Source organism: Mesorhizobium sp. M0408 (genome assembly GCF_040321495.1).
GTDB lineage: Bacteria > Pseudomonadota > Alphaproteobacteria > Rhizobiales > Rhizobiaceae > Mesorhizobium.
The window spans coordinates 57,672-98,220 of record NZ_JAMYRO010000023.1 but is presented as its reverse complement, the minus strand read 5'-3'; the positions used below and the strand labels follow the sequence as shown (position 1 = coordinate 98,220).

The following is a 40,549-nucleotide window of genomic DNA, read 5'->3' as shown; positions in this document are numbered from 1 at the left end:
ACACGTCTGCGCGGCCGCTGCCTAAAGGGCCAACGGCTGCGCTCAAAGGCACCGTTCGGGCATTGGAAGACGCAGACCTTCATCGCCGGGTTGCGCTGTCATGGGCTCACGGCCCCTTTTGTTATCGACACGCCGATGAACCGGCGCATCTTCGAAACCTATGTCGAAACGCAGCTCGCTCCGACGCTGGCAAAGGGCGATGTCGTCATCCTCGACAATCTCGCTGCCCACAAGAGCCCGGCCGCCGAGGCAGCGATCCGGGCCAGAGGCGCATGGCTGCTCTTCCTGCCGCCCTACAGCCCAGATCTCAATCCCATCGAAATGGCATTTGCCAAGCTCAAGGCGCACCTGCGCGCAAAGGCCATCAGAACCATCGACGCCCTGTGGCAGGCCATTGGCGATATCTGCAATCTCTTCTCTCCAACAGAATGCAGAAATTACTTCGCAGCCGCAGGGTATGGACTCACATGAAAGTCCGCCGCTCTAGGCCTCCCCAGCAGTATTAGTTCACAAAGCAGGTCGGCACCCCTGCGATCCGCTGGATCCGGTCAGCGTGTGCTTCGGGTTCGGGGTGCAAGATCAGGCGGTGCAATTTGCACGGATGGCGGCGAACCAACCACCACGGCAGGGGCGCCAGATTGCTCACCACGTTGGCTCTCTTCTTCGCGGCTCATACTTTGGTGAGCAGCTTGCATCTCCGGAACGGTGAAAACCGGCACCTCGCCCTTGAAACCCTGGAGTTCAAAGGCGCCCGCCTGGACGACCGGCATCGGCGCTCCTGCCGCAAAGCCGGGACCAAGCACCAGGGGGATGCCCAGCTTCTTGGTCGTCGACTCGAGCCGAGCCGTGCGGTTCACCGGAGAGCCGATCGCGGTGTAATCGAAACGCCGTTCGGAGCCGAAATTGCCTACCGAGCAAATGCCCGTCTCGATGGCGACGCCGATTGCGATGGAGGGGTGGCCGTCCGCGCTGAAGGCGGCGTCTTCACGCTTCACCCGTTCGATCAGGGCAAGCCCCGCGTCGAGCGCGCGCTCGCGATGGTCCGGCTGATCAAGCGGCGCGTTCCAGAAAGCGAGCACCGCATCGCCCATGAACTTGTCGATAGTGCCGTCGCGCTTGAGGATCTCATCGGTCGCAATGCCGAGGAAGTGGTTGACCACCTTGGCGATTTCCTGGGTATCGAGTTGTTCGCTCATTGTCGTGAAGCCGCGTATGTCGCTGAGCAGGATCGTAATCTCGCGCTTCTCGCCGGACAGGATTGCCTCGGTGTCCGAGCTTGCGAGACGCTGCACCACGGAGGGCGACAGATATTGGGAGAACTGTCGTGCCAGGGTGGACCGGCGCTGCTCGCTGCGCCGGTAGAGGACATAGCCTTCGAAGCCGGCTACCAAGATCGTCGCAAGCGCCGGCTGCAGCGGGTCATAGAGTGCACCCTGCAGGCTGTATTCGAGAGCGCCGAACACGAAAGGCGTGACGGCCAGCAGCGCCAGAGCCAGGGCACCAAGCACGACACGCCCGGCGAGCACTCCGGAAAGCCCGATGAAAACGATGGCGCCGAGGACAAACCAGAGCCGCTCAAGCGTTCGTGCGTGCGTTGGCTCTGCAAGGTAGCGCCCGGCAAGCAACTGGGCGATTGCATCGGCGTGGATGTCCGCGCCTGGTCGCGCTGGACGCGTCGGGGTGGGCAGATACTGCGTCAGTCCCACGGCCGACAGATCGACAATAGCGATGGCCTCCCGCAGCCGCGGATCGCCATGGCCCGAAAGGATAGTGCTGGCAGATATACGCGGCGTATCGGTGGCGGTTTCCCAGAGGCGGATGCTCCCCTCCGGCTCGAGCGGCACAATGGCGCCGGCCATCCTGAGTGCGTCGAACCCGGCGGCATTCATCCGGGCTATGTAGCCGTCCTGCCCGGCGTAAAGGCGCAGGAGCTCGAGTGCGAAGGACGGCCACAGCTGCACGCCTTGAGCGGTGTTGCGAAGCCACAGCAGCGGCACATGGCGCAGTACGCCGTCGGGATCGGGCAAGGTGCGAATCACGCCGAGACCCGCGGCGGCGTTCGAGAATTCGGCAAGCGAGCCGGTCAGGCCGGTGAAGCCGGGAAGTGTGTGGGGTACCTGCCCGACGATCGACCAGCCGGCTTTGGGTTCTGCTTCTGAAACCGTCGCCTCATTGCCCAGGCTGACGGCAAGCGCCGTTCGATTTTTGGCCAGCGCCGCTGCCAGGCGCTTGTCTCCGGCGATGCCCTCAGGCGAGGTGTCGGCCTCGGGGAGTACCAGCGCAAGCCCGATCACCGCCGCGCCGGATTCGGTGATGCCATCGACCAGATCGGCCAAGAGGCCACGGTTCCAGGGCCATCGCCCATGTGCCTTGAGGCTGGCGTCGTCTATCGAGACGATCACGACAGGATTGCTCGTCGCCTGGTGTGGGGCGAGAAACTGGTAGAAGTCGTACGTCCGCTCACGCAGGCGCGACAACGGCCCGTCAAAAGCCAAATGGCAAGCGAGCAGCAGGAGCACGACCACAAGGCCGGATATTTTGCGCCTGCCAGCTTGCCGCCAATCAGCCCAGCGCCAACCGACCAAAAGGCTCATGTCGTGCGGCCAGGCCTAATTGCAGTAGTAGCAGCAACCCTCACCCTCACACTCGCCCTTATCCACGCCCCCGCCCACAGGTGGCGTTAGGCTGTCGGGGAACTCCATGACCACTCCTGGCAATGCGCCGTCCGTGGACTCGCAGACTTTGAGCGAGCCGCCGAGTGCCGACGCACAAATCGCGCTTACGTCCAATCCAGGACCCGGTGCGCCTGGCAGGCCGGTGCCGGCTATCCGGTCGATGCTGTCCAATATCGGGAAGGTGTCGATTCCGCCGTAGCCGGTCAGCAGCTTGCCATCTTCCGATGTGCAGGCGTAGCCCGGGTTTGTGATGACCAGCCGTTTGCCATTGATCGTGCAGGTCATGCGGCCGGCGCGCAGTATGCCGACGGTCTGGCCGGCTGCCACCAGCACTTCGATGATGCCGCCTCTCGCCCCCAGCACCATGTGCGGCGTCGCAACCTGCATGACGCCCCCTTTCGAAACCTGGCCGCCATAAAAACGGGCCAGGCCGCTGTTCATCCCGATGTCGATCTTTCCCGATCCGGAGCCCGGATTGTAGACGAATTCATCGATCGTCAGGCTGGTGTTCGGACCAATCTTGGCGCTCGATTCATCCCGGAACACCAGCATTCCAAGACCGGTGGGATTGCTGCGCAGCTGGTCGCCGAGTTCGACGCCGGCACCAACGTTCATTGTCCCGCCGTTGTTGCGGACGATGTTGGTCTGATAGGCCGTCATCGACCCGACCGTCTCAGCGGCGGATGGTGCCGCGAAGGCAAGGCAGGCGATAAAAATGGCGATCTGACGGTACGGGGTCCTCATCGCGGCCTCTTTCAATTGAGCGTCAACGTATAGCTCATGAGCATTTCGAACGATTTTCGGTCGCGGTTGGCGATGTCGAAGTTGGTTTCGCGATAGGCGAGATCGACGCTGATCTTCTGCGCCTCCGTCAGCTGAAAATCGCTTTCCGAGGCAATGCGCCAGAAGTCGCTCTTGATATTTGTGCCGATGCCGACAGACAGATCGGGAGTGTCGCTGTGGCCGGCCGAGAAGGCGATCTGGTGCGACCATGCGAAAAGATCCGGTACGTTCATCAACAGGCCGCCATAGCGGACCTCGCCCGTGTAGCTGCGGCCGATTTCGCCAGATCCGGAAGCGAAGTCATTCGAGCCGACAAAGCGCAGTCCGAGCGCCTGGCCATTGCGGAAGCGGTAGCTGCCGCCTGCCTCATAGAAGACCCTGCTATCGGCGAAAATGCCTTGCGAGGGGCTTAGATCGATGTAGCCGCCGCCTGCGAAAAGCGTCGTCTCGACCGTCGGGCGCACAAGAAAGCGCCCACTGACGCCGACGCCGGTTTCGTGGATATCGCTGTCGAAGCGATCTGTAACGGTGAACGCGGAAAGCAGCAGGCGCAGCGAATCGATCCCACTGTTGGGTAGCCCCTTGTCCCAGGTGATCGCGGCGTTGCCGTGGATGAAGGTCTCCTCGCTACCCGGAGCCGACAGGTCTTCCGTGAAAAAGCGCTGTGTCGCAGTCAACGACCCCGAAAGGACGAGAGCGTCGGCGCTTGGCGTGCCGAGGTCCCACCGGACAAAGCCTTCCGCCCGCCCATAGGGCGAGACGAAGCTGTCGTCGTCTTGCGCCCCGCCGGGCTCAAAATCAGTAAATGCGCTGAACACGCCGCCGGTCAGGGCGAGTTCCCAGGTGACGCCACGCAACGCGCGCTCGATGCGGGCGAGCAGGCGAACAGCTTCCTGCTGCTCACTTGCGGTCAGGCCGCCGACTTCGATGCCGTACTGCACCTGCCGCCGGGCCAATTCATAGGAGCCGACATGATAGTACAATCGGCTGGCCGCCAGGCGGGCGCGCGCATCGCGGGGATATTTGATCAGATACTGCTCGATTGAGGAGATCGCCTGATCGTATTGTCCCGCGTTGACGGCAACTGTGACGAACTGGGCGAGCGTTCCGTTGTCGGCCGGACTGGCGATGCGGGCCGAAAACGCATCGTCATATGCCGTAAAAAGACCTTGTGCGCCGGCCGGCAATACGCCGGTACAAAGCAGCGCCGCGGCGCAGCCGAAGATCGTTCGAAACGAAGATTGCATGCCGAGAACCCACCCCAAACCCGACTAGTGCGAAGGACTTAGCACGACCACAAGAAAAAGGCGACTGAACGGTCGTCAGACCATGCGAGTCTCAGCAGCTGTTGCAGCTGCGCAACAAACCATCGGATTTATTCGTATTTCGGCTGCGCTGGTTATCAAAACATCTTCTCAGCGTTGCTGTAACAATTGAAGTATTCGGCATCAGCGGCAACTAACTCAAATCGTCAGCAGTCGTGGATCGCACGGCCGACAAGATTAATATTGTTTGCGCGGTTCTGCGCGTATCTGGTCACCGAATGAGGCTTCAAGGTCACCTACGGCTCATCCAAAGGTCTTCCGTCGCGTTGCGCAGGGTCGGAGAGCTGCCGGAAGGTGCTTCTCACGACGCGTTCGCGATGCGGCACGGCTCTTGCTATTTCGTTGGACGCGACGAGGTCAGCTTATAGGAACCCCATCTCCCCATGGACGCGTCACCGGACGCGCCTTGCTACAGCACGAGCATGGTGGCCAGCCCCAGCATCAGGCCCATGCCTACGATATCGGTCACGGTGGTGAGAAAGATCGCCGAAGCGACCGCCGGATCGGCGCCGACCCGGCGCAGGCCCAGCGGGATCAGCACGCCGGAGATTCCGGACATGAGGCACGATCCGGACATGGCGAGCAGGATCACAAGTGCCAGCATGGGCGCCTGGGCCGCCGACTCCGGTTGCCGCGACGCGTAGAACCACATCGCCGCAGCCGCCACAAGACCGACGAGCACGCCGTTGGCGATCCCGAGCGCGCCCTCCCTCATCACCAGGTGCAGCTTCGGTCGTTTGTCCACATCCCCCAGGGCAAGGCCACGCAGCGTCATAGCCAGTGCCTGGCAGCCGGTGTTTCCGCTCTGCCCGGCCAAGACCGGGAGGAACGCCGCCAAGGCGACGATCTTCTCGATCGTGCCTGTGAACGAACTGACCACGAAAGCGGCCATGAAGGCCGTCAGCAGGTTCAGCTGCAGCCACGGATGACGCTTCAAGAAGGCTGAAAACAGCGGCGTAAAAGAACGCTCCTCTTTCTGGACGCCCACCATCTGGCCAGACTGGGCGGAAATCTCAATGATTTGCTGTTCGAACAGCCGCCAGCCGCGGACCTGCCCGAGCAGCCGGTTATCCGCGTCCACCACGGGATAGACAGGGTAGTGACGGCGTACCGCCGCCTTGCAGGCGTCGCTCAAAGACAGACCGACGTTAAGGGCGAACGGCCTGGGCAGCATGATCTGATCGACCATCGCGTCCGGTTCGCTCAGCATCAGATCGCGCAGGACCACCAGGCCAACCAGCTTATCGCCGCCCTCCGTGACGTAGAGATAAGTGAGCTCGGTCGGCACCTGGGTGCGTCTGACGGCCTCCACCGCGGCGGCTATCGTCGTGCCGACAGGAACGCTGGCGGGAATCGGGTCCATCAGTTCGACGAGCGACTCAGGGATCGCAAGGTCCTTGCCACCGGCATCAGGCTTGACAGGCCGCATATGCGGCGGCAAATGCTCCGCCACCTTACGGGCGTGCCTGTCCGGCAACAACTTTAGTGTGTCCCGGATGAACTCGGGAGATTCTCGGGCCAGCAATTCAGCCGCGTCGTCGGGTGCTCGAGCACGCAGCGTGCGCACCAACTTCTGAACGTCGTTCTCTTCCTTCATCTGCCGCCGCCCCCAAATTGCTAGTGTCTTGCCTCTGACAGTATGACACGGATCGGATCGCTCTGTCTGGCGCGCAGTGGCCCAAGCGCCTCGATCCCGATATCTTCGCCTCTCGGGCCCGAGTGGACCGAACCCAGACAGATCTGCGTCATTGCGTGGGTGCATACAGGCGGGCTGTAACGTCAGAGTGTCGCCGAGAATTTGACGTGTTGCGAACTTCACCGGTCTTTTGGGCTTTGCGAGCACGCCGCAGCAATGAAACTCAAACCCGGAAGTTCTGCAGAGGCAGGGTCTCCGGCGTTCGAATTGATTGCCTCATCCGGCGCATCTTGCCAGTTCCTCCAGCTCTGGAGGCTGATGAATTCGCCACGATGACAAGGTGATTTGCGTGAACCTGTAATAGTTTAGCTTGAGAAAGGGGTTCTCAGTATCAAGTCTGTCTGAACGAGAGGTGCTCTTGAGAGCTTCCAGGTTCGGGGGCAGGCAGTCTGCTTTGTGAGACTCGAGGTCGTCGCGGTCCGATCCGAGTTAATGTAGGCCCACTGGCAATAGCGTAGACCGCTCGATCGCACTTGGGGCGAACCAAAACTCGTTTCGAGAGTGGTATCGGTTCGGCAATTGCCATCTCACCTAGCAGTGATCCGGACGGCCCGGGATTCCTGGCCGCCCGTCATCGGGGGATGCATATGAGCAACATTATCGCCCCAGTCTTTAACTCAATTTCTGCCAATGGCGGGTTGGAGAGCCTTGTGGCGGACTTTCGCAGCTTTGCCTGATGGGGCGTGGAAGCCGTCGAACTGGGACTGACGACCCTTGACCTCATAGCGGGTGGCCGCGTCATCCCCGAGAGAGCCGAGAGGCTTATCGCACTGACCAGGCAATTCGATTTCCGCTATACGGTTCACGGCGTCGTCTCATCGAACCTCATGGATCCGGCGGTCTGCCGTTACCAGATCCATGCAGCCAAGGCCTTGGTCGAACTCTGCGACCGGGTCGATGCGCGCGTGCTTGTCCAGCATAGTGGGCCTTTTCGCGCCGACCAGCTTCTAGATCGTGCCGCTGCAGAGGGACGCGAACGCGAAGCGTTGTTCGACCTTGCCGAGTTCTGCAAACCCTACGGTGTGCGCATCGCCTTCGAGAACCTCTTCGCCATGGAACCGGGTCAGTGCCGGCAGAGCCCGGCGGAGGTGGCGCAGACGGTGAAGGCGGTCGGCCGTCCCGACCTGATGGCGCTCGTCGATTTCAGCCATGCTTATATTGAATCCAATCGTGGCCTGAATTCCCGCGAGCAACCTGCGGGCGATGGCGCCGGTAGCAGGGCACCTGCATGTCCATGACTCCTTCGGCGCCCGCAGGGCTTCCACAGGACCTACCTCCCGCAGGAGGATGCCGCGCTGGGGGTAGACGACCTGCACATGCCGCTCGGCTGGGGCGATATCGAATGGGATGACATTTTCAGTGAGCTGGCCTTCTTGCCGGGACCGTCCTCATCATGGAAATCGGACCCCGCTATCCGCAACGAGCAGCCCGATTGCCTGGCCCGGGCAAACAACCTCATCGCCTTGAACAATCGCGCTGAGCGCGGAGCGGCGGAGTAAAGGTCGAGAATCCGCGGCTGTGCCCTGACGCGACTTGCCCATCCTGTTTTCGATGAGATTGTGACAGGATGCAATCAGGCCTGCCGGTCTGCCATACGCTGACGAGCATGTGGCATGCCGGCCCTTGGTAGTCGAGGGCGGGCAGGGCCGGAAACGTGCCAATCCCTACCCATTGGCCAGCCGGGCCTTTGGCTATCCTGCATGGTGTAGTCGCATGCCTACCCACCAACTCGGTTTCAGGTTCGCATGGGATGCGTCTGCATTTCGGTGGAGCTGATAGCGAGGCATTTCTGTCGCAAAATGTTCGCGAAAATCGGGTCGTACGCGGCAGTCGTTCGCGAGAGATTCGCCGCCGTTTGATTCCAATGGGACGTTTCGCCGTAATGGTTCATTTGTTATTAGATCGGCGTGCCAGCCTGATGCCAGGACCTCCACCGTTCTCCGGAATGAAATCAATGCCGGCCGATTTGAGCGCGTGACAAATACGATCGACAGTTGCTTCCTTAAGCGCCTCGCCGCGTTCGAAGCGGACTATAGTTTGGGTTGAGACTCCCGCTTCCCGAGCTAGATCCAATACTCCCCATTCCAGCGCCGCCCGAGCCATTCGACACTGTATCGGCGTCATGCAATCACTATATTATGATGATTTCTGTTGCGCATTTGCTGCTCAAGCTGTACCTTTGTCTGCATTTAAGCGGCTAGGCGCGGCGTTGACGCACCGTGCCCAGCCTGACCACAACCCAAGCTGCTTGGAGCTCGGATCATGGCTGATTCCGACAATACCACGACTTTATCTTTCGTCACCCGCAGGCGAGTGCTTGCGGCTGGGATGATCACGTCCACCGCGTTGGTAGTTGAGAAAAATGCGTTTGCCGAAAGTCCAGCTGCACCGAGTATGCCTCCCGACCCAGCGCTGGCGCTTCGCCGGGAATGGCAGACAGCCCACAAGTTGACCAATCGGCTTTGCCGCAGACAGCAGCGCCTGGAGACCAGGCTTGTCGAATGTGTCGGCTTTCCTTGTGTGGACGTCCGGCTGCCCGAAGGCGAGGAACTGACAGTCTACTCGATCGAGGCGCTCGATCAGGTGCTCGGCAACGGGCCGGATACCGCCGCTCTTCGAGAGAAGGCCGAAACTGAGCTTGCTGCGCATCAGGCACGCTGGGATGCGGCTGCCGAGAAGACCGGTTACATTGCTGCCCTCAGAGCCGAACGCGAAGCTGGCGAGCGGGCGACGGATCTTCTAGAGGCTTTCTCAACCACCCCCGCTACGACTCTCGCCGGTGTGGCGGGCAAGCTCGATGCCTTGTTGCGCGAGGGCGAAGCCGGGGAGGAATGCTCCGAGTTTCCTTGGCCGCAAATCCGCTCAGCGCTCAGCGACCTGGTGCGTATCAGCGAAGGCTTTGGTGCTGACCGGGTGCGGCGCCGAAGGATTCGTCGTGACCAAGCTGAAACTCTCCGCCATCCCGATAACCGTCCGGTCAAGATCACGGTCGAACTGCCCGGCGCCGTTCATCGCGATCTCGTCGCCTATGCTGAATTGCTCGGCCGCGAAACCGGACAGATAGTCGCCGATCCGGCAAAGCTGATAGTGCCGATGCTGACCCGGTTCATGACAACGGACAGAGCCTTTGCTAGAGCCCGACGAACCCTGAAGGCGGGATGACTATTCGGGTCATTGCGGCCGTCAGGACGAATACCGATCGCGCAGGAACGCGATGAAGATCGGCAGGGCAGGATTGGCGTTATCCTGGCGCCAACGGGCAAAGCTGGAGATTTGGATCAGCTTGCCCCCGATCCGCAGCTTGCGGCAGACGGCGCCGTCAGGAACACTGTTGGCGTCTCCATCGTGGATCAGAGCGACTCCGAGGCCGTTTCCGACAAGGCGCAGAAGGATTCCCGCACTGACGTGATGTTCGACAATTGCGGGAACCTGCACGCCGTTTCCAACAGCGTCGGCGAGCAGAAATGCTTCGCCCCTGCGCACGAGCAGCGTCTCCTGGCCTAGCTCCGACCACTCGATCACGGGACGGCTTGCTAGGGGATGACTGGAAGCGAGAACGACGGCTAGGGTATCCTTCCACAATTTCAGTTCGAATGCGCTGCCAGTGGATCGAGAGGAGGAAGTGACGGTGACGTCGACCTCGGTGCCGCCCAGAGCAGCCCTGGGCTCAGGGTGAGATCCCTCTGTTAAGCTGACGGTCACATTTGGATGACATTGCCCGAACTCGATAATCGCATCCAGCGCTCGCTCGGCGAGGATGAGTCCGTTGCAGCCGATGGAAAGCCTTTGTTGTTCATCTTTAATGCCGGTCCTGGCCAGCGTGAGAGTATTGTCCAGTTCGAGCAGCACGGAGCGCAGACGACCCAGGAAACGCTCGCCGGCCGGGGTTGGGCCAACGCCGCCGGCATGGCGATGAAATATTCTCGTTCCCATCGCGTATTCGAGATCGCGTATGCGCCGGCTGAGCGCGGTGTGATCGATCCCAGCGCGCCGCGCCGCTCGCAGAAAGCTGCCCTCCTCGGCGACTATGAGCGCATAATTGAGGGTCACGAGTTGAATGGAGCTCCGCATCTCTGCTCGACGTCTATGTAGCGATAATTGAAGACGTTTTGAGCGCTTTTGACGACCGCGGGCTATCACCAAATCTCGGTATTGACACTGAAGAGACCATCCACGCCGCTTTGCAAAGCATACGAGGGCGTCAGATAGCTCGCAGCAACCTCTCACGATTACCGGAACGACCTCGGAACGTTCATCGGAGAAGACGAACCCGAACCTGTTTGGGTTTGGCCTTGTCCTGAAGACAGCCTTTGGCCTTAAGTGGCTCTCATGTCCAGCGAGGGCGGCTCGCCTTGATGCATGCCGCGATACTCGGGCGATCCGATCAGGCGAGCTCGGATGACAGGTAACTTGCAGCGATGATCCCGGATAACGCTCACAAAGATGCCACTCCGCTTTTTCGTGGCGTCATGCTTCGGGAATCGAGTCTTGAACGAAGACGGAGCGGCGGACCGGCTCGAGTTGAAGGTCCGCCGTTCCGGGTGATTCAGATCACAAGGAACGAACCTGCTGCAAGCGACAGACCTGGAGAAAGCGTGGCGAACTGTATTTGAGATGCGCCTCCGATCCCGTCGCTATCGAAAGAGAGCGCTCCGGTTGAGCTGTTGTAGATGATATGGTCGGAGCTATCATGCGCAGCCGTGCCAGCAAAGAAAGCATCGGATGAAAGGCCACCCAACTTAAGCCCGGCAAAAACGGCGTCGTCGAGCTGGATCTTGTCCTGGAGCTTGTTGAAGTCGGTGACCTTGTCGATATTGCCGGCTCCAAGAGCGCTGTTGAACACGAATGCATCATTGCCTCCGTTACCGGTCAAGATGTCGGCACCTCGTCCGCCATTGATGACATTGGCGCCGGCATTGCCCAGGATCGTCTGAGCGAACTCGTTTCCGGTGAGATTGATCGCCGTAGTGCCGGATGGATTCGCAGTGGCAAGAAACTCAACCTGTGAGCCTGCTGAAAGGGCATAGCTTACCGAGGCGAGCACCCTGTCGATGCCGCCGCCCGCCACCTCAACCACCTTGTCGCCCGCATTGTCGACATTGTACGTGTCATTGCCAAGATAGCCGGCCATTGTGTCGGCCCCGCCGCCGCCGTTGATGACATTGACGCCGGCATTGCCCTGGATGGTCTGGGCGAACTCGTTGCCCGTAAGGTTGATGGCCGCCGTCCCCGACATCCTCGTGGTGGCGAGAATCTCGATCTCGGAGCCTGCTGAAAGCGTATGGCTCACGGCCGTGAATATCTTGTCGGCGCCGCCGCCCACTGCCTCAATGACCTTATCACCGGCATTGTCGACATAGTAGGTATCGTTGCCGGCATAGCCGGCCATCGTGTCGGCGCCCCCGCCGCCGTAGATGATGTTAGCGCCGCCGCCACCAGTGAGGATATTTGTGCCTGCATTGCCAACGATCGTATGAGTAAACCCGTTGCCGGTCAGGTTAATTGCGGTCGTGCCGGCCAGATTGTTGGTTGCGAGGGTCTCGATCTCCGAGCCGGCCGAAAGGGCATAGCTTACCGAGGCGAGCAGCTTGTCGGAGCCGCCGCCCACCGCCTCAATGACTTTGTCACCGGCATTGTCGGCATAATAGGTGTCGTTGCCACCATAGCCGGTCATCGTGTCGGCGCCGCCGCCGCCGTAGATGACATTGGCGCCGGCATTGCCCTGGAGGATCTGGGCGAACTCGTTGCCGTTGAGGTTGATCGCCGTGGTCCCGGACGGGTTGTTGGTGGCGAGAAGCTCGATTTCCGAGCCAGCCGCAAGCGCATGACTTACGGAGGCGAGTGCTTTGTCGGTACCGCCGCCCACAGCCTCGATCTCCTTATCGCGGGCATCATCGACATAATAGGTGTCATTGCCGCCATAGCCGATCATTGTGTGGCCGCCGGCCCCGTGAAACACATCGTCGCCGCTGGTTCCATACAAGGTGTCGCTTGTGGTCCCCGTCGTTGCAAGGTTGTGTTCCCGGAAAACGGCCTGCAGTTCCGAAGAGCTCTCCAACGCCGTGTCGCCTCGCTGCGAACCCCAAGCGTACGCGTAGTCGAAGGCGGGTGACGGAACCAGCTTGGCCCAGTGCTCCATCATGATTTCCATCTGGGCGGCGGTGGGCACCACATATTTGCCGCCCATATCGGTGTTATACTCGCCACCTCCAAACGCCTGGTAGCCCGGAACGATCTGGCTCGTCGGGATGCCCGATGCCTGAGCGGCAGCGACGAATTTATCGATCATGTTGTAGTCGACCGGGCCATCCGTGCGGACGGGATAGACATCTATGCCGTAGTAATCGATACCGGTATTGGCGGGATTGTACGTGCCCCTAAAATCCGGATTCGCCGACGTCCCCAAGCTCATCATTGTGATGTAGGTCTTGGCGCCTGGAAAATGCTCATGGATCCAGTCGGATTCTGCCTTCAGATTCGCGGCGGAGGCGTAAGTGCCCCATTGGCCGGTGGGATCCGGCTCGTCAACCAGGAAGAACCCAAATACGTTCGGATTGCCTAGGAAAGGAGTAACCTTGTCGATAAAGGATTGGGTTACTCCGTTGGCCTCGTCGAGGTAGACCAAGCCTTTCATGCCCTCTGGCAGCTCGTTGACCTGCTCAACATATTGCACGCTAGCCAGATTGAATCCGGCTTTTGCAATGTCCGTGCCGGATCCGCCCGACGTGTAATGGAGAGTCGCCATCCATAATCCCTCATTTTGATTCGATAGCGCCCCGCGGAGGCCTGCCTACTAGAAGGTGTATATTAGCGCCAAATCACATACCTACTCGCTCTGATAGAATGGTTGATCGCTGGCAGGATTGTCGCAATGTCGGGAAAATTGTACTTTGAGTAGTGGGTGAGTGTTCAAATTGCAATCTATTAACGTAGACTTTCCACAGTTAAATATGTAATTATTGGAAATAGTATGTATTGTTTACTAAATTTGCCACCATGTAAAGCTAAACGACAATTCATATATTATGAAATAGTCGATATCCAAGTATCTACTAGTGAGATTGGGGAACGGTGCAGTGAGAATCTTTATAGTAGTACGAATACCATACGCTGTCGCGGGAAAAAATATTATTGGTTGCATCAGAATGTTCCAAGCTATAAAATAGAATGCCGAGCCATGGTGAACAAGCAGGTTCTCTCCACAAGATGCATTTTCGTGCCGGCCAATCGAGCCGACGTTAAGCTAAGGTGTTAGCCGGACCATGTTCTCTGCCGGCGACACCACTTTGTTGTGGACAAACACTGGGCGGGTGCCAGAGCACACTCAGTCATCCGCACCGACCCACTTGAAAGTCGGGCGACGCATGTCGAGCAGCACGATTCGGCCATACATCAGAAAGCGCGTTGTTGGGCCGGGCGTGCATCGTATGGAGGCCGCAATCAGCGGATCGCCTTCCTGACCGAGCTTTTGGTTGATCTCCGTTTCTATCTCGTTGGCGAGAAACACCCGCGACCAGAAACTTACTCCACCGTTACCGATTTCGCCAGATTGCGCGGCTGGTCGACGTCCGTGTCCATGAACACAGCGGTGAAATAGGCAGCCTCTGGATCGGCAACGCGTAGATGATCGGCGAGATGATTTCCGGCACGTCCGGCAAAACGATCGTCTCCATCGTCCTCACCGTGGCGAAGATGCGGTCATGCCGGGGCGATGACGATGACTGGCATGTCCTCGTCGATCAGCGCGATCGGGCCGTGTTTACGGCAAGTCCGTTGCGACGCTGGCAACTATACAACTGCTAGAATAGGCAATTCGGCCGGACGCGTCTAGACCGCTTACGGCGAAGCAGGTAGTTTCCGTGTTAAATCCGGCTAGCAAAGACTAGCTGTCATCAACATCAGCGAGGATATAGCTTGATATTCGTCCTATGGGTCGCTTTGGTGGGCACCATCACCGTATGCCTTACCAATTTCCCTAAAGTGTCGGTACCGTGGATTGGGGTCGCTGGGCTGTTTTCATACACCCTCCCGGCCCTCGTTGGGCTCACCAGTCCAGTTGCCGCCCCTGGTATGACTGGCTACTTCGCGCCCACATCAGATCGGGCCACCATGGTCATGGCGGTTGTGTGGATGGCGTTTGGACTATCAATCATCGCTGCTAACGCTTTTCACGCCATAAATCGGCAAGAAGTTCGAGTTTTGTCGCACCCCCGCTACATCAATCGATTTTTGACCCTAACCTTCGTTCTCAGCATGGGTCTTTTTGCCTCGTTCGTCATTAGGTACGGCGCGGGTTGGTTCCTGCAAACGCGCTCAGATCTAAGTTCACTAGTCGGAGTGGACTGGCTAATCTGGAAATGGAGCAACGCCTTAGGTCTCCTCATCGCAGCGTACTTTTTTACCTGGTCGCGGCTATGCAAAATCTACACTGTCTTTTTCGGGGCGATGATTGTGGTCAACATCGTGGCTGGTGATCGCACAACACCAGTCATCGCCATGGTCGGCGTAATTGTGTCTCTGAGTTGGGGAATGCCAATTGGTCGAGCGGTGTTCGCTTCCAGGGCATGGCTTGGCGCCGGCCTGGTCCTTGCGATCATTTTTTTGGCCAAGCCGTTTTACGTGGCGCTGAAAACCGGAGCTTCGTTCGGCGAGGTTTTTAACAGCATGTCAACTATGTCATTCCAGATGGGCTGGGAAGCTTTCGGCACTCACGAGTTGCTGGAACGAGTCCTCGCGTTGAATGTTTCCTATTCCCCTTGGGCGACCGTTCGGGACTGCTTGGCGCAGTTCTTGGTGATGCCGTCGGCTTTCGGCTTCGGCAGCACTGGGTACAATGATCTGATACAAAGCCAAGTCATCAGCTACGCGACTTACGGGCTCGCGTCGAACTTTTGGGCACACTGGTGGTCGATGTTTGGCATAGTCGGGGTAATCATTGGCGGGATGGTTTACGGCCTGTCTTTAGTTTTCTTGAACAATTTGGTCCAGCGTAGCGGCGGGATGACGTTCTTTTTGTTTATCATTCTGGCTGCGACGCTTGGCGTCTATGCTCACCGAAACAGCCCCGAGAACGTTCTTGCGTTGATGAGGCCTATCCTGCTCGCATACGCCGTTGTGTGGCTGGCAATGTACATCATCCCTTTTAGAACGACGGACGGAGGCACAGTGCGAGTAATGTCACCGACTAGACGTGTGCATCGGAACGCCTAGGCCGCAGCACCTCGCCGCGCCGTGTTTTTATGGTACAGGACCCGCATCATGTAACGGCGCAACGGTTTCGCAGGTTCTGTAACCCATGTCTCCAGAACGGACCCCTGCGAGATGGCTGGGGCGCCAGGATTCGAACCTGGGAATGTCGGTACCAAAAACCGATGCCTTACCACTTGGCGACGCCCCAACAGCCGGAGCCTGCCCGCTGTGCGCGCGGCCTTATAGGACGAGCCGGGAGAAAGCTCAATGCCGACTACGCGCGACCGATCCACCAGTTTTGCCATCGTCACTTTGAACGGACCTATTCACCTCACACCGCCATTTCATTGCCGGCCGGATCGACGAAATGGAACCGCCTGCCGCCGGGGAATGAAAAGATCGGCTTGACGATGGTGCCGCCGGCACTCTCGACGGCGCTCAATGTTTCCTCCAGCCTTTCGGAATAGAGCACGGGCAGCGGCTTGGCCGGCGCATCTTGGCCATCCGCTTGAAAACCGCCGTCCAGCCCTTCGGCAAAGGCTGAATAGGTCGGCCCGTAATCGGTGAACGACCACGAGAAGGCCGCGCTGTAGAAAGCCTTTACCCTGTCCAGCGTTCCGCCTGTCGCCGGCATTTCCAGATAATCGAGCTTTCCGGTCATTCTCATCGTTCAGCCTTTTGTTCACGTTATGTTCTATAACAAAGCGTTCCAAAAAACAAGTCTTTTCGGCGCCGCTTTTCATTAATCGATTGTAGAGGCCGGCCGGCTTGGTCGATGCCTTGCCTTTCGCACTGCAGCATCATATCGCTCGATTTGTCAGTATTTCCAATCTCCTGCAACCGGGGAGCAAGCATGACCAAATGGGTCTACACCTTTGGCGATGGAGCGGCGGAAGGCCGTGCCGGCGACCGCAATCTGCTCGGCGGCAAGGGCGCCAATCTTGCCGAAATGTGCAGCCTGGGCCTGCCGGTGCCACCAGGATTCACCATCACCACCGAGGTCTGCAACGCCTATTACGCCAACGGCCACGCGTATCCGGCCTCGCTGGAAGCGGATGTTGCGGTCGCCCTCGACCATATCGGTCGGCTGACCGGGCGTCGTTTCGGCGATCCGTCGAATCTGCTTTTGGTGTCGGTGCGCTCCGGTGCCCGCGCTTCCATGCCCGGCATGATGGACACCGTGCTCAATCTCGGCCTCAACGACGAGACGGTCGAAGCCTTGGCCGCCGATTCAGGCGATTCGCGCTTTGCCTATGACAGCTATCGCCGTTTCATCCAGATGTATTCCGACGTCGTCATGGGCCTCGACCATGAGGTGTTCGAGGAGATCCTCGAAGACCAGAAGGGTGGGCTCGGCCATGAGCTCGACACCGAGCTGACAGCCATCGAATGGCAAGGCGTAATCGCGCTCTACAAGGCCAAGGTCGAGGAGGAGCTCGGCAAGCCGTTTCCGCAGGATCCGAACGAGCAGCTGTGGGGCGCCATCGGTGCGGTGTTTTCCAGCTGGATGAACAACCGCGCCATCACCTACCGACGCCTGCACGACATTCCCACAAGCTGGGGCACGGCGGTCAATGTCCAGGCCATGGTCTTCGGCAATATGGGCGACACCTCGGCCACCGGCGTCGCCTTCACCCGCAATCCATCGACCGGCGAAAAGCAGCTTTATGGCGAGTTCCTGGTCAACGCCCAGGGCGAGGATGTCGTTGCCGGCATCCGTACGCCGCAGAACATCACCGAGGCGGCGCGCATTGCCGCCGGTTCCGACAAGCCGTCGCTGCAGAAGCTGATGCCGGATGCCTTCCAGGCATTCGTCAGCATCTCCGACCGCCTGGAAAAGCATTACCGCGACATGCAGGATCTCGAATTCACCATCGAGCGCGGCAAATTGTGGATGCTGCAGACCAGGTCAGGCAAACGCACCGCCAAGGCGGCACTGAAGATTGCCGTCGACATGGCCAGGGACGGGCTGATTTCGAAGGAGGAGGCCGTCGCCCGCATCGATCCGGCCTCGCTCGACCAGTTGCTGCATCCGACGATTGATCCGAAGGCGGCGCGCGACATCATCGGCGTCGGCCTGCCGGCATCGCCAGGTGCTGCCACCGGCGAAATCGTGTTTTCCTCGAACGACGCCGAGGAGGCCAAGACACAAGGCCGCAAGGCGATCCTGGTGCGCATCGAGACCAGCCCCGAAGACATCCATGGCATGCATGCGGCAGAAGGCATCCTGACGACGCGCGGCGGCATGACCAGCCACGCAGCTGTTGTGGCGCGCGGCATGGGTAAGCCTTGCGTTTCGGGAGCCGGCTCGCTGCGCGTTGACTACAAGGCCGGCACGCTGATGGCGATGGGCGCGACCTTCCGCAAGGGCGACATCATCACCATCGACGGCGGCAACGGCCAGGTGCTGAAGGGTGCCGTACCGATGCTGCAGCCGGAACTCTCGGGCGATTTCGCCGCTATCATGGAGTGGGCCGACGGCGCGCGCCGCATGAAGGTGCGCACCAATGCCGAGACGCCGCTGGATGCGCGCATGGCGCGGTCCTTCGGCGCCGAAGGCATCGGGCTTTGCCGCACCGAGCACATGTTCTTCGACGGCGATCGCATCATTGCCATGCGCGAGATGATCCTGGCCGATACGGAAAAGGACCGCCGAACGGCGCTGGCCAAGCTGTTGCCGATGCAGCGCTCCGATTTCCTCGAGCTGTTCGAGATCATGGCCGGCCTGCCGGTGACGATCCGCCTGCTCGATCCGCCGCTGCACGAATTCCTGCCGAAGACCGAGGAGGAGGTGGCCGAGGTCGCCGCTGCCATGAACGTATCGCCGGACAAGCTCAGGCGGCGCACCGAAGCGCTGCACGAGTTTAATCCGATGCTCGGCCATCGCGGCTGCCGGCTTGCCGTCTCATATCCCGAAATCGCCGAGATGCAGGCACGAGCCATTTTCGAGGCGGCCGTGGAGGCCGGCAGGAAGGCCGGCGCGCTGGTGGTCCCCGAAATCATGGTGCCGCTGGTCGGGCTGGTGAAGGAGCTCGACTTCGTCAAGGCACGTATCGATGCGGTCGCCAAAAGCGTGATGGAGGAGACCGGTGTCAGGATCGACTATCTGACAGGCACGATGATCGAACTGCCGCGCGCCGCGATCCGCGCTCATGTCATTGCCGAGGCGGCCGAATTCTTCTCTTTCGGCACCAACGATCTGACCCAGACCACCTTCGGCATCTCGCGCGACGATGCCGCCTCGTTCCTCGAGACCTACCGGAAAAAAGGCATCATCGAGCAGGATCCCTTCGTGTCGCTCGACATAGAGGGTGTCGGCGAGCTGGTGCGGATGGCGGCCGAAAAGGGCAGGGCGACGCGGCCCGACATCAAGCTCGGTATTTGCGGCGAGCACGGCGGCGACCCGGCCTCGATCCATTTCTGCGAAAAGGTCGGCCTCGACTACGTCTCGTGCTCGCCATACCGGGTGCCGATCGCCAGGCTGGCCGCCGCGCAAGCGGCGGTGCAGACTGCAAAGAACGGCCGCGGATAGGAGTTGCAGTCCACTGGCATCTGACCTTACCGATTTGTAACCGAATTCACGCGAACGTGCGTCTGTCGGCTCCAAATCCCGACATCGTTTCTGCCCAGTTTCCGGCCCCCGAACCCGCCCCGGTGCCAGAAACAGATGTTGCAGAACCCGCCCACGCACGTCCGCTCGCTTCTCATCCTCCAGACGAAATTCATCGGCGATCTTGTCCTCGCTTCCGCGCTCGCCAGAAACCTGCGCCTCCAATATCCAAAGGCCAGGATCGTGTTCCTTTGCGAGGCGAACTTTGCCAGTTTCCTGATCGCTCATGGCATCGCCTCGGACGTGGTGGCGTTCCGGCGCGTACGGATGCGTGGCACCCCTGTGCAGCGTGGTCGCGAGCTTTACGCGATGGTGCGCGCTCTGCGCCGGTTCCGGTTTGACCTGACCATCGACCTGGCCGATTCCAAAACCTCACGCATCATCGTCAGGCTCGTCAACGCCAAGACCCGCGTCGGATATGATCCTCCCGAAAAACCGTTGCGCTGGCTGGAACGCCAGCCCGCCAACGTTCTAGCCAAGCCGTTTGGCTTTGGTGGCCAGCATTATCTCTACCGCTATCTTTCGGCGCTTGAGGCGCTTGGCGTGGAGTTGCGTGCGCCGGTCCCAACGATTGAGCCGCTGCCGCTGGAGACCGCCAGGGCATTGGCGCTTCTCGACCGGCATCATCTCCGGCGTAACGCCTTCATAGCCGTTCATGCAGGAGCGAGCTTCCGGGGGCGGCAATGGCAGCCGGAACGTTTTGCGCTGGCGATCGACGAGATCTCGCGGCAGACCGGGTTGGACTTCCTGCTTGTCGGCGGCCCCGATGAACGGGCATCTGCCGAGCGCATCGTCGCCAAGGCCGCTTCGCCGGTCGTCAACGTGGTCGGGGCGCTGTCGCTGGCAACGCTGCTGGCGGTCCTCGGCCAGGCACGCCTTTTTCTGGGGAACGAGAGTGGCCCGATGCACATGGCCGCTGCCGCGGGAACGCCGGTTGTCGGCCTCTTCGGTCTGACCGACCCGGCCGTCTGGGGGCCTGTCGGCGTGGCCAGTGTTACGCCGCGGCCCCTCATGCCTTGCGAGTGCATAGCCAGGGACCTGTGCCGCCGTCCCGATCCGAGCAAGGCTTGCTGCGTCTGGCGACTTGAGGTCAAAGCGGTGGTCGACGCCGTGCGCGCGATCCTTTCACGTACGGTTAAGGACGTGGAGCACGCATTGTGACCTCGCGCTTGCCAAAGGTTAGGCCGGCGGTCAAATTGCCGCTGCCGATGCTTTTGCAGGGGCATCGTCCCGATTTCCGCCTTGATGCCGGTCTTGGGGTCGCCGCTTCAACTTTGATCCGGCCGACCTGGAATTGATCGATGCGCCCGTTCCAAAAGTATTTTTGCGCCATTGCGATATCGCTATGGGCTGTCTCTCCTGGCAACGCTCGGTTGCTCGTCGCACCGACGCTGCACATCAAGGCCGAGGTGGGCAGCGGCCGCGTCGCGCTGACGCTCGATGCGTGCGGCGGGAAGACCGACACACGGATTCTCTCGGCGCTGGTGGAAAACAAGATTCCCGCCACCATTTTCGTCACCGGCATCTGGCTGAAGCACAACGCCGCCGCCGTCGAGATCATGCGGGCGCATCCAGAACTGTTTGAATTGGAAAACCATGGCGGCCGCCACGTCCCGGCCGTCGACACACCGCAAAAGATCTACGGCATTCGCAGTGCCGGCAGCCCGGAGGCCGTGCTGGCCGAGGTCGAATCGGGTGCTGCCGCTCTTTCCGTGACTGGCGAACCGGCGCCGAAATGGTTTCGCGGCGCAACCGCCGAATACAGCCCGTCAGCAATCGCGATGATACGCAAGCTTGGCTTCAAGATCGCCGGATTCACTGTCAACGGCGACGGCGGGTCATTGCTCGGCGCAAAAGAGACCGCCCGGCGCATTGCGGCAGCAAAAGACGGCGACGTCATCATTGCTCACATCAACCAGCCGACCCATGCCGCTGGCGAAGGCGTGGTGCAGGGACTTCTGGCGCTGAAGGCCAAGGGCCTCACCTTCGTGCGGCTCGACGATGCCGACTGCGTCGGCAATCAAGGCACCACCGACTGATCAGTCGGGCGTGGCCTCTATGGTCACCTTGTTCGGATAGAACGCGCCGTGGTCGCGGATGTCCGCCATCTCGTCGAAGGGCCGCTCATAGGCCCACATTGCATCCTTGCCTGCATCGCCGGCGGGCAGCGCGCTCCAATAGCTGGCATCGCCCTTGTAGGGGCAATGAGTCGAGTGTTCCGTCTTGCCAAGCTGCTTGAAGTCGATGTCGCCGAACGGAATGTAGAAAACGGGGGGATAGGGCGATTCGGTCAGCACCTTGACCTTGCTGGAGGAGGCAATGACGACATCGCCGGCGCGCACCGTCACGGTACCCTTGTAAGGTTCGACAGTGATCGTCTTGCCGGGATTGCGCTGAAAGCCGGGTGACGGGTTTGCGATCTGGTCCATGTCGGGTCTCCTTGCCTCAACCCCAAGATGTGTCTGGCAAGAGCATTGCGCAAGTGCTGCCTGGCGCCAGGCGGGCGTCGCCCGCGGGGAAACCTCGCGCTTTCCTCCGATACCTCGCCTAAAACTAGGCGGCGGCCTGGAATGCGTCCATCAGCCCGGCATAGGCGGCGGCAATGCCTGCCACCGGATTGGTGCTTTTCGAGGTGGTCTCGACCTTCAGCGCACCACCGCTAGTCGGCAAAGTGAGCAGCAGGAACTGGCGATTGCCGCCATCGCCGACGCAGGCGGCAGCGACGTGCTGGCTTTCGCCCTCGTTCTCGACGCACATCTTGAACAAGAGCGTGCCGCCGACCGCTTCGAGGGCGCCACCGACGACTTCAACGAATTCATCTTCGGAAACGGTTTTGGCGTCGGGCAACGGATCGGCCTGCATGACATCGGCCGCCACCAGATCGGCTAGACCTTCGGCAAGCGTATTTTCGAGGGCTTTTTCGTCGAACTGCGGGTCCATGCGAACCTCTTTCATTCGCCAATCGCGCCCCGCCCGTTAATCAACGTTAACGCCGAGCATGGCCGGATTGTGGCGAATTCCGCCTCATTCGGCTCCATGCACCGCTCCAGCCCGGTTCTGGCTGGACAATCCGCCGGTTCGTCCCACAATGGCGAAAAAAATAACGGGAGGAACAGATGCTCGGGCTGATGCAGGAATGGCCGCTGCTTTGCCACAAGCTGATCGACAACGCCGAGAGGCAGCACGGCAGACGCGAGATCGTGTCGCGCTCGATCGAGGGGCCGATCGTACGCAGCACATATGCCGAAATCCATAATCGTGCCCTGAAGGTCGCCGGGCGGCTCGAGCGTGATGGTTTCGGGCTTGGCGACCGCATCGCGACCCTGGCCTGGAACACTGCGCGCCACATCGAGGCCTGGTACGGCATCATGGGTGTCGGAGCGATCTATCACACGCTCAACCCGCGGCTCTTTCCCGAGCAGATCACCTGGATCATGAACAATGCCGGGGATAAGGCGATCTTCGTCGACCTGACCTTCCTGCCGCTGCTCGAAAAGATCGCCGGCGCGGTCAAGTCGCTGAAGCAGGTTATCGTGCTGACCGACAACGCGCATATGCCGGAGACTGCGCTGCCCAATGTCGTTGCTTACGAAGATTGGCTTGCTGGAGCCGAGGGCAACTTCGCATGGAAAACATTCGACGAAAACACCGCCGCCGGGATGTGCTACACCTCGGGCACGACGGGCGACCCGAAAGGCGTCCTCTACAGCCATCGTTCGAACGTGCTGCACGCCATGATCGCCGCCATGCCCGACGCCATGGGCCTGTCGTCGCGCGACACCATACTGCCGGTCGTGCCGATGTTTCACGCCAATGCCTGGGGCCTTGCCCAGAGCGCGCCGATGGTCGGCGCCAAGCTGGTCATGCCCGGTTGCAAAATGGATGGCGCTTCGCTCTACGAGCTGCTCGACACCGAGCAGGTGACCTTCAGCGCCGCCGTGCCGACGGTGTGGATGATGCTCCTCCAGTATCTGGAAGAGACCGGCAAGAAACTGCCCTATCTGCAGAAAGTCGTCATCGGCGGCTCGTCCTGTCCACGCGCGCTCACGACGAAGTTCCAGGACAGTTACGATGTCCAAGTCGTCCACGCCTGGGGCATGACCGAGATGTCGCCGCTCGGCACGCTGTGCACCCTGAAGCCGGATTACGCCGGGCTGAAGGGCGAGGCCCGCCTCGGCGTCCAGCAGAAACAAGGCTTTACACCGTTCGGCATCGAAATGAAGGTGACGGACGACGCCGGCAACGAACTGCCATGGGACGGCAAGACCTTCGGCCGGCTCAAGGTCCGCGGGCCGGCCATCGCGCGCGCCTATTATGGCGGCATCGGATCCGAACAGTTCGATCAAGACGGCTGGTTCGATACCGGTGACGTCGCGCATATCGATCCCGGCGGCTATATGCAGATCACCGACCGCGCCAAGGACGTGATCAAGTCGGGCGGCGAATGGATCTCGACCATCGAGCTCGAGAACCTCGCGGTCGGCCATCCTGATGTGGCGGAGGCCGCCGCAATCGGCATCCCGCATTCGAAATGGGGCGAGCGGCCTTTGCTCGTGGTCGTGCGCAAGCCGGGCCGGGAGCCGACCAAGACGGATATTCTCGCTTTCATGGACGGCAAGGTGGCGAAGTGGTGGATGCCGGACGACGTCGCTTTTGTCGGCGAAATCCCACACACCGCGGCCGGCAAGATCCAGAAGATTACCTTGCGCCAGCAGTTCCGGGGTTATCACCTGCCGACGGATTGACCGCAGATGCGGCGTCTTTGCGTCTTCAAGCCGCCGCTGAAAGGCACTATGCGTGTGTTCGGGCTGGGGCAGCGCGGAAACCAATGACGGGAATTCCCGAGCGACAAACGTCGAGGGCTGCAGGTTGGTCGCGGCGCGCCGGTGCTTTTTCGGCAGTCCTGCTGCTGACCGCTCTCATCGGCCATCGCTATGACCTCGTCGAGACCCAAGCTTTCCTATGGGTGCTTGGCATTGTCGCGTTGCTGGCCGCGTTTGCGCTTTTGTTTGCCGGGTTTGCCTTCGCGCGATTGTGGAACTTCGGTGATCGTGGCGGCCAAGACCTGACCGCCGGCGCCTTGCTGGCGTTTCTGGTGCTCATCCCTTACGGCGTCGCGGCCTATTGGGCGGCGACCTATCCGCCGCTACGCGACATCTCGACGGATTTGGACGACCCACCGGTGCTCGATATTTCTACCCGGACAAAGGATATGAACGAGCTTTTGCCGCAGACACCCGGCGAGCAGCGCCTGCAAATCGAAGCTTATCCGCTTGTTACCGGACGCAGCTACACCTTGCCTTTCGATCGCGTTCTGGAGGCGGTCAAAACGGTGCTCGATCGGCGCGGCTGGCAGCTCACGGCGCCGTTTCCAGACGCAGCAGGGCAAAGCGACGTGACGGTCGATGCGCTGGCCAAGAGCTTGCTGCTTGGTCTTCCCGCCGATGTCGCCATCCGCGTGACCGACGACGGCGATGCGGTCATCGTCGATATGCGCTCGGCCTCGCGTTACGGCCGCTACGACCTTGGCGACAATGCAGCGCGCATCACCGATTTCCTTTCCGAACTCGACCAGGAAGTCGCCGGCCAGGTGGGCGTGGCGCCGGCGGAATGATATCCGAAGTGTGCTACGTTGCCGGCGAATAGATGCCGTCGATAGCCGGCGCGCCATCGGTGTGGACCAGGCCGCGCGCCACCAGGTCTTCCAGATGGGCAAGCACCGACAGGCCGGCCGCGCCATGCAGGCGCGGGTCGGTGTCTCGATAGATCGCGTCCACCATGTCCTTGATTGTCCGGTCGCCGCTGTTGATCCGCTCCAGAATTGCCCGTTCGCGCATTTTGCGATGCGTTTTCAATCCGCGCATGAAGCTGCGCGACTCGGTCACCGGCCCGCCATGGCCGGGCAGCAGCAGCCGGTCATCGCGTTCGATCAGCCGATCGAGCGATGTCATGTAGTCCGCCATCGCGCCATCCGGCGGTGCGACGATCGTGGTTGCCCACGCCATCACGTGATCGGCCGAGAAAAGGATGCCGGTTCCCTCCAGCGCGAAGGCCGCGTGATTGGCGGTATGGCCGGGCGTCAGCACCGTCCGCATCGCCCAGCCGTCGCCGTCGATCACCATATCGTCCGGCAGCGCGATATCAGGAACAAAGTCGGTGTCGGCGCTGGCATCGAGTGGATTGACCTCGCCGGTGCGCAACGGCCGCGCCGGGCGATGCCGGCCCTCCGCCAGAACCACCGCACCCGTATGCTGCTTTAACCGAGCCGCCAGCGGCGAATGGTCGCGATGCGTGTGGCTGATGAAGATATGGCTGACCGGCCTGGTCCCGATCGCTTCGAGCAGTGCTCGAAGATGTGCCTCGTCATCCGGTCCGGGATCGATCACCGCCAGCGTCTCGCGCCCGACGATATAGCTGTTGGTTCCGTGAAAGGTGAACGGGCTTGGGTTCCTGGCGGTGACGCGTTGAATACCAGGCGCAACGGCTACGCCCTGGCCATAGGCCGGATCGAAGCGTGTATCGAATTTCAGCGCCATGCGAACGTCGCGACCTTTTTTGGGGCGAGGGCAAAACCGATTGCCGCATAGCACGGAAGCCAATATAGGAAAACGCAAGGCCGCGTTCGGCGGCAATCCGGAACGGGGAAGACTATGGCAATTGCAACGACGATGCGTCCGCTCATTTCTCTCGCTTTGCCTGAAAAGGGCGCGGCCCGGCTGGCAGGACAGCTTTTGCTGGCGATCGCCGGAACGTTGCTGCTGATCGTGTCTGCCAAGACCAAGGTCATGCTCGGACCGGTAGACATCTCGATGCAGACGCTCGCCGTCTTCCTGATCGCTGCCTCCTTCGGCATGCGCCTTGGCGTCGCCACGCTGCTTCTCTACATGGCCGAGGGCGCGTTGGGCCTTCCGGTCTTCCAGAGCACGCCCGAAAAGGGCATCGGCATCGCTTACATGCTCGGTTCGACCGGCGGTTATCTAGCCGGCTTCGTCGTCATGGCGGCGATCGTCGGCTGGGCTGCCGACCGTGGCTGGGATCGCCATCCTATCAAGCTCTTCAATGCCATGCTGGTGGCCGAGATCGTCATGATGGCAATGGGCTTTGCCTGGCTGGCGCTGTTGATCGGCCCGGAAAAATCCTGGCAGTTCGGGGTGTTGCCCTTTATCGTCGGTGATCTGATCAAGGTTGCGCTGGCCGCGAGCTTGGTGCCGGCTGTCTGGTCGCTGTTGAAGCGTTCGTGAAGCCGGTCGAGCGGTGATAACCTGTTCTGCGCGACAGTGATTTTTCGCCGTAGTTGGTGTGGCCGTGCAGGGTCTTTGTCGCTGGCGGCAGGCTTGTGCGCAACGCCATCCGTCACATTAGCTTCAAGTCGACGGACTAAGTACCAGAACCAACGGGCGATTCGTCACGACCAGCGTAACCAAGCACCTACGTATGGAAATAAATTGCTCGACATAGCATCTCAGCCAGCTGAAAAAGAAAGCGGCTCGATGATCATTTAGGCACAGCTAAATTTCTGGACAATGTGTAGGAAATTCTTAACCCAACCGCCTTGACTCTAGTGGCTTGGTTGCTTGCTGGTGTCCACACACTGTCGTAACCGTTGACCTGAGATCATGCCGCCAACCGCCGAAGGAAGACACGTGAGTAGCGCGGAAAAAACAACGAGCAAGGCAACAGCCCTGTCGCCTGAGCCGACCGCCGCGCCGGCAACGCGCTGGTATGCGGCCAGCGTCTTTCCCGGGAAGGAGCGTGTCGCAGAGCGGCATCTCCGGATCCAGGGATTCGAGCCCTTTGTGCCTCGCTGCGAGAAAACCGTGCGTCATGCCCGGCGGCTCGAAACACGGTCCGCAGCTTATTTCCCGGGTTATATGTTCATCGCCCTTGACGTCGCGCTGCAACGTTGGCGCTCGATCAACGGAACGTTCGGTGTGCGCTCCCTCGTCATGCAAGGCGACCGGCCTTTGCCTGTCCCCTCCGGTCTGGTAGAGCGCTTCATTGCGTTGACCGGCAGGCACGGCCTGCTCGACTTCAGTGGCGGCCTCGCAGCCGGTGCTTCGGTTCGGATCCTTTCCGGCCCGTTCGCGGAAATGATCGGTCGCCTTGACCGGCTCGATCCAGCCGGAAGGGCTCGGGTTCTGGTTGCGATCATGAATGGCGAGATACATGTCGACCTTGATACCAGGGATCTCGTCGCCATCGCATAGTCGTAAGCATCGAGGTGCGGCGAGGCGATGCAAATTGTTGTAGGATCGGCTCTCGGGTTTTCACCCGGGAGTGCGGTAGCCGTTCTTCGGTGGGACTAGGCGCTGTCTGACGAGATCGTCTCGTCGGCGCTAATGAGAGTACGCGCTATGCGAATAACAATGATTGGTGCCGGCTATGTAGGGCTCGTCTCGGGCGCCTGCTTCGCCGAATTTGGCCATCAGGTCTGCTGCGTCGACCGGGATGCGGAAAAGCTTGCCATGCTCAAACTCGGCAAGATACCGATCTATGAGCCAGGGCTCGACGACCTCGTTACCACGAATACCGCGCAAGGTCGCTTGCGTTTCGACGACAATCTGGCCGATGCCGTTTCTCAATCGGATGTCGTCTTCATAGCCGTCGGCACGCCATCACGGCGTGGCGATGGGCACGCCGATCTGTCCTTCGTTTACGATGCGGCCGCCGAAGTTGGCCGCGCGCTCAAAGGATTTACGGTTGTTGTGACGAAATCGACCGTCCCTGTCGGTACCGGCGATGAGGTGGAACGAATCATTCGCGAGCAAAATACGGCCGCCGATTTTGCGGTGGTCTCCAATCCGGAATTTCTTCGCGAAGGATCTGCGATCGAGGACTTCAAGCGGCCGGACCGCATCATAGTCGGGACCGATGCCGACAGCGCCAAAGCCGTCATGGGCGAGATCTACCGGCCGCTCTCGCTAAATGCCGCGCCGATATTCTACACGAGCCGGCGTACGGCTGAGCTTACCAAATATGCCGGCAACGCGTTTCTGGCCATGAAGATCACTTTCATCAACGAAATTGCGGATCTCTGCGAGCGGTTGGGAGCCGATGTGCAGGACGTCGCGCGCGGCATCGGCATGGACAATCGCATCGGCGCAAAGTTTCTTCATGCGGGGCCGGGCTACGGTGGCTCCTGTTTCCCGAAAGATACGCTGGCGCTGGTCAAGACCGCGCAGGACGCGGCAAGCCCCGTGCGGCTTATTGAAACGACGGTGTCGATAAATGACCAGCGCAAACGGGCGATGGCGCGCAAGGTGGTCGAGGCCTGCGGCGGATCGGTTCGCGGCAAGACCATCGGTATCCTCGGCCTTACGTTCAAGCCGAACACCGACGATATGCGCGATGCCCCCTCATTGGCCATCATTCAGGCACTCAAGGATGCGGGCGCTTCGATCAAGGCCTATGATCCGGTCGGTATGGAGCAGGCACGCAAGATGATCGACGGCATTGAATTCGGGGAAAGCGCCTACGCGGTAGCTGACGGCTCGCATGCGATTGTCATCGTCACCGAGTGGAATGCCTTTCGGTCATTGGATCTGAAGCGGCTTCGTGCACTCCTGGCGACGCCGGTGATGGTTGACCTTCGAAACGTCTACCGCGGCGAGGATGTGGTGAAGGAAGGCATAGCCTATTCGAGCGTCGGCCGAGAGCGGCACCTTGTCAAGTGAACGTCCAGGTTTTCATGGGGCCCGTCTCACGGGATTCAATTTGAATAACACCACGAGCCATTTGTCCAATCCAAGGCATTTCCTGCTTCGGATGCGCTTCCAGCTGCTTGGCGGATTGACATTCGCCATTCTGCTACCCGCCCTGATCCGGATGTCGGTCGATCCCCGCGTCATCTGGTCACCCAACATGCAAGTCACCATTTTTGCGGCATTCGTCGCTCACACGTCCGGCTACATGCTCTATAAGCGAATTGGCAATTTCCCGGGGGTCGCAGCGGCTGGCTACATCTTGCCCACCTTCGCCCTGACTTACGGCCTCGTGTTCGTGACCATCTTCTTCTTTAGATTCGATTATAGCCGGTTCCAGGCGGCGGCGAGCTTCATTCAATCGACTCTTTGGTATTTCGGCCTGAGCTTGGCCACTCGACGGCTCGACTCATACCGGCTGGCGATAATTCCTGGAGGGGATGTCGACAGGTTAGAGAGCATCCCAGGTGTGAGCTGGCACAGAGTTAATTCGCCCAACACAATTGTCGAGTATGCCAGCGGCGTGGTTGCTGATCTGCGGGCCGACCTTTCCGATGAGTGGGAGCGATACATCGCCGACCGCGCACTATCGGGAACGCCAGTATATCATGTTAAACAAATAAGCGAGTCGCTCACAGGCCGCGTCGAAATCGAGCATTTGTCTGAAAATACGTTAGGGTCGTTGAATCCAAATCAGGCTTACTTAAAAATAAAACAGGCGATAGACTGGACGTCTTCGTTGTTTGTGCTTGTTGTTTTCTCACCATTGCTGCTGTTCGTGGTGATTGCCGTAAAGATCGATTCACCTGGACCTGCGCTATTTAGACAGAAGCGAATGGGCTACGGGGGGAATCCGTACGAGGTCTACAAATTCAGAACGATGAAGCTTGGCACCGCTTCCGATGACGAGAAGGAAGAGGCTATTACGAAGGCTGGGGACGCGCGCATCACTCGTGTCGGGCGATTTTTGAGAAAATCCAGGATCGACGAGTTGCCGCAGGCTATCAATATTTTGCGCGGCGAAATGAGCTGGATCGGGCCACGCCCGGAAGCACTCGTACTTTCAAAGTGGTATGAGGCGGAGCTTCCGTTCTATCGATACCGGCATATCGTCCGGCCTGGCATCACTGGATGGGCGCAAGTCAATCAGGGTCATGTCGCGGCGGTAAGCGACGTTCTAGAAAAGCTTCACTATGACTTTTACTACATCAAAAACTTCTCCCCGTGGCTCGACGTGCTGATTGTATTTCGTACCATCCGAACCATGCTGACGGGATTTGGTGCGCGTTGAGCGAGGATGTTCTAACCTTCTTAACGCCGTGTGGAATAGATATCCCAAAGAAAGAGTGTTTCCGTTGAATCTAAATTCGAAGAAAATAGCTATTATAGGACTGGGCTACGTCGGGTTGCCACTTGCCGTAGCATTCGGGAGGACCCGTGAGGTGGTCGGCTTTGACATCAACGAAGCTAGAGTTGTTTCGTTGAAGAGAGGCGAGGACGTGACATTGGAGACAGAGAAGGAGGAAATGAGACTTGCCTCCGGTTTGACCTTCACCACTTCCGTGGCCGATCTTAAGGCCTGTGGCATATTCATTGTCACTGTGCCTACGCCGATTGATAAGGCCAACAGGCCCGACTTGAAGCCGCTGATTTTGGCTTCAAGGACCGTTGGAGAGTCGCTCTCGCCTGGAGCAGTTGTCATTTTTGAATCGACGGTCTATCCGGGCTGCACCGAAGAGGTTTGCGCCCCATTGATCGAACAGGCATCAGGTCTCCGATTCAACCGGGACTTCTTCATAGGATACAGCCCTGAACGAATTAATCCAGGTGACCGAGAGCACCGGCTGCAAACCATTGTCAAGGTGACTAGTGGGTCCACTCCTGAAGCAGCAAAGGCCATTGATGAGTTGTACGCCTCAATTGTGCCAGCAGGAACGCATCTTGCGAGTAGCATTGCGGTGGCTGAAGCTGCCAAAGTGATCGAGAACACGCAGCGCGACTTGAACATTGCGTTGATGAATGAGCTTTCTTTGATTTTCGGCAAGCTCGGAATTGATACATTGGAGGTGTTGGATGCCGCAGCCACCAAGTGGAATTTCTTACGGTTCACCCCGGGCCTAGTTGGCGGTCACTGCATCGGCGTAGATCCCTACTATCTCACCCACAAGGCGCAAGAACTCGGTTACCATCCAGAAGTCATACTCGCAGGCCGTCGAATCAACGACGGCATGGGAAAACACGCAGCGGACCAGACAGCCCGCCTGATGATGCGCAAAGGAATACCCGTCGTCGGCAGCCGAGTTCTTGTGATGGGCGCAGCCTTCAAGGAAAATTGCCCGGATTTGCGAAATTCCAAGGTCGCCGACCTAGTCGCACAATTGAAGGAATATAATGCCCAGGTTGACCTCTGGGACCCCTGGGTCGATCCGCAGGAATGTGCTCGAGAACTCGGCGTGCTTAGTGTTAAGGACAGTCCCGCGGGGTCTTATGACGGCGTGATTGTGGCGGTGGGGCACAGGCAATTTCGCGCGCTGGGGGCTGCCGGTCTACAAGCGCTTCGCAAGACCCCAAGTGTCATTTACGACATCAAGGGCCTGTTTCCCAAGGAAATTACGGATGGACGCTTCTGATGAAAATTTTGGTGACCGGCACAGCTGGGTTTATCGGCTATCACGTATCGAAGCGTTTGCTGGAGCGCGGTGATGAGGTGGTTGGAATAGACAGCGTCAACAGCTACTATGACCCCGAAATCAAGGAAGCGAGATTGCGGTTGCTGGACGAAGCGAACCGCAGAACTAATTCTGGCTTTCATTTCATCCGCGGCAATCTGGCTGAAAAGGGCGTGGTGGACGCCTGCTTTGCTGATCATGCATTTGATCGCGTGATCCATCTCGCCGCCCAGGCTGGGGTTCGCTACAGCCTCGAGAATCCACACGCCTACGTGGAAAGCAACATCATCGCGTACACCAACATACTTGAGGCGTGCCGCGCCAGTCGTGTGGCCCATCTGACATATGCAAGTACCTCAAGTGTCTATGGGGCGAATACCAATATGCCTTTTTCCGAGCATCACCCGGCCGACCATCCGCTGCAGTTCTATGCGGCGACGAAGCGTGCGAACGAGTTGATGGCGCACAGCTATAGCCACCTGTTCGGCTTGCCCACCACCGCGCTGCGCTTCTTCACCGTCTATGGTCCTTGGGGCCGCCCGGACATGGCGCTTTTCCTGTTCACTAAAAGTATCCTTGCCGGGGAGCCGATCAAATTATTCAACAACGGCAACCATACACGCGACTTCACTTACGTCGAGGACATTGCTGAGGGCGTTATTCGTGCAAGCGACCAGCCTGCAGCTCCGAATCCCGACTGGAACTCAGCTGATCCGGACCCGGCAACCAGCAGCGCACCCTGGCGGATTCTTAATATCGGAAACAGCACACCCGTGCCGCTGTATGAGTATGTTCGCGCGTTGGAAGATGCCTTGAAAATTAGGGCGATTACAGAACTCCATCCGTTGCAGCCTGGTGACGTTCCGGACACGTTCGCCGATGTCTCAGAGATATCTAGTACGCTTGGCTACAAACCAACGACTAGCGTAAAGGATGGCGTAGCAAGGTTCGTCGCGTGGTATAGAGAATACTACTCCATATAATAAACGCGTCCCTTGACACGTAATACATCATGAAGAGGGAGACGAATGGGAATTGCAAGGCGGTTCATAAATTTCAACGTCAAGGTCTGCCGATGGATAGACGGAGTCTTGCCTATCGCGTTGCGGCGGGACGGAAACGAGTATTTCCTTTCCCAGATGTTGCCGGGAGCATTTTCACACGGTTCACTTATCTATGATCTTGGAGGCGGCTCTGAACCGTGCGTCAGTTTGGAAGATAAGATGCGGATGAATTTGAAAGTTGTGGGTATCGACATAAGTGCTGAGGAACTAGCCGCGGCTCCAAGCGGAATATACGATGAAACGATAGCCGCCGACTTATGCCAATACTCTGGGAGAGGAGATGCCGACTCTGTTGTTTGTCAGGCCACACTCGAACATGTGTACGACACGGCGAAAGCCATTAGAGGTATTGCAAGTGTCGTCAAGCCAGGAGGCAGAGTGTTTATCTTTGCACCGTGTCGGAACGCGCTCTTTGCCCGTATTAATTTGATTCTTCCGGAGTCGATAAAGAAGAAGGTACTCTTTGCAATTTTCCCCAAAAAAGGCGAAGGGCACGATGGGTTCAGGGCCTACTATGATAAATGCGTCCCGAGCCTTATAGAGAAATTAGCATTGCAGAATGGTCTGAGTGTCGAGAAGCGTAAGGTCTTTTGGATTAGTTCGTATTTCACCTTTTTCGTGCCATTTTACATATTGTGGAGGGCATGGCAGCTGGTTGCATTTGCGCTGCTCGGCAAGGATGCCGGTGAGACGTTTGCTTATATTCTAAGGCGAAATGTGGGCGGCGGGGCTGGTGCGCGCCAGGAGTCGGTTTAGGATATTTGGATCTGGTGCCAGAGAGAATTGTGTGATGCGTAGGGCCTTGTTCGTCGTCCCGATCGATCGAGCGGGCGGCGCCGAGAGGGTTGTTTCGCTGCTGGCAAAAGAACTGTCCTTAATGGATGATTGGGACGTCGAGATTGCGGTTTTGGCCGGACCAACGCCGTCATTCTTCGGAGGGCACGTTGGCACAGCGCGGGTGAGCTATGGTGTAGGGGGAGGTCATCTTGGGAGTGAGTGGGGCCTGCTCGCGAGGCTTCGCAGATCCCGCTACGACTTGGTGTTTTCGTCACACATACGGATGAATGCGTTTCTGGCCGCCTGCCACCGAGTTGGTTGGCTTCGCTGTAAACGGTTTGTCACGCGAGAATCCACAATCTTCGCCAAGAGATATGGAGGTCTTAGATTGGCGGCATATCGAGCTCTCTACTCTGTCTACGGCAGTCAAGCTTTAATCATTGCCCAGACCGGGGAAATGAAGGCGGCGCTAGAGAACGTGACGCCTCGCAGAGCATTTGATCGTGTTACGGTGCTTGGCAATCCGATTGACGCTATAGAAGTTACTTCGATGGCCGAGCAGTCGATCGCCACGGATTTTGAAGAAAGAACTACTAACACGCCCTACATAGTATGGTGTGGAAGGATGATCGAGGTAAAGAGGCCGCTCTTAGCAATAGATACGCTGCACGAAATCGTGAGAACGACCGGGAAAAAAGTAGTGCTCGTAATGATTGGATCGGGTCCTCTCCGGGCCGAGGCTGAAGGGTACGCCGCCTCACTAGGACTCTCGGATCAGGTGGTGTTTGCTGGGCAGCTTCAGAACCCGTTTCCTATAATGAAGGGCGCCCATTACGGCCTGTTGACCTCTTCGCACGAGGGGTTTCCCAACGTCTTGATCGAGATGATGGCATGTGGGGTGAAACGAATTGTAACCACCCCTTGTTCTGGAGATCTTGACACTTTGGCCGGAGTCGTGGTCGCGGACTCTTCCAAGGAATCTCTTGCAAAAGCTCTCCTTGAGGACCACGACGCGCTGAAAACATTGGAAGCCTATCACGCGGCGATATCGAGGCGCTCCGTGAAACAGTATCTCTCATATGTAGTCCAAGGGGAAAGTCCATTCCAAGCTAAATACCCTGACCAAGCAGGTATAGCCTAGGTAAGAAATTTCACTTCTTTCATGGAATTGGAGAACTACGTGTGGAAAACGATGCTTCGACTTGTCGAGGCGATTGTTATAAGATCAGCTCCCGGCGTACTTAACCTGATCACGCTCTTGCTGATAGGTAAATGGATGCCGGCCACGGACTATGGCGCTTATAGTACCGTAGTCGCCACGTCGGGCCTGGTATCCAGCGTGGCGTTCGGTCCGTTCGCGTTCGCCATAGTCTCGCAGCATGCCAAGATCGCCGCCGAAGGCAAGATCAAGGAATACGAGTCGTCGCTTGTTTCACTAAGTGCGCTTGTATCTCTAGTACTAGCTGTACTTGTATCTGTGCCGGCATATTTTGGATTGGTGCCGTGGACATTTATAGCGCCATTCGTAGCGTTTGGGTTCTATACAACCGTTCAGGAAATATTGCACGCGCGCCTCTCTCTTTGGCTTTACGGTACGGCATCTCTCGCCCAGTCTATAGCTTACATCCTATTGGCTTGGGTGATCGTCAGACCAAATCCAACGCCATCGATGGCTCTTATCGCCTTTTCAGCAAGTTACGCAGTGGCAGCGGGAATTTCTCTTTTGCTCTCCCGGCCGGCGATCTCATTACTGCCGAGATTCTCTGTCGTCATGGAGACGCTGAGAGTTGGGGGAACTTATACGTTGAGCACTATAGCAGAGCAATGTCTCTATCTAGGCATGCGCTATCTTCTATTGTGGTTTGGTACTGCGCAGCACCTTGGAATATTTTCGTTTTCGGTCGATTTGGCACAGAGGGTCGTGGGCTTTATAATAAATGCGTCATCCTTTATAACGGTCCCGAACGCGTTTAAGCACGCTTCGAAAGGGGATACTTCAGAGTTTCGACGAACGTTAATGGGAGGAGCAGCGATGGCCGCATTGTGCTCTTTTGTCGCTCTTACTGGAATTATGGCTTTTTATGAGACCGGATATTTTACCGCCCTTTCTAGTGATCTTTTTAGCCCGCTCTCCTTCGTTATAGTGTCAATTGCAATCATGCTAAACCGGACCAAGAAAATGGCAGTCGACCCAATTGCCATCAACAACCGACGTCCCCTCTCTATAGCCCTCGGATATGTGCTTGGGATCCCCGTCATGATTGTGTCTTTCGCGGGCTTGACAGGCTTTGGAATTTCGCTGGGTTTTGAATTGTCATACTTTTTCGCATACTGCGCATCAACTCTAATGACATTGCTACTGGTTAGACACCAGAGCTGGGCAACAGGAAGGATCTGTGAATGAAGCTCGCGCCGTACATACAAGAGGCTGTGCTCGGAATTCGTGCTAGAGTGAACAGAGCGGTTGACGCACGGTGGAACAACGCCCCTTTCGGAACCGCGCCACATGCCACTAGGGAGCAATACCTTGGCTGGTACCAGCAAGCACAAAAGCAGGAGTACCATGAGATTGATCGGCTCGAGAAGGACTTGGGTTACGCGATTGATCGGCAATGGCTTGATGAGCTTGCGCTTCATACGCAAATCGTAAAAAAGAAATCCGACCTAGCCTACCCTCATGGGAGGCTGCTGTACGCTTTGATGCGCGATATGCTCAGCAATTCGGGTCTAGATTTCACAACCGTGCTCGAGACAGGTACAGCTCGCGGATTTTCGGCACTTTGCATGAGCAAGGCGATGGCTGACCACGGGGTTGCTGGCCGGATCGTTACGCTGGACGTCTTGCCTCACCTGAAACGGCAGATCTGGAATTGCATCGACGACCATGACGGACCGAAATCTCGTGCCGAGATCCTGCAGCCGTGGGCTGACCTGGCTCGAAACGTTTTGTTTTTACAGGGGGACACCTTGGACCTCTTGCCCAAAGTGGGCTTGGATCGCATCAATTTTGCGTTCCTTGATGCCCAGCATATCGAAAGCAGCGTTATGCAAGAATTTGAGCTGGTTTCGGCGCGGCAGGAGAAAGGCGACATGATCGTTTTTGACGATGTGACCAGCAAGCTATTTCCTGGCGTCGTTAAGGCAGTTGATAGAATTGAGAACTCTGGATTGTACAATGTCAAACGCCTAGTAATTTCTGACAGCCGTGCTTATGCATGGGCGCAACGAATTTGAGCTCGGTGCTTCTGAAGGGCCGCGTTGCGCCCCTTGCGTTTAAGAGAGACCTATCAGCGTTGAGATTTGAGAACGGGTGGGCCGAATGAAAGGTCAAAACCTGATCATTAGTGTGAATTTGGCTTGGAATATCGTCAATTTCCGTGCGGGGTTAGTTCGTGCGCTGATCGCGGCGGGATATAGGGTTACGGTCGTCGCTGTTGCCGATGGTTATGAGAATCGGGTCGTCGAACTTGGTTGTGATTTTATACCCGTGAAAATGGCGGAACATGGAACATCGCCGTTAGAAGACATCAAGCTGATGTTCCAGTACTACAAGATATTTAAAGTTTTGCGGCCGGATGCAATATTAAGTTTTACCATAAAGCCGAACATATTTGGTAGTTTGGCTGCTAACTGGTTGTCTATCCCGGTCATAAACAACGTACCAGGACTGGGCTCTGCCTTCTCTGGTAACGGGTTAGTCAAGCTTGTAGTGGAGCGGCTTTATCGAATTTCCTTCCGCAGAGCAGTTAAGGTCATATTCCAGAACGAGCAGGACCGTGAGCTCTTTTCCGACAGGCGGTTAGTCGAGCCAAAGAAGGCGCTGGTTGTCCCAGGCTCTGGCATCGATCTTTCGCATTTCCAAAACTCGAGGAGATCGACAAATGACAATTCAGCTGAGGGATTGACATTCATTTTCGTAGGGAGGCTTCTCCGAGAGAAGGGTGTTGTAGAATTTGTCGAAGCTGCGCGGCTTGTAAAGCGTTTGCGGCCGACTTTGCGGTTTCAGATACTAGGATTTGTTGCAGAAGGGAGCAAGGCGGTAACACACGCGGAGCTGGTAGCTTGGCAAGAAGCTGGAATCATTGAATATCTCGGATCCTCGGATGACGTCAGGCCGTTTGTTCAAAATGCTGACTGCGTTGTACTGCCGTCATTCTACAGAGAAGGAACACCCAGGAGCCTGCTTGAGGCTGCGGCCCTCAGCAGACCCATAATCACTACTGATTGGGTTGGTTGTCGGGACGTGGTGGATGATGGTGTCAATGGCTATCTCTGCAGAGTAAAGGATCATACCCATCTTGCTGAACAAATAATGAAATTTATTGCTCTCAGTCCAGCGCAGAGAATAATTATGGGAGTTGCAGGTCGTGCGAAAGTAGAGCGGCAGTTTGATGAGAAAATTGTGGTGCGGCGGTACATTGATATTCTTCGGACGTGCCATAACGATGTTGGCGGCTCTTTCGATGGCGAGCCGCAAGAGCCATAAAGATGACAGCGCGTGTGCCGCTGAACTTCTATACATGAGGATTCGTCTGCTTGGTTTCCTGAAACTGCTGCATTAGCTGCAGGTGGCTGGGGCGCCGCAGTCTTTAGGTCCTGAAACTGCCGCACCCGGTGCGCCGAATGAGGGATGAAGTTGGAGCCGCAACTTTTCTGCTGGGGTCGCCTGCACTGTGAACTGGGTTGGAGCGGAGGAGCGGAGCGTGGTAAGGCCTGTTCAAACGAACGACGCGGGTGGGAATGCGTGCATCAAGCGCAGGCCCCGACCCGCAAAGCTGTCGGTGCGATAATGTCCTGAAGGTTCTGCAAAAAGTTATGGAGAGAGAACGGTGCCACGTTCTGTAGGTCAAGACGGGCCTTACAGAATTGCTGGCCGAGTAGATTGCTTGGCCGCGGGCAGTCGGGCCTTAAGCCGTATCATAGCTGCGATACTTAGATCGACGCCCCACATGATCCATGGCATACGATCTCACGAGATCCGCGTTCAGGAGCAGCTTCCTACTATGGTTCCAGATACAAGCCCCATTCTAAGTTTCTGCATCGCGACGTTTAATCGCCGCGAAATGGCAAGCGCGTTGGTGCGCGATATTTTGGCAAGTGACCAGCCTGTCGAAGTTTGCATCCATGTGGATGGCTCAACCGACGGAACTTTGGAAGAACTGCTTTCGATTGAAGACTCTCGTTTGACTGTTACTTCAGGAACGAATTCCGGAAGTGCGGGGTCGAGGCGAGTGGCCATTTCCAAGGCTAAGGGCAAATTTATCGCAATTTACGATGACGACGATCAGATCATCGGCCAAAATATCCCGAACATAATTAACCATTTGATTGCCTGCACGGATAAAAGTCTATGCGGAATTGTTGTACACTACAAGGAGGCGGACGGGCGCCTCCACGGAAGTCCGTTCGTACGAAGACGAACAAACTTTCTTCAGATGCGGTTCGACGACCATGTAAAAGGAGACAAGCGTGAAATTGTGCGCTCGGAAATTCTAAAACCAGTGGTGGAGAAATACTATAAGGGAGCTCGGCGGGTACCCACTTCTCTCCTCTGGTATAAAGTGGCCCTTGATTATGACGTTATGTGTGTCGATCAGACAATTGGGGTCAAGTGTTACTTGCCGGGAGGGCTTACCTCGGCCATTGACAGCGTGAAAAAGGGCAGCCCGTGGCCGATGTTAAGGCACAAAATGACGATCGTCGCAGGTTTTCTTTTTCGGCGGCACAGGTCGCTCAGGGCTGCGGGAAGGTCTCTACTGTCTAGCGTGTTCTATTGCGCTTTTGCATTCCGGCAGGTCATGACTAACGGAAAGTAGACCGAGATATTTCTCAGCCGCCCAAATGTTATCCCACTGACCCCCACTGAACTTTCATCCAGCGGCGACTAGAGCCGGCAAGACCGACACCGGCCGCATTTGGACCTATGTCAGGGATGACCGGCCGTTCGGCGGGCAATCGCCGCCGGCGGCACTCTACTATGCCTCGCGCGATCGGCGGCAGGAACGTAAGCGCGTAGCTGATGCCGTTTAGCGCTGGTAGTTCCAAGGCATGAGCGCCTCGATATCGCTGTTTGGCCAGCCATTGGCGATGCGCTCGAGGGTCTGGGTGAGCCAGGCGTGCGGATCGACCTGGTTCATCTTGGCGGTGGTCAGCAGCGTGGCGATGGTGGCCCATGTCCGTCCGCCGCCGTCGCTGCCAGCGAAGAGGCTGTTCTTTCGGGTAATTGTCTGTGGCCGGATGGCGCGCTCGACGGTGTTGGAGTCGATTTCGATGCGGCCGTCGGTGAGGAAGCGCTCCAGCGCGGCACGCCGGCCGAGCGCATAGCGGATCGCCTCGGCGGGCGTCGATTTTCCCGACAGCTTCGGCAGCTCCTTTTCCCACAGCGCAAAGAGAGCGGCAACGAGGGCGGCGGATTTCTCCTGACGCGCAGCTATCCGAAGTACCGGATCCTGGCCGCGCACGGCCTCCTCGGCGGCCCACAGCGGGGCCATCTGCGCCACCGTCTGCGAGGCAATAACGGAGGAGCCTGCGGCATGCAGTTCGTAGAACTTGCGCCGCACGTGCGACCAGCACGCCGCCAGCATCACACCGTCATTGCCCCGATCGGATCGGGCCAGCCGGTTATAGGCGGCGTATCCGTCGACCTGCAGGATGCCGCGATAGCCGTCCAGATGGCGGGCGACACATTCGCCGGCACGGCTGTCTTCGAAGCGGTAGGCGACGATGGGCGGTCCGCTGCCGCCGAACGGCCGATCATCGCGCAGATAGGTCCACAGGTAGGCCGTCTTGGCCTTGCCCGATCCTGAGGCCAGCGTTGGCAGGGTGGTCTCATCGGCAAAGACCCGCTCACCTGCTTGATGCGGGTCAGTGCGTAATCGGCGAGCGGCTCGAGCTCGAAGCCGACCTTGCCCATCCACTGCGCCATCTGTGACCGGTCGATCTCGACCTGATCGCGGGCATAGATCGCTTCCTGGCGGTAGAGCGGCAGGCCATCGGCGTATCTCGACACTGCGATCTGCGCCAGCAGCGCTTCGGTCGGAATGCCACTTTCGATGATGCG

32 protein-coding genes, 1 tRNA gene and 4 pseudogenes (1 of these 37 running past the window's edge) are annotated in these 40,549 nt (G+C 58.4%); 21 read left to right on the top strand and 16 right to left on the bottom strand.

The genetic code is table 11. From position 1 onward, the window contains the following. A partial coding sequence (locus tag NKI67_RS24540) for an IS630 family transposase (RefSeq protein WP_352647366.1) occupies positions 1–471 on the top strand: 471 nt, incomplete at its 5' end. 77 nt (positions 472–548) lie between these two features. Here the strand turns inward: NKI67_RS24540 and NKI67_RS24535 are convergent. The 4 genes from NKI67_RS24535 to NKI67_RS24520 form a co-directional block, all read right to left on the bottom strand. Further along, positions 549–2,594 (bottom strand): CHASE2 domain-containing protein, encoded by a 2,046-nt coding sequence (locus NKI67_RS24535; RefSeq protein WP_352647364.1) that lies wholly within the window; start codon positions 2,592–2,594, stop codon positions 549–551. Between the two features lie 15 nt (positions 2,595–2,609). Then, the gene (locus NKI67_RS24530; RefSeq protein WP_023678725.1) at positions 2,610–3,434 is read right to left on the bottom strand and encodes a FecR family protein; all 825 of its coding nucleotides are present in this window, start codon (positions 3,432–3,434) and stop codon (positions 2,610–2,612) included. Next, positions 3,431–4,705 carry a tetratricopeptide repeat protein gene (locus tag NKI67_RS24525; RefSeq protein ID WP_352647362.1) on the bottom strand — a complete coding sequence of 425 codons (1,275 nt, stop codon included), beginning with the start codon at positions 4,703–4,705 and terminating at the stop codon, positions 3,431–3,433. The genes NKI67_RS24530 and NKI67_RS24525 overlap by 4 nt, the downstream gene beginning before the upstream one ends. Before the next feature lie 487 nt (positions 4,706–5,192). Further along, entirely contained in the window at positions 5,193–6,380 is a 1,188-nt protein-coding gene (locus NKI67_RS24520; RefSeq protein WP_352647360.1) for a magnesium transporter, read from the bottom strand. A 686-nt stretch (positions 6,381–7,066) separates the two neighbouring features. On the opposite strand from NKI67_RS24520, the pseudogene NKI67_RS24515 reads away from it, so the two are divergent. Further along, positions 7,067–7,978, top strand: a pseudogene (locus tag NKI67_RS24515) (sugar phosphate isomerase/epimerase family protein). A gap of 388 nt (positions 7,979–8,366) precedes the next feature. Here the strand turns inward: NKI67_RS24515 and NKI67_RS24510 are convergent. After that, positions 8,367–8,582 (bottom strand): helix-turn-helix domain-containing protein, encoded by a 216-nt coding sequence (locus tag NKI67_RS24510; protein WP_352647372.1) that lies wholly within the window; start codon positions 8,580–8,582, stop codon positions 8,367–8,369. A 159-nt stretch (positions 8,583–8,741) separates the two neighbouring features. On the opposite strand from NKI67_RS24510, the gene NKI67_RS24505 reads away from it, so the two are divergent. Continuing rightward, positions 8,742–9,641, top strand: coding sequence for a DUF2274 domain-containing protein (locus NKI67_RS24505; RefSeq protein ID WP_352647358.1), 900 nt, complete (start codon positions 8,742–8,744; stop codon positions 9,639–9,641). A 21-nt stretch (positions 9,642–9,662) separates the two neighbouring features. On the opposite strand, the gene NKI67_RS24500 is transcribed toward NKI67_RS24505, so the two are convergent. The 4 genes and pseudogenes from NKI67_RS24500 to NKI67_RS24485 form a co-directional block, all read right to left on the bottom strand. After that, positions 9,663–10,529, bottom strand: a complete 867-nt coding sequence (locus NKI67_RS24500) for a LysR family transcriptional regulator (protein ID WP_352647356.1) — start codon at positions 10,527–10,529, stop codon at positions 9,663–9,665. Between the two features lie 496 nt (positions 10,530–11,025). Continuing rightward, positions 11,026–13,224 carry a calcium-binding protein gene (locus tag NKI67_RS24495; RefSeq protein ID WP_352647354.1) on the bottom strand — a complete coding sequence of 733 codons (2,199 nt, stop codon included), beginning with the start codon at positions 13,222–13,224 and terminating at the stop codon, positions 11,026–11,028. A gap of 579 nt (positions 13,225–13,803) precedes the next feature. After that, the gene (locus NKI67_RS24490) at positions 13,804–13,986 is read right to left on the bottom strand and encodes a hypothetical protein (RefSeq protein ID WP_352647352.1); all 183 of its coding nucleotides are present in this window, start codon (positions 13,984–13,986) and stop codon (positions 13,804–13,806) included. A 14-nt stretch (positions 13,987–14,000) separates the two neighbouring features. Next, positions 14,001–14,240, bottom strand: a pseudogene (locus tag NKI67_RS24485) (glutamine--fructose-6-phosphate transaminase (isomerizing)); the annotation flags it as partial. A gap of 180 nt (positions 14,241–14,420) precedes the next feature. Between NKI67_RS24485 and NKI67_RS24480 the strand changes: the two are divergent. Further along, complete coding sequence (locus NKI67_RS24480; RefSeq protein WP_352647350.1) at positions 14,421–15,689, top strand: hypothetical protein; 1,269 nt, start codon at positions 14,421–14,423, stop codon at positions 15,687–15,689. Positions 15,690–15,801: 112 nt separating this feature from the next. On the opposite strand, the gene NKI67_RS24475 is transcribed toward NKI67_RS24480, so the two are convergent. Together NKI67_RS24475 and NKI67_RS24470 are read right to left on the bottom strand one after the other, a co-directional pair. Beyond that, positions 15,802–15,876 (bottom strand) — tRNA-Gln (locus NKI67_RS24475). Between the two features lie 123 nt (positions 15,877–15,999). After that, a complete protein-coding gene (locus NKI67_RS24470) occupies positions 16,000–16,335 on the bottom strand; it encodes a VOC family protein (RefSeq protein WP_352647348.1) in 336 nt (111 codons plus the stop codon). A 186-nt stretch (positions 16,336–16,521) separates the two neighbouring features. Here NKI67_RS24470 and ppdK point away from each other — a divergent pair, with 186 nt between their 5' ends. The 3 genes from ppdK (at position 16,522) to NKI67_RS24455 (ending at position 21,317) form a co-directional block, all read left to right on the top strand. Continuing rightward, complete coding sequence (gene ppdK, locus NKI67_RS24465) at positions 16,522–19,200, top strand: pyruvate, phosphate dikinase (protein WP_352647347.1); 2,679 nt, start codon at positions 16,522–16,524, stop codon at positions 19,198–19,200. 135 nt (positions 19,201–19,335) lie between these two features. After that, on the top strand, positions 19,336–20,439 hold the full coding sequence (locus NKI67_RS24460; protein ID WP_352647345.1) for a glycosyltransferase family 9 protein: 1,104 nt from the start codon (positions 19,336–19,338) through the stop codon (positions 20,437–20,439). Between the two features lie 140 nt (positions 20,440–20,579). Continuing rightward, a complete protein-coding gene (locus NKI67_RS24455; protein WP_352647343.1) occupies positions 20,580–21,317 on the top strand; it encodes a polysaccharide deacetylase family protein in 738 nt (245 codons plus the stop codon). Here the strand turns inward: NKI67_RS24455 and NKI67_RS24450 are convergent, their stop codons facing one another. Both NKI67_RS24450 and NKI67_RS24445 read right to left on the bottom strand, forming a co-directional pair. Then, positions 21,318–21,707, bottom strand: a complete 390-nt coding sequence (locus NKI67_RS24450) for a DUF427 domain-containing protein (RefSeq protein WP_352647341.1) — start codon at positions 21,705–21,707, stop codon at positions 21,318–21,320. 124 nt (positions 21,708–21,831) lie between these two features. After that, positions 21,832–22,218: a hypothetical protein gene (locus NKI67_RS24445; protein ID WP_352641994.1), complete on the bottom strand. Its 387-nt coding sequence runs from the start codon at positions 22,216–22,218 to the stop codon at positions 21,832–21,834. Positions 22,219–22,394: 176 nt separating this feature from the next. Between NKI67_RS24445 and NKI67_RS24440 the strand changes: the two genes are divergently transcribed. Then, positions 22,395–24,023, top strand: coding sequence for a fatty-acid--CoA ligase (locus NKI67_RS24440; protein ID WP_352647339.1), 1,629 nt, complete (start codon positions 22,395–22,397; stop codon positions 24,021–24,023). Between the two features lie 83 nt (positions 24,024–24,106). Beyond that, positions 24,107–24,892, top strand: coding sequence for a DUF1499 domain-containing protein (locus NKI67_RS24435; RefSeq protein ID WP_352647337.1), 786 nt, complete (start codon positions 24,107–24,109; stop codon positions 24,890–24,892). Positions 24,893–24,905: 13 nt separating this feature from the next. On the opposite strand, the gene NKI67_RS24430 is transcribed toward NKI67_RS24435, so the two are convergent. Beyond that, positions 24,906–25,814, bottom strand: coding sequence for an MBL fold metallo-hydrolase (locus NKI67_RS24430; protein WP_352647335.1), 909 nt, complete (start codon positions 25,812–25,814; stop codon positions 24,906–24,908). Between the two features lie 114 nt (positions 25,815–25,928). On the opposite strand from NKI67_RS24430, the gene NKI67_RS24425 reads away from it, so the two are divergent. From NKI67_RS24425 to NKI67_RS24375, 11 genes are all read left to right on the top strand, one after another. Further along, positions 25,929–26,519 carry a biotin transporter BioY gene (locus tag NKI67_RS24425; protein ID WP_352647333.1) on the top strand — a complete coding sequence of 197 codons (591 nt, stop codon included), beginning with the start codon at positions 25,929–25,931 and terminating at the stop codon, positions 26,517–26,519. A 375-nt stretch (positions 26,520–26,894) separates the two neighbouring features. Continuing rightward, the gene (gene nusG / locus NKI67_RS24420) at positions 26,895–27,485 is read left to right on the top strand and encodes a transcription termination/antitermination protein NusG (protein WP_352647331.1); all 591 of its coding nucleotides are present in this window, start codon (positions 26,895–26,897) and stop codon (positions 27,483–27,485) included. Positions 27,486–27,632: 147 nt separating this feature from the next. Then, on the top strand, positions 27,633–28,952 hold the full coding sequence (locus tag NKI67_RS24415) for a UDP-glucose dehydrogenase family protein (protein ID WP_352647329.1): 1,320 nt from the start codon (positions 27,633–27,635) through the stop codon (positions 28,950–28,952). Between the two features lie 40 nt (positions 28,953–28,992). Further along, positions 28,993–30,270: a sugar transferase gene (locus NKI67_RS24410; protein ID WP_352647327.1), complete on the top strand. Its 1,278-nt coding sequence runs from the start codon at positions 28,993–28,995 to the stop codon at positions 30,268–30,270. Between the two features lie 64 nt (positions 30,271–30,334). Next, positions 30,335–31,609 (top strand): nucleotide sugar dehydrogenase, encoded by a 1,275-nt coding sequence (locus tag NKI67_RS24405; RefSeq protein WP_352647325.1) that lies wholly within the window; start codon positions 30,335–30,337, stop codon positions 31,607–31,609. Next, a complete protein-coding gene (locus tag NKI67_RS24400; protein ID WP_352647322.1) occupies positions 31,609–32,631 on the top strand; it encodes an NAD-dependent epimerase in 1,023 nt (340 codons plus the stop codon). The genes NKI67_RS24405 and NKI67_RS24400 overlap by 1 nt, the downstream gene beginning before the upstream one ends. 45 nt (positions 32,632–32,676) lie before the next feature. Beyond that, positions 32,677–33,468, top strand: a complete 792-nt coding sequence (locus tag NKI67_RS24395; protein ID WP_352647320.1) for a class I SAM-dependent methyltransferase — start codon at positions 32,677–32,679, stop codon at positions 33,466–33,468. Between the two features lie 34 nt (positions 33,469–33,502). Then, positions 33,503–34,630 (top strand): glycosyltransferase, encoded by a 1,128-nt coding sequence (locus NKI67_RS24390; protein WP_352647370.1) that lies wholly within the window; start codon positions 33,503–33,505, stop codon positions 34,628–34,630. Between the two features lie 39 nt (positions 34,631–34,669). Further along, the gene (locus tag NKI67_RS24385) at positions 34,670–35,893 is read left to right on the top strand and encodes a polysaccharide biosynthesis protein (RefSeq protein WP_352647318.1); all 1,224 of its coding nucleotides are present in this window, start codon (positions 34,670–34,672) and stop codon (positions 35,891–35,893) included. After that, a complete protein-coding gene (locus tag NKI67_RS24380; RefSeq protein WP_352647316.1) occupies positions 35,890–36,723 on the top strand; it encodes an O-methyltransferase in 834 nt (277 codons plus the stop codon). The genes NKI67_RS24385 and NKI67_RS24380 overlap by 4 nt, the downstream gene beginning before the upstream one ends. 85 nt (positions 36,724–36,808) lie before the next feature. Then, on the top strand, positions 36,809–37,975 hold the full coding sequence (locus NKI67_RS24375; protein ID WP_352647314.1) for a glycosyltransferase family 4 protein: 1,167 nt from the start codon (positions 36,809–36,811) through the stop codon (positions 37,973–37,975). A 263-nt stretch (positions 37,976–38,238) separates the two neighbouring features. Here NKI67_RS24375 and NKI67_RS24370 read toward each other — a convergent pair. Beyond that, positions 38,239–38,400 (bottom strand): annotated as a pseudogene (locus NKI67_RS24370) (hypothetical protein); the annotation flags it as partial. A gap of 38 nt (positions 38,401–38,438) precedes the next feature. On the opposite strand from NKI67_RS24370, the gene NKI67_RS24365 reads away from it, so the two are divergent. Continuing rightward, positions 38,439–39,305 (top strand): glycosyltransferase family 2 protein, encoded by an 867-nt coding sequence (locus NKI67_RS24365; protein WP_352647312.1) that lies wholly within the window; start codon positions 38,439–38,441, stop codon positions 39,303–39,305. 210 nt (positions 39,306–39,515) lie between these two features. On the opposite strand, the pseudogene tnpC reads toward NKI67_RS24365, so the two are convergent. After that, positions 39,516–40,549 (bottom strand): annotated as a pseudogene (gene tnpC / locus NKI67_RS24360) (IS66 family transposase) (it continues 549 nt past the right edge of the window).

What these genes read in the sequence shown, in the direction of transcription:
- NKI67_RS24460 (WP_352647345.1), top strand. Translation starts at nt 19,336, where the DNA reads ATGTTGCAGAACCCGCCCACGCACGTCCGCTCGCTTCTCATCCTCCAG.
- NKI67_RS24495 (WP_352647354.1), bottom strand. Translation starts at nt 13,224, where the DNA reads ATGGCGACTCTCCATTACACGTCGGGCGGATCCGGCACGGACATTGCA.
- NKI67_RS24440 (WP_352647339.1), top strand. Translation starts at nt 22,395, where the DNA reads ATGCTCGGGCTGATGCAGGAATGGCCGCTGCTTTGCCACAAGCTGATC.
- NKI67_RS24425 (WP_352647333.1), top strand. Translation starts at nt 25,929, where the DNA reads ATGGCAATTGCAACGACGATGCGTCCGCTCATTTCTCTCGCTTTGCCT.
- NKI67_RS24365 (WP_352647312.1), top strand. Translation starts at nt 38,439, where the DNA reads ATGATCCATGGCATACGATCTCACGAGATCCGCGTTCAGGAGCAGCTT.
- NKI67_RS24400 (WP_352647322.1), top strand. Translation starts at nt 31,609, where the DNA reads ATGAAAATTTTGGTGACCGGCACAGCTGGGTTTATCGGCTATCACGTA.
- NKI67_RS24510 (WP_352647372.1), bottom strand. Translation starts at nt 8,582, where the DNA reads ATGGCTCGGGCGGCGCTGGAATGGGGAGTATTGGATCTAGCTCGGGAA.
- NKI67_RS24430 (WP_352647335.1), bottom strand. Translation starts at nt 25,814, where the DNA reads ATGGCGCTGAAATTCGATACACGCTTCGATCCGGCCTATGGCCAGGGC.
- NKI67_RS24445 (WP_352641994.1), bottom strand. Translation starts at nt 22,218, where the DNA reads ATGGACCCGCAGTTCGACGAAAAAGCCCTCGAAAATACGCTTGCCGAA.
- NKI67_RS24505 (WP_352647358.1), top strand. Translation starts at nt 8,742, where the DNA reads ATGGCTGATTCCGACAATACCACGACTTTATCTTTCGTCACCCGCAGG.
- NKI67_RS24520 (WP_352647360.1), bottom strand. Translation starts at nt 6,380, where the DNA reads ATGAAGGAAGAGAACGACGTTCAGAAGTTGGTGCGCACGCTGCGTGCT.
- NKI67_RS24470 (WP_352647348.1), bottom strand. Translation starts at nt 16,335, where the DNA reads ATGAGAATGACCGGAAAGCTCGATTATCTGGAAATGCCGGCGACAGGC.
- ppdK (WP_352647347.1), top strand. Translation starts at nt 16,522, where the DNA reads ATGACCAAATGGGTCTACACCTTTGGCGATGGAGCGGCGGAAGGCCGT.
- NKI67_RS24535 (WP_352647364.1), bottom strand. Translation starts at nt 2,594, where the DNA reads ATGAGCCTTTTGGTCGGTTGGCGCTGGGCTGATTGGCGGCAAGCTGGC.
- NKI67_RS24375 (WP_352647314.1), top strand. Translation starts at nt 36,809, where the DNA reads ATGAAAGGTCAAAACCTGATCATTAGTGTGAATTTGGCTTGGAATATC.
- NKI67_RS24525 (WP_352647362.1), bottom strand. Translation starts at nt 4,705, where the DNA reads ATGCAATCTTCGTTTCGAACGATCTTCGGCTGCGCCGCGGCGCTGCTT.
- NKI67_RS24450 (WP_352647341.1), bottom strand. Translation starts at nt 21,707, where the DNA reads ATGGACCAGATCGCAAACCCGTCACCCGGCTTTCAGCGCAATCCCGGC.
- NKI67_RS24380 (WP_352647316.1), top strand. Translation starts at nt 35,890, where the DNA reads ATGAAGCTCGCGCCGTACATACAAGAGGCTGTGCTCGGAATTCGTGCT.
- NKI67_RS24395 (WP_352647320.1), top strand. Translation starts at nt 32,677, where the DNA reads ATGGGAATTGCAAGGCGGTTCATAAATTTCAACGTCAAGGTCTGCCGA.
- NKI67_RS24390 (WP_352647370.1), top strand. Translation starts at nt 33,503, where the DNA reads ATGCGTAGGGCCTTGTTCGTCGTCCCGATCGATCGAGCGGGCGGCGCC.
- NKI67_RS24455 (WP_352647343.1), top strand. Translation starts at nt 20,580, where the DNA reads ATGCGCCCGTTCCAAAAGTATTTTTGCGCCATTGCGATATCGCTATGG.
- NKI67_RS24435 (WP_352647337.1), top strand. Translation starts at nt 24,107, where the DNA reads ATGACGGGAATTCCCGAGCGACAAACGTCGAGGGCTGCAGGTTGGTCG.
- NKI67_RS24415 (WP_352647329.1), top strand. Translation starts at nt 27,633, where the DNA reads ATGCGAATAACAATGATTGGTGCCGGCTATGTAGGGCTCGTCTCGGGC.
- nusG (WP_352647331.1), top strand. Translation starts at nt 26,895, where the DNA reads ATGCCGCCAACCGCCGAAGGAAGACACGTGAGTAGCGCGGAAAAAACA.